Below are 57,671 nucleotides of genomic sequence, written 5' to 3'. Positions count from 1 at the left end.
TGCTCAGCCCTTCACGGCTTGATTGGTGCACGCGCATTACTTGGCGCGCAGCCTTGGCGTTTGACTCTGGACTTGGCCGGGCCCAAATCTGCCCGAGATTAAGCGAGGTTAAGCCAGCCCGCTACAGTCCCCACTGCTCGATCGCAGGAGTCTTCTTGTCCCAGCCAAGCGTGCAGGTTTTGGCGGTGCCGAGCACAAAGTGCCTGCCTGCGGTCCCCGGAAGCCGCAACCAGCGGGCCGCCATGATACGTAGGAAGTGCCCGTGAGCTACCAGCAGAACATTGGCAGGTGCACCGTCCTCCCGCGTCACGGCCAGGGCACGGGCCACAATCTTGTCAGCTCGTGCCGCCACCTCATCGAGGGTCTCGCCGTTGGGCACGCCGTTGTCCCAAATCAAATATCCGGGGTTCTGGGCGCGCACTACGGCACTGTCAATGCCTTCATAGTCGCCGTAGTCCCATTCCACGGCATTCGGTTCCACCACTGCATCGGGGAAACCAGCCAGTGTGGCCGTCCGGCGTGCGCGTTGCAATGGCGAGGTCAGGACCAGGTCAAAGTCGACGCCGGACAGTGCAGCCTGCGCGGATCGGGCCTGATCTTCGCCCAGCTCCGTCAACGGCAGGTCTGTCAGACCCGTGTACTGTCCGCTGCGGGACCACTCGGTTTCTCCATGGCGCAAGAGCCAGAGCTTGGGGCCGCCCGGAACGGCTGCGGCGCCAGTGGGAGTGTTTCCACTATCTGTATTACTCATTGCGTATATTCCAATCAGAGAATATTAGGGGTTGAGACACGCAGCCTCAGCCTTAGCCAAGCTCTTGAAGCAGTTCTGGAGCTTCGGGCTATGACTCGGACTGCTCCGGTTCTTCGGGCTGCTCTGGAGCTTCCGGCTGTGACTCAGGCTGTTCAGCCCACCACTGCCGAAGAATTTCCTCCGCCTTTTCAGGACCCAAGGGACCGTATTCCATCCGTTGTTCCAGCATGAAGTTGTAGGCGCGCCCCACCACACGCCCGGGCTTGATGCCCAGTAAGGCCATGATGGCGCCACCGTCCAAGTCGGGCCGAATCGAATCCAGCTCTTCCTGTTCAGCCAGGACGGAAATGCGCTGTTCCAAGTCATCATAAGCAAAAGCCAGACGATCAGCCTTGCGCTGGTTGCGAGTTGTGACATCTGAACGGGTCAGCCGGTGCAGGCGCTCCAGCAATGGTCCGGCATCGGTCACGTAGCGACGCACAGCTGAATCGGTCCAGCCCGCTTCACCGTAACCGTAGAAGCGCATGTGCAGTTCTACCAGGCGCGAGACGGCCTTGATGGAATCGTTGTCGAAGCGCAGCGCCTTCATTCTCTTGGCGGTGAGCTTGGCACCAGCGAGATCGTGGTGGCGGAAGCTAACTCCGCCTCCGGGTTCAAAACGGCGGGTCTTGGGCTTGCCGACGTCGTGCATTAACGCCGCAAAGCGCAGCACAAAATCGGGGCCGGGCACCGGACCATCAGGGCCGGTTTCCATGGAAGCCGCCTGCTCGAGAACCTGCAGCGAATGCTGGTAAACGTCCTTGTGGCGGTGGTGTTCATCCGTTTCGAGCTTGAGCGCGGGAATCTCCGGCAAGACCAGCTCGGCCAGTCCCGTCTCAACCAAAATGTCGATGCCAACTCGCGGGTGCGCACCACAGATGATTTTCACGAGTTCTTCGCGAACCCGCTCGGCGGAGATGATGCTGATCCGGCCAGCCATCCCCGTCATCGCGGCAAGAACGTCCGGATGCAGCGCAAAGCCAAGCTGTGAGGCGAACCGTGCGGCCCGCATCATGCGCAAGGGGTCATCGGAGAATGAATCTTCCGCGGCGCCAGGGGTGCGTATCAGTCCGGCAGCCAGATCTTTGGCGCCACCAAACGGGTCCACCAGCTCCATTTCAGGCAGCCGCAGGGCCATGGAATTGACGCTGAAGTCACGGCGCTGCAAGTCATCCACCAGCGATGTCCCAAAGGCCACCACGGGCTTGCGAGAGTCGGGATCGTAGGCTTCGGCGCGGTAGGTGGTGATCTCAATGAGCAGCACCTCTTGCTGGGCGTTCCGCTTGCGGAAGCCGATGGTGCCAAAATCACGGCCCATCTCCCAGTGCGAATCAGCCCACTTTTTAGCAACAGCGAGGATCTGCTCCGGGGTGGCGTTCGTAGTGAAGTCCAAGTCCGGGGACGTCCGGCCCAGAAAGAGGTCGCGAACAGGTCCGCCTACGAGGGAGAGCTCAAAGCCGGCGTCGGCAAAGAGGCGTCCCAGTTCAAGAACAACCGGGTCAAATTTTGAGGTATCAGGCACTAAATCCATGGTCCCTTAAGAATGCCAGACTTTTGCTCCTCGAGGCTTGCGCCGGAAAATGCCGTTACCTCACCCGTCCCAAGACACCGTAAATCTACCCCGGAGCCTGTCATCATCCCCGGGCAAAGGTAGCTAGAGTGGACTGCATGGTTCACCCTGTGCCGCGCGCGCCTAAGAGGAACCCATTGCCACCGGCAGTGGGGCCGCTTGGAGTGCCCGGCGCACCCAGCCAGTTGCCAACTGTTGAAGAAGTTTCGGCCGGCGGTGTGGTCGTTGCAATGCACGACGGCGTCCCTAACGTTGCGATCATTGCCCGCATCAACCGCGGTGGTCGGCTTGAGTGGTGCTTGCCCAAAGGCCATCCCGAAGGTGAGGAAAACCACTGCGAGGCCGCGGTCCGAGAGATTGAAGAAGAAACCGGGATCGCAGGCGAAGTATTGGCAACCTTGGGCAGCATTGACTACTGGTTCACTGTCAGCGGCCACCGAGTCCACAAGACTGTCCATCACTTCTTGTTGCGCGCCACTGGCGGGTTCCTGACCATTGAGAATGATCCGGACCATGAAGCAGTGGATGTGGCGTGGGTACCTCTGGATGAACTGGCAAGAAAGCTCTCCTTCCCCAATGAACGGCGCATCACCGATCTAGCCCGGGAATTGCTGCCGGAGTACATCTAGCTGGCCATCAACGGTTTTCCTATGTCTCCCACCATGGACCCCTGTAGCACCGCTGTCAGCACACCCTAAGCCTGCAGTGAGATGATGGTAGCGATGTCAAATGTCGAACGGGTTAACATCCCGCCTAAACCCGTTGCCGCCCCGCGCGTGCCTGCCCCCGTCGGCGCGCGTACCAAGACACCTGCTACGGGGAGAACTCCTGTTCAGAACAGCGCGCCCGCAGCGAGTGCGGGACGCATGAGCGCTTCGGCGGCCCGCTCCAGCGCCAACATGGCTGTGGGCACCCTGGCCTCGCGCATTCTGGGGTTCATCAAGGGCATGATCCTGAGCATTGCCGTGGCTGGCACCGTAGTGGGTGACATCTTCGAAGCCGCCAACTACATGCCCAACCTCATCTTCCTCATGCTTGCCGGCGGGGTGTTCAATGCCGTGTTGATCCCGCAGATCGCCAAGGCCAGCAAACAGCCAGACAAGGGCAGCGATTTCATCTCCCGCCTGCTCACATTGGGAGTTTTGGGGTTGCTGGGGCTGACAGCCGTTGTCATGCTGCTAGTGGTGCCCATCATGGGCGCAGCCACGTCCTTCAAGGGCAATCAACTGGAATTGGCCATTACCTTCGGCTTGTTCCTCCTGCCGCAAATCTTCTTCTACGGGCTGTTCTCGCTCTTGGGACAAGTACTGAACGCGCACAACTCCTTCAAGGCCTACGCCTGGGCACCCGTCCTCAACAACGTGGTTGCCATTGCGGGCCTGCTCGTCTTCATTTTTGTGGCTGGCAGCGCCCGCGTCCATCCGCACACTGCGGAGAACTGGACCCTGGGGCAGTCATGGATGCTTGCCGGAACGGCCACTCTTGGCATCATTGTGCAATCCGTGATCCTACTGATTCCTGTGCACCGACTTGGCTTGAACCTGCGCCCCAAGTTCTCTTTGAAAGGCACCGGGCTAGGTGCCACGGCCAAGATCGCTACGTGGACCATGGGCACAATGATCATTGGCAACCTGAGTTTCCTCGTGATCATGCGTATTGCCACCATTCCCACCGGCGGGGACGATTCTTCAGCACCCTCGAGCGCCTTACCGGGCATTCTTATCCTGAACCGCGCCACTGAGTTGTACATCATGCCGCACTCCACCATTGCCCTGTCCATCGCCACGGTGATGTTTACGGCAATGGCTCATGCTGCCGCCAACAAGGACCTCCCCGCCCTGCGCTCTTCGCTGTCCAGCGCACTGCGTACCACCGGCATGGCCACGGTGTTTACCTCCATGGCACTGCTGGTGCTATCCGGGCCGTTGGGAATGCTGTTCAGTGGAAACCAAGAAGTCCAGGGTCGCCAGGTTGCCATCACCCTGGCAATTTTGGCTGTTGGCGCGCCATTCTTCAGTATTAACTTCATACTGAACCGGGTGTTCTACTCCCAGGAAAACGCCAAGACACCTTTTATTCTGCAGTGCATTGCCGTGGTTGTAATTCTGGGCTGTGCTTTGATGGCCGGCCAATTGCCGCCCCAATGGATCATCTACGGCTTGGCGCTCAGTTACACGGTAAGCAATCTGGTGGGCCCTATTGTTAGCCACAATTTGCTGAAGGCAAAGATTGGCGATTACGGCCGCGGCCTGATCATGCGCGCCCATATGCGCTTCCTTGCCGCTGCCCTGGTCTCTGGGATTGTCGGAGAACTGGTGCTGCGGCTCTTTGGTAGTTCCACACAGGGTGGCTTCATGTGGACGTCCATTCCAGCCTCACTGGCTACCTTGGCTGTGGTAGGAACCGTGATGGCTGTGGTTTATGTGCTCGTTTTGAAGCAGCTCCGCGTAGATGAAGTTGATGCCCTCTTGAATCCGCTCATCAAGAAAGTCCGCACCCGGCTCCCGGGTAAACTCCCGGGCAAATAGGACATTCTCCGACGGCAGGGGCAATACAAGGCCCCAACCACGGAACTTGAAGTGTTTTCCGATAGAATCAGTCAGAATATGGCTCGTGTTTTCAATTAGCACTTGCCACCGTGTTTGTAATAAGGAGGATTTGGTGCCACAACCTATTGATGTGGGCTCCATCCTTGGTGGCCGCTACAAAGTGACCGGCCGCATCTTGGCCTCAGCCGAGAACGATATTATCCTCGATGGCCTCGATCAGGTCCTCAACCGCCCCGTCAGTATCCTGGTGGCTGCCGTTGAGAATTCACCTTCCCTGACGCAGAGCGCCAGGGAAGTTGCCACCGGTGCCAGGGTCTCCAATGTTTCCATTTTGGACCTTGGGGTACAGGACAACGCCACATACCTGATTGCTGCCCGAACCTCCCCGGCGGATCTGCTGGATCTGGTGGTTCCCACGGAACCAGCAAAAGAGGTCTATCAGGAGCCCTTCTTCACCGATACCCTCGGCACGGAAATTTTTGGCAAGGCCCGCGACGCGGCCCCGATCAAAAACGCCTACGTTTACGAAGACAACTCTCCGCTGACACCTGGCCATCCTCTGCCCGGCGTTTCACAGCAGAGCGTCCCGCCGGTTTCGCAGCAACCAGCCACGCCCCCTCGTGAAACCCCCGCAGTGGCTCCCACAGCGGCAGTGGCTGCAGCAGCGGTGGCGGGTGCCGCCGTCGTTCCTCCCGCCTCGGCAGCTGTCCCACCCGTTGCTAAGGTCACTTTGTGGGATGAGGATGACTACGCTTTCATCAACGATGACCACGAGGAAAGCCTGGTCGAATCGCGGCGACCGAACACCTTCCCTGCGGAACTGCTTGAGGCCGACGATGACTACGAGCAGGGCGACGATTTCTTAGACGATGATGAAGATGACGAGCGCAACGCTCCTCGGGTTAGCGGCCGTTGGCTAACAGGTGCCATTGTCAGCGTCCTGCTCATTGGTGCGCTCATTTTCGCTATTACCCACATCACCGGCTTGTTCCCAAACCAGGACACACAGGCTGGCGTAACCACCACGGCCGCGCCGCCGCCCGCGGAGTCCGAGGCACCCACCACAGAGGCTCCGAAGCCAGTTGTCGTGGCCCCTGTCATCAAGGATCTCACTGACATTACTGTCTATGCACCGGGTGCACCGAACTATGGTGAGGCGTTCTTCCCGCGCCTGAAGAACGCCATCGACGGCAACATCGCCACGTATTGGCCTACCGTTGAGTTCTCCAGTGCCCCGTTTGCAGACCAGACTGACAGCATCAACCTAGTGGTCGAATTGCAGGCTGAGTCAACCATCAGCTCAGTAACCATCAACCAGTTGGCCGGCACGGGTGGCCAGTTCAACATTCTGACCAACAGCAAGCCGGATCTGCAGGGCGCAAAGAAGATTGGTAGCGGCTCATTCAGCGCCCCTGAATTCACGCTCACGGCAGCTCCCGGTGCCACCGCAAAGTACGTGATCATCAACTTCACGGAACTGCCCAGGCTGCAGCCGTTCGTCACCTACCCCTTCGGATTGAAAATCACCGAAATTAGCATCAAGTAACCCGCTTTCGAGCCTTCCACAACCGGTGCATGGAATAACCGTGTCCCTGCACCGGTTGTGGATAGCGAAGGAGCCATTGGGCCGCCAGGGTGCGGTTCCATTCATTGAAGGAAGAGGAACACTCACCCGTGAGCACTGAAGTTACCCCCGCCAGCGAAATTCGCGACGTCATCATTGTCGGTTCCGGACCGGCAGGCTACACGGCGGCGATTTACACTGCCCGAGCCGATCTCAAGCCGCTCATGATCGCCGGTTCAGTGACTGCAGGAGGCGAGCTGATGAACACCACCGAGGTGGAGAACTTCCCCGGCTTCCCTGATGGCATCATGGGACCTGACCTCATGGAAAACCTCGGCCAGCAGGCTGAGAAGTTCGGCACCGAGGTGATGTACGACGACGTCACTTCCGTTGAGCTCGAAGGTGCCATCAAGACTGTGACCCTTGCCGATGGCCATGAATTCAAGGCTCGGGCCGTCATCATCTCCACGGGCTCGGCCTACCGAGAGCTTGGTGTTGAAGGTGAAAAGCGCTTGGTCGGTCACGGCGTTAGCTCCTGTGCCACTTGCGACGGTTTCTTCTTCAAGGGCCAGAACATTGCCGTTATCGGCGGCGGCGATTCCGCCATGGAAGAAGCCATCTTCCTGACCAAGTTTGCCGATTCCGTCACGGTTGTTCACCGCCGCGATTCCCTGCGCGCGTCCAAGATCATGGCTGAGCGCGCCTTGAACCACCCGAAGATCACGTTCATCTGGAACTCGGAAGTTGTTGGCATTGACGGCGACTCCAAGGTGACAGGTGCCCGCTTGAACAACCTCGTCACCGGCGAGCAGAGCGAATTGGCCGTAACTGGAATTTTCGTTGCCATAGGCAACGATCCTCGCGTTGACCTTGTCAAGGGTGTCCTGGACCTGACTGCCGCCGGAACCATCGCCGTCGAGGGTCGCACCTCCAAGACCAACATCAAGGGCGTCTTTGCCGCTGGAGACGTAGTAGACCCCACGTATCGCCAAGCCATCACGGCTGCCGGTTCAGGTTGTGTTGCAGCGCTTGACGTAGAACACTACCTGGCCGATCAGAACTCCTAAGAGAAAGCAGATTCCAATGAGCAACGCCAAGAGCGCAACTGATGCAACATTTGCAGATGTAGTACTGAATTCAGAAAAGCCCGTCATTGTGGACTTCTGGGCCGAATGGTGTGGCCCCTGCCGCAAGCTGGGTCCCATTCTGGATGAAATGTCCGTTGAGTACTCGGATAAGGTCGAAGTTGTGAAGGTGGATGTGGATGCGAACCCCGCCATCGCCGCCAAGTACGGAATCACTTCCATTCCCGCCGTGTACATGTTCCAAGGTGGCGAGGTCAAGGAAACTGTTATTGGCGCCCGCCCCAAGCAGTACTTCGAGAAGGAATTTGCAGATTTCCTAAAGTAGGCCTTGGTCTGCAGCAGTTCTTGCAAACAGCTTAAAAGGGTAGGAGCCGGACATTGTCCGGCTCCTACCCTTTTAAGCCTGAACTGATTTAGGGCAATTCCGATTTCAGGCCAGGACGGCTTTCAGCCTGCGCAGACCCCCGGAACAGCCTTTCCCCAGATTGATCCTAAGCCTCAAAAAGTGCTTTCATCTTTCCCGAATTCGGCTCCTCATGGGCCTAAATGTTGCCTCATTTTGTATGATGGCGAAGTTTCACGTGAAACTTTCTGCCATTCATAGGCACTCGTGGATTTATGCTCTCCACAGCGACCAACCCTCTTGTGGAGGACGGCGGCAGTTCATCGAATTTCCCGGTTGCTCGGAATGGCTCATCCACCACATTGAGTGTGGCGGAGCTGATTGCTGTATTAGCCCTTCCCTCCATCGGATCGTTCGGTGTTGACGTTACCGCGATGCGAACGCTCCCACCGTTTCACTTTCCCGATGATTTCTATACTCCAAAAACTGATTCCGGCACCGCACAGCCCGAACGTTCGGCACCCGTCAGGACGTCCCATGACGGGTCTGGTCTTGATGATGCAACGTCGTGCGCTGCTTCTCCTGGAGCTCCTACCCACTTTCCTTTGGCCTCCACAGATCACACCCATCCCCTGTCGAAGTCTCAGCTGGAAGCGGCACGGTTGCTGATGGACACGTGCATCGACGCAGCAGCCGCTTTAAGGAAGCATCAGAACCAGTGCGCCGCCTTAGCCGTCGTTCTCATCAATCACTTACAGGCTGCTACACGCTTCGAAGCAAATGTATTGACACTAGGTTCATGGCAGCATCGACCACATATGGCTAGGGTACGAGCAGGACTTATTAGCATTCTCAACCTCCCCGAGGGCATGGCTGATCGATCCATGGACTACGCCACCACGCTGGTCAATCGCCCGCCCGCAACGTTGGCCGCTATGAGCGACGGCTGGCTGGCTTGGGACCACACAGCGATCATTACCGATGAGACCAACGTGCTACCTGACTACCGGTGGAGACAATTCAGGCCCTAACTGGCTCTTCCGGGCAAGGCAGCTACGCCCACGCTGCCCGGCTTCCGAGAAAAATACGCGACGCTTGTGCGAACGCAGCTACCCCGAGAGCATCCCCGCCAGGACCCGACGATTCTCAGCCTGCCGTTACCTGCGAGTCACCCAAGGACACGATGGCATGTCGTGGCTCAACTTGTATGCGCCAGCTCCAACAGTCGAAGGACTCTGGGATCAATGCACCTTCACAACTCAAGCTGCACAGGGTCCCCATGAAGACCGGACGCTGACGCAGCTACCAATACTTTGTCGCCAAAAACTTCAAGGCAGCAGGTTCAGCCGGATGATGGCGGGAATGGCAGAGCTGGCCCGCACGCGCAACGACCCAAAGAATTTGCGCAACGATGCAGAGTCCCCACCCGCTCATGATGGCCCAATTCCAGACACTGATCAGGGCTGGTACCGCCTGTCGGCAGAAGAAATCTCTGTCTTTGACGATCCGAACTACCAAGATTCTTGGTTCAAAGACCCTGATATTCGGAACCATCCCGACTGGCATCCAGCTGCTAGTCCGCCACACTTCACCTCGGCCCCACCTTCCAAAGGGGCCACTGGGCCTGAAGCGAACGGAACAGACCCTGCGTGGCCACCCATGCCACAAGTGACTCATGTGCTCCTAGTTCCTAGGTACCCCATGCTGGGTGCCACCAATGAGCCTGTTTGGCTGGAAGGCTCCGGACCTTTCAGCATGGAAGTTGCTGTGAATCCGATGTCCGAATCCTCAAGCATCTACCGGATACTGGTGGATCCCATCACCAACCAGCCACTGGACAGCGCTCCGCAGCATTACAGGGTCACTCAGGCCATGCGGACCATGCTGCGTATTCGCGCTGAATACTGCCAGTTCCCTGGCAGCAATGCCAGGGCTTGTTCCTCCGATGTGGACCACATCATGAGGTTTGTCAGTGGCGGGCGGACCAACGTCGGCAACCTCTATTCACTAATGCCGACGCCACCACCTCCTCAAGCACTTCAAGGACAAGATGACTCGTGACGGCCAGTATCGCAGCGATCAGTCACCCGGACGCAGCGCCGTGAAGGTGCTGAGCTGGACACCTGCCATGACGGACAACAGCATTGCCTGGATCCCGCCATCTGGCAGGTACTGGCCGCCCAAACCCAGTGACAGGCAACCACCCGTCTACACCAAGTGGCTGCGCAAATTCATCGAGCGTTGTTTTTGGATTCAGTACATGCAGTCTCATCTAGAGATGGATAGCGCCACAGCACCGCGCCATGTCAGCTCCGAGTCGGTGGAACAGTGGGATGATGACAACTTTCTAGAGCCACCCGCTGGCATGTTCACCAGCGATGAGGATGAAGAGATTATCACGCAGATTGCGGTTGAAAACTATCTACTTGAACATACCTCGGATGATCTAGGGGAACACTAGCACCAGACCCTCCGCTCGATCCCCGCAGGGCTTCCCTGGTACGTTATCCCCCATCAGCACATCGATTCGTTCGTTCATGTTTCACGTGGAACATCCGGTCATCAATCTTAGATTCTGGTCATCAAAGCCGAGGGTCAACACGATCTGACTCCAGCGCCAACACCCCAAAGACTGCCTGATGAACTCTCCATAGGGGCTCACCAGCAACCAACCGATCCAATGCCTCGATGCCCAGCGCATACTCTCGTAGCGCCAGTGATCTTTTCAGGGCTAGGTTTCTGTCTTTCAGTCTCATCAGGTTATGGGGGTCCGTGTAGTCAGGACCGTAGACCATGCGCAGGTACTCGCGTCCCCGAACCTTAATACCAGGTTGCACAAGATCTTTGCCGCCGCGAGATTTTCCAGACCTAAGCGCAAGGTTCTTCAGCGGTTTCACTACCATCCCCTCACCACCATCAGCTGTCAGTTCCTGCCACCACTTCACTCCTGCAGAGGTGGAATCCTTGCTGCCCGTGCTGATCACGATGTGTCGGGTCGGACGGATAAGTACCGGGTCAGCCTTCACGAGCTTGTCCACCAGATCAAGATGCCACGTGTGGTCCCGCCCAGAATGTACCGCCCCTTCAGATGCCAACACTTGAAAAGGAGCAAGTTGTACGCCTTCCGGTCCAATGGTGGGTGCGGTGTAGTTTTGATAAGCAGCGATGTAGGCAGCCGCATTCTCTTGACGGGATCGAATTCTACGGAGTAGCGCAGCAACGTCAGCGCCAGAATCAAGTGCCTGCTCTAGGGCTACTACGGCGTCATCCAGACCGCTGGTGGCGCTGGCACCCACAGCGGCGTACTGGCCACGTATCATATCGTCCGCTTTGAATGACCATGGAAGAAGTTCTGCGTCCAACAAGATCCAGTCAGTTGCCAGCTCCTCCCAGAGACCAGCCTCTTCCACCGCGGCATCGATTCGGCTCAGAAACTCATCAGTTGTCTTCTGTTCAAAGAATGGTCTACCTGTCCTCGTGTACACGGTGCCGCGCCACCCAGGAAGTGCATCGAATTTCACTGGATTGCGAGTTAGCAGCACCACGGCCCGGGAACCCATGTGCTTCTCTTCGCAGATGACAGCCTCAACCCCAACCTTGTTGTACGACTCAAAGGCCTCAGCTGGATGCTCCAGATGGTCAGGTAGTTTCGATGTAGCTACCGGGCTCATGGTGGGTGGCAAATATGGCATCCAGCGTGGATCCGTCGCCCAACGGCTCATGACCTCAAGTGCGCCGGCTGCTTGCTCTTGTCGAATGCTGACGCGTCCATGGATGCTGGTTTGGATCGTCTGCTTTCCAAGAATGTCACTCATCTTGAGCATGCCGTCGGTACGCTCACCGGGATCCTGGGCAGCGCCTCCCCCAGGAGGCACAGAGCCAGATTGCTTCGCAGCGTGTGCAGGAGTCAGTGGCTTGGCGGGTGGGAACCACATCTTCTCGGCAGGCACCTGTACAACTTCCCTTTCGGGATAACGCAACGCAGTTAGCTTCCCGCCAAAGACGCACCCGGTATCCAAGCACATAGTCCCGTTGACCCACTCAGCTTCCAGTGTCGGGGTGTGTCCATAGAGAACAGCAGCCTCGCCTCTGTAGTCATTGGCCCAGGCATACCGGACAGGAAGTCCATACTCGTCAGTTTCTCCCGTAGTGTCCCCATACAGAGCGAAGGCTCTGACTCGCGCTGAAGCTCGCCCCTGATAGGCCTCGATCATGCCTGCATGTGCCACCACCAATCGTCCTTGGTCCAAGACCAAGTGCGAAACCAATCCACGGCAGAAGTTCTTGACCTCGAGCCTGAACTCTTCAGGCTCTGTAGCCAATTGAGCCAGAGTCTGTGCTAGGCCATGGGACGTTTGAACCTTCTTCCCGTCCAAGGCCTTAACGAGCTTGTCCTCATGGTTCCCGGGAACCGCTCTCGCATTTCCCTGCGCCACCATTCCCATGACCAGCCGGAGGACACTTGGGCTATCAGGTCCCCTATCTACGAGGTCTCCAACGAAGATCGCTTTCCGTCTCTGGGGATGCTCTGCGCCAAGTACTCGCCCCTGTCCATCTCGAGTGAGTCGGTAGCCCAACTTCTCTAGGAGCGTGCACAGTTCGCTTAAACACCCATGGACATCTCCGATGACGTCGAAGGGTCCCTCATCAAACCGGAAATCGTTGAGCAGCGGTTCCCGGCGAATACTAGCCTTCTCCGTGGCCTCGACAGATTCCAAAGTATGAATCTTCCTGAAGCCCTCTCTACCAAGGCCTTTTAGTGAACGTCGCAATTGTTCGTGCTGGCGCTTGATGATGTGGTGATCCAAGGTTCGGTCGGTTCTACTGTCGTTGCGTTCAAGACTGACAGACAAGGGCACATCAAGAACTATGGCCACAGGCAGCACGTCGTGGGCCTTGGCCAGTGCCACCAATTGTCGCCGCGCATCCGCTTGGACGCTTGTAGCATCTATCACGGTCAGGAGCCCTGCATCGAGACGCTTGCCAGCGACGAAATTCAGTGATTCAAATGCTGCCTTGGTTGCACCTTGGTCATTCATGTCATTGGAGACCATCCCCCGGAAGAAGTCACTGCTAAGCGTTTCGAATGTTCCAAAGTTATTGGCTGCAAATGTGGATTTTCCGGAGCCGCTTGGTCCGATCAACACCACTAGGCAGAGCTCCGGGATTGCTAATTCACTCATAATCATGCCCTCTTAAAGATTGCCATCTGTGTTGGTGCACCAAGGAGCTCATCAGCATCTCCGATGCTTCGACGTTCAGCCCTATAACCGTAAGTTGAAGCTATGCTCACTATCCATTGATCGAATTCGGCTCGGCTCCATTCAAATCTGTGGTCTGGGTGCCGGAAGGAACCTGACGGAAGCTGTGGGTACAAGGAGTTAAACTCGGCATTGGGTGTGGTCACCACGACGGCCTTTGGTTTTGCGTACCCGAAAACAGAACTCTCCAATGCAGCTAGTCGCTCTGGCTCAATGTGTTCCACTACTTCCATGAGGACAACTGCGTCATAGTCCCTCAATCTGTCATCCAGATAAGTGGCAGAGGACTGCAGCAGACGTACTCGTTCCCTTTGCCTATCGCTAAGCTCGCGTAACCTTAGCCGTTCTTCGGCCCTGTTGAGCATGTGCGGCGATACATCAGTACCAACAATCGAGGAGAACGTTGGGTCGGAGAATAGCTTCTGCAACAAGGCACCTTCGCCACAGCCCATGTCAACAACTCTTCTGGTACCAAGCTCATGGAGTGCCGTCAGGACAGCCTCGAGCCTCAGACTACGCAGGGCTTTCCTTGCCGGTACCAACTGGGCAGCGTCACCGGTGTCACTTCCGTCTTCTTCGTCATGAAAAGCTACTTTTTCAGTCATGTTCCTCTGATGCGCCAGATATCGTTGAATGATCATTGCCCGCTGCGGATGCGTCTCCAACCAGCCAGCACCGGCCCGCATGAGTTTCCCAACTTCAGCATCGGAGACCCAATAGTGTTTGGCATCCTCCATGACGGGCAACAGTAGATATATCTGTCGTAGTGCATCGTTGAGCAGCATCGTGCCGGTCAACGTGATTTTCACGTATGAGGAGTCCCCCCAGGTGGGAAATTTTGAGTCGTAAGGGATAGGTACTTCATTGACGTTCCATCCAAGCGGCTCAAAGAGACTCGTGGCGAACCCTGGCGCACCCATGACAGGAACGGATGAGAGTTGAATGACCAACTCCAGAGGGCTAGCGGCGAGTTCAGGACGCTCGTTGCATCGTCCACTCATGGCGGTGCTGAAAACCTTCCCCAAGGCAACGGACATGAGAGACGAGGACACATATGGCCTGTCATTAATGTAGTGATCTAACGAGTCCCGCGTTCCCATGCGAATGTGTTTGTTGCGCACCAAGTCAATCGCGTCTACTTCCAGAAGTAGCGCTGCCGTACACCGTTCGGCTGTGACCTCGGGGTAGAAGACGGTGGCTACCCCCACGTTGAGCTCGAAGGGCTGAACTTTACCGGGGTTTTTGTGGAGCAGATAGCCCAGATCGCTCGCGTTCGGACCGGTGTAAGTAATCGTGACGAGCAAGTTACCCCCAAGTAGTTGCGTTGTTCGACTCACCCTACATCTACGCAATCCTTGGCGCAGTTCATTACAGGGACGTCGGACTAGTAGCTATCCTCACTGACAATGCTCCGTTCCACGTGAAACATTCAGTTGGTGGGTGGCGTGACTAGCTGCAGACAGCATCTAAGCCGGCCAGCATCCCTGCGCTTCCGCGGACGCCCGACGGGCGAGCTACTCAAGGCACCACGACACCGAACGGCAGGACGGTCCGTTTCACGTGAAACCACCGTTAGCTGCACTGACAGAGTCCCTGAAAGTAGAAGCCCGAGAGGTGCTATCTACCTCGGACTCGGGACCTAAGGCTGGTGACCCAAGACCGCCCCCTAGCGAAACCCGAGGAGCCGCGCATCACTCTCCCCTGAGCTGCATGAGGGAAACAGTCCCCAGGTCCAGCTGGATCCTGGCACGATCAGACATGCAGAGCCGCGCCATGTCATTGACGGGTTGCGGTGTCATTTCCGGGTTCTGCATTCAACGAGTCTGCGTGTCCCCACATCGGCACACGCAGGTGCCGCTAGCCTGCAAAGGGCAATCCTGCGAATTGACGAAACCACACACTTCGTGTCCTCCTACGCGGCTAAGGCCCATAGAGGTCGCCCTCAGATGCCATGAAGTCCGGCGGCAGCCATCAGGGCGTCCCTGAGGCGTCACGGCAGGCATTCCCGCCAGGGATGCCACGCAGCCCCTACTGAGGCTCTAAGATCGCCTCCAAGGCGGCTCCCATCAGCTCCCGCGCGGCCACTAGACTCCCCCTTTACCTTAGGAACCATAGCAGGTGGGCTCTATTGCATCATTAGGTGATTCGGTACCCACAAGTCCCACACGCAGAATTCATTATTTCACCCGAGAGTGCGTGCAACCGCAAGAGGGCTCGTCAAGTGAAACCCCGCAAACAGCCAAAGCCGTCTCCGGCGCGTCTGCCACGCTGACAGCTGCTGGCAGGACGATGAGCCGTGGAGGATTCGATGAGTCAGCGTAGAGCACTCACTGAGACCACCGACCTCCGGTACGCCCGTCCTGATAGGGACGCCAAGAGGGCCATTTTGGATAAGTTGTGCACATTGACTCGCACTGGCATCGCTGCCACGCGTGCAAGGCACTGCGGCTGGCCTTGGCACTGAGCTTTTTGAGGCCACGTCGTGCCCGGCCACAATGCGGGCATTACACGGAAGGCTTCTGCTTCACCCTTGATGTCACTGACACTGCCACGGGGTGGACCGAGTCGCTGCCGATGATGAGCAAAGCCCAGAGATACATGTTCGAAGCCACCAGGGACGCGACCGAGGCCTTGCTGTGTTCGATCCATTTCCTCGAGAGTGACAATGCCAGCGAATTCATCAACTGGGAGCTTCAACGCCCGCTGACGAACCACTTCAACCCCCAGCGCAGAATCCTCAAGAAGATCCGTTCGCGAGCCAAGACCATCGTGACGTATGAGCTGCCGGCCATCCCATACCAACGAGTCCTAACGGACATTGGGAACTTGAAGAGCACCGTCTAGACGAAATGGGCCACAAGGAACAGTCCCGTGACTGCGGCAGTCTTCCAACACTTGGTCCAAGGCGTCGCCAGCGAACTGCTGCCACTGACAACAGCAAGCAAGGCCCAATGAACCAGCCACCCCTGCGGGCATCATCAAATGACTCCACGAGAAAAACTGCGCGGCAAGCTTGTCGCGATTCCCCCGGCATGTCTTGACACCGCTCACGCACGACGGCTTTACTGACGTTTCGCGTTTCACGTGAAACATCACTCAACTCTAATGAGTCCGACGAATTGCGATGCACTCGAAGGCCATCTCGCGGCAGTGCGCCTCAAAAAATGAATCCTTAGGATCAATCCAGGAGAACCGCCTTAAACGCGAGAGCGGCGGTGTTTCACGTGAAACACCGCCGCTCTCATTAAAGCTACTAACTACCGCCAGGGCTCAAAACATCCATGATGCGGTTGAGGTCTTCGACAGATGCAAACTCGATACTGACCTTTCCCTTACGAGCGCCCAAAGAAATCTTGACATTCGTGTCGAGCCTGTCAGCCAGTGACGTGGCCAGGAAATCCAGGCGTTCATGACGTGGGCTCGGATTCTTTCCAGTCGCCTTCTTGCCGTCAAGCGGAGCATGGTGAAGCTGAACAGCCTCCTCCGTGGCCCTGACGGACATCCCCTCAGCCACGATCTTCTGCGCAAGGTTCTCCATGGCCACCGCATCAGGCAATGCCAGCAATGCGCGTGCGTGACCGGCTGATAAGACTCCGGCTGCCACCCGACGCTGAACCACCGGAGGAAGCTTCAATAACCGCAGAGTATTAGAAACCTGAGGCCTTGAGCGGCCAATTCGGTCCGCCAACTGTTCGTGAGTGGTGCCGAAATCCTCCAGCAACTGCTGGTAAGCAGCCGCTTCTTCGAGAGGATTGAGCTGGCTGCGGTGCAAGTTCTCGAGCAACGCGTCACGGAGCAGATTGTCATCGGTAGTTTCCCTGACAATGACAGGGATCGTCGCCAAACCAGCGGCCTGACTTGCTCGCCAACGACGCTCACCCATGACCAATTCGTAAGGCTGATCACCCTGTTCCGTGGATTTACGGACCACGATGGGCTGCAGAACACCAATTTCACGGACTGAATGAACAAGTTCAGCCATATCGTCTTCATCAAAGACAGAACGTGGCTGCTTACGGTTGGGATGGATCTCGCCTACCGGCAACTCCATAAATGTTGCGCCTGGAACTTCCACAAGTTCTGGCTGCTCAGCAACAGCAGGTTTCTTCGTTGCCCTGCTGGGAGTTGTCGCTGTTTTACGACTCTTAGGCTCCGGGAAGAACAGGTCCACGGGGCGTGTGGGCTGTGAAGACCCTGTCTCATCGCCAGAAGAGTTCGGGATCAGGGCTCCTAATCCACGGCCAAGACCCCTGCGCTTGTCAGTCATTGAGACATCCTCCGTTGAATGAAACCCGAGTTGTGTGGTTTCTGATGAATTTCATAGTGAATTGCAACGATTCTAGCTGAACAATCGTTTTAAACCGTGGACCGTTCGGCCAGTTCAGCAGCTGCCTCGAGATATGACAACGCCCCAGTCGAAGAGGGATCGTAGGTCATGACTGTCTGCTGGTAGCTGGGAGCCTCGGAGATTCGAACGGAACGCGGAATCATGGCTTGTAGAACCTGCTCGGGAAAGTGCTCACGCACATCTGCCGCTACGTGGGCGGCCAGATTGGTGCGTCCGTCATACATCGTCAGCAGAATAGTGGAGACCACCAAATCTGAATTCAAGTGCTTCTGGATCATTTCAATGTTCTTCAGGAGCTGGCTCAAACCTTCCAGTGCATAGTACTCACACTGGATGGGGATCATGACCTCATTGGCTGCACAGAACGCATTGACTGTCAGTAGTCCAAGGCTTGGCGGGCAGTCGATAAATATGAAATCAAGTCGTGCCTCACCATTCTTGGCGCGGAATTTCACATACTCGTCAATGGCTCGACGCAGCCGCTGTTCACGGGCAACCAGGGAGACCAATTCAATCTCCGCGCCGGCAAGGTGGATAGTTGCTGGCGCGCAGTACAAATTGGCAATGTCAGGGCACTGTGCCACCACATCGGCCATGGGGACGTCATTGATGAGGACATCATAGATACTGTCAACATCGGCATGATGCGGGACGCCCAGCGCCGTGGAAGCGTTACCTTGTGGGTCGTTGTCGATCACGAGCACTTGCAGACCCGCTGACGCTAGGGCTGCGGCAATATTGACGGTGGTTGTGGTCTTGCCCACTCCACCCTTTTGATTGGCAACAGTCAGGATACGCGTCGCTACCGGGCGGGGAAGTTTCCGTCCTAGCAGCCGCTCACGTCGCCTGGTCTCACTGACCAGCTGGCTGGCAATAGGGCTATTGTCATCGAAGGCATCATCCATTGGACTCAATGCATCCGCCTTTGTTTCACGTGAAACAGTTGAATTGACGCTGTGTGAGCGTTTATCAATCGAATTAGATTGATTTGAGGCATTAGAACGTGCCGACCCCAATGTCATGAACGGAGGGATCCGTTGCGAAGCTGCTTCGCTACTGGTCACGCTGACACTCTCACTTTCCTGTGGCGATGTTTGCCAACCTCTAGCCTATCGGTTCCAACCCACTGGCGTGGGAATCAGCGGCGCTTGACCTTCACACGAACCACCGTTGTGGGTTCTTCCAGGACATCCTGGCCGGCAATCACGATTGATGTTTCGTAGCCACCCAAATTCCTGATCGTCTTACCTGCTGTGGCAATCTCCTCTTCGGCGCTGCGGCCCTTGATTGCCAAAAGCTCACCCTGGCCCCCCAAAAGCGGAATCGTCAAGGGAGCCAACGTCTTCAGGGCAGAGACAGCCCGCGCGGTGACAACTGTGCATTCGACTTTTCCAATTGCAGCCTCTGCACGCGAACGGATGATCTCAACATTGGAAAGACCTAAGTCCATGACTACCTCTTCGAGCCAGACCACGCGTCGCTCCAACGGCTCAATGAGTGTTAGGTATAGATCGGGACGAGCGATGGCCAGGCAGAGGCCCGGGAGGCCAGCTCCGCTGCCCACATCGGCGACCTTTGCGCCGTCGTCAATCAACTCAGCTACAACGGCACAGTTGAGGACGTGCCGGCTCCACAGGCGGGGTACTTCTCGAGGACCGATCAGCCCGCGCTCAATGCCCGATGTTGCCAAGTGCTCAACATAGCGCTTGGCAAGGTCCAACTGACCGCCGAAAATGCGCTCAGCTGCAACTGCTTCTTGTGCCGTAAGTTCCACCACTATTGTGTCCTTATAAAATTTAGGTCCCGGCTGCTCCCCTGAGGCAGCGGCCGGGACCGTTTAGTAACTCTTGAAAAAATGCTGCTTACTCCGCAGCGCTCACCACAATGTGGCGGCGAGGGCCTTCGCCCTCGGATTCGGATTCCAGACCCAGTTCGGCAATGGCGTCGTGCACAATCTTGCGCTCATATGCCCCCATGGGATCCAGCGCCACTGACTCCTGACCATCCTTGATCAAATCTGCCGCATCCTGGGCAATCTTGGCCAACTCAATGTTCCGGCGGCCTCGGTATCCCGAGATATCCAGGACCAGCCGGGACCTATTTTCCGTGGCAGAAAGGACACTCAGACGCGTCAGTTCCTGCAATGCGTCAAGAACTTCGCCGTCCTGTCCTACAAGGCTAGCCAGAGAATCGCCCTCTTCATCAGCAACGATGGAGATGTAAGTGCGGCCGTTGCGAACCTCAATGTCGATATCACCATCGATATCGGCGATGTCCAGAAGCTCTTCGAGGTAGTCGGCAGCAATGTCGCCTTCCTCTTCCACTCGACTGGCTCCGGTCTCCACCGGAGCGGTTGCTTCCTCAGGGACAAGCTGCGTTTCTTCAGGCATTATTTCTTCTTCCTGTTTTTGCGTTGTGGCTGGTTCCGCTGGCCCTTGAGCTCAGGAGTCTCCTCAACGACTTCCGCTTCAACCTTCTTCTTCGAGACACCCAGCAGAGGCAGGCCCTTGGCCTCGCGACGCTTCTGGTATTCCTTGTACGCGGGTGACCCGGGGGTGGGCATACGGCGGATAACGAAGAACTGCTGACCCATGGTCCACAGGTTGGTGGTGGTCCAGTAGATGAGAACACCGATGGGGAAGTTGATGCCACCAATACCGAAGACAAGCGGCAGTACATAGAGCATCATCTTCTGCTGCTTCATGAACGGGCCCTGCATGGCCTCTTCAGACATGTTCTTGGACATGATCTGCTTCTGCGTGATGAACTGCGACGCGATCATGGCCAGGATCATGACAATCGAGAGTATTGCGATGGCAGGCGTCAGGTTGCCACCCTGGAAGGAAGGCAGCAGGGCGTCGGAAAGGCGTGCACCGAAGATGGTGGCCTCGTCGAACTGAACCACCTGGTCGTGGGTCATGGCCCCGATGCCCTTGCTCTCGGCATTGGCCTTGGCCACACCGGAAAGCACCTGGAACAGGGAGAAGAAGAAGGGCATCTGGATCAGCATGGGCAAGCATGCGGAGAACGGGTTGGTGCCGTGCTCCTTGTACAGTGCCATCTGTTCCTGGCCCATGGCCTGACGGGACAGCTGGTCGGTCTTACCCTTGTACTTAGCCTGCAGCTTCTTCATATCCGGCTGCAGTGCCTGCATACCGCGCTGGGCCTTGATCTGCTTCACAAAGACAGGAATCAATGCAGCGCGAATAACCAACACCAGGCCAATGATCGCCAGTGTCCAGGTAACGCCTGAGGCGCCATCCATGCCTAGGAACGTCAGCCCGTCATGGAACGCGACCATGATCCATGAGACGACCCATTTGAAGGGGAACAGAATTGTTTCGAAGAAGCCCATAGTTCTTTATCTATCTCCTCAAGCCGCGTTGCGACTTTGCGTTTCCTGTTGCTTGGCCAGAAATACATCCGGGTGGTTCAGCTGGACAATCATGGGCACCGTGGCTGGGTCGTCCCAGTCTACGACCGCAGGCGAAGGAACCGGGTCCAACCCGCCCGCATTCCAAGGGTGACACCGTACGATCCGCCTCAGCGAAAACCACGTACCTTTGACGGCGCCGTGAACAGTCACAGCTTCCAAGGCATAGGCCGAACATGACGGAAAAAACCGGCACACCTGCCCATAAATGGGTGAGATGGCGCGCCGGTATAATTTCAAAACGATTATAAGAATATTTCGGGGAACATGCCACACGAAGCGCACGACGGCGGCTAGCCACCTGGGCACGCCGCTTCGAGTTTGTGAACGGGTCACAAAGCATCTTCTCCTTTCGACTCATGGTGCCTTGTCAACTGTGGGTGTTGAAATTAATGGCGAAGAGCCCGCCGCCTTCTCCCGTAAACGGGTCGAGGCAGTGGAAAATGCTTTTCGATAGTCCATGACTAGGTCACTGAAGGAAGCCTGCGCGGACACGGGCAAAGCCCGCACTACTACATTGACTCCCTGCGGATACGCCTTAATTGTCTCAACAACAATTTCCCTCAGTCTCCTTTTAACGAGATTGCGGGTCACAGCGTTCCCCACAGTCTTCGCCACGATGAACCCAATTTGGCTGGGCTCAGCGTCAGAAGTGGACACCATATATAACACTACGTTCCGGCGTCCATTTCGGACGCCGGAACGTACAGTATTTGAGAAGTTGGCGGAAGTCCGCATTCTATTCTTGGTGGCTAGCACCTGCGATCAACCGCTACTTCACTAAGGCTCGACGAATCGTCAAGCAGTTATTGTTTAGGCCGACAGCTCTACGCGACCCTTGCCACGGCGGGCGGCCAGAATGGCGCGGCCGGCGCGGGTGCGCATACGAAGGCGGAAGCCGTGCTTCTTGGCACGACGGCGGTTGTTCGGCTGAAAAGTCCGCTTGCTCACGGTAGTTACTCCAAGACAATCAAAGATGCGCCTTGCCCGTAGCTAACAGGTAAGAAAGGGGTCGACGCTAAGTAAATGGATGCCTGCTCGATTCACTCCTCCGTTATAGAGAAGCGCACGCCGAAGCGCAAAACAGACACATGGGACTTCACAACGTTAGGTCACAGGAAGGCCGCCAGTCAAACCGGGGCATTGGACCCGCCACCTCAAATGCGTCGATTCGACCTCAGATTGGCTCCGGGAGGCCCAAAACGGCCCATCCACGGGTTCATCCACAGCTGTGCATAACTAGGTGGACAACTTCTGTGGATGAGACGCTGAAGACTACACCGCTGTGATATTTATCCACAAGCACTTTTCTTAGCTATCTTCTAGCGTATCCATCCTCTAGGCTAGGCCCGTGGCAAGTTATCCACCGATGTGGATAACTCTGTGGATTACTTCGTTTTGGAGCATCTGCGCAGGTCAAAATTTTCCTTTGATGTGTGTAACAGACGTCACGCGCAATGTGTGTGTGAATTAAGAGATTTCTGGCCCAACGGCCGGCAGTAAGGATGGAAAGGTCCATGAGCACTGAGGACATCAACGACGTAGGCAGTTCCTGGCGGCGAGTCATTCGGATTCTTGAACAGGACGAACGGGTTTCACCCCGTCAACGTGGTTTTGTGGTTCTCACCCAGCCTCAGGGACTGATTGGCAATACCTTGTTGGTTGCTGTGCCCAACGAACTCACCCGCGAGGTACTTCAAAACCAGCTGCACACTGCCTTGAGCAATGCTCTGTCTCAGGTTTTTTCCGAGGAAATCAGTTGTGCCTTTAGCGTCAATGCTGATTTGGTACCCCCGGCCAAGGAAGAAGAGCCTGTCCCAACTCAGGCTCCGGTTCGTGCTGAGAATACTTCGCGTAGCGAACCGGTTGAACATAATTCCAGGCCTTCTCCAATGTTGCCCAGCACATCGCAGGAGTTTGGTCGGCTCAATCCCAAGTACGTCTTTGACTCCTTTGTGATTGGTGCCTCTAATCGTTTTGCACACGCAGCGGCTGTTGCCGTGGCTGAAGCACCGGCAAAGGCCTACAATCCGCTGTTTATTTACGGTGATTCGGGCCTGGGTAAGACCCACCTGCTGCATGCCATCGGCCACTATGCGCGGCGTCTGTACACCGGTATCCGGGTCCGTTACGTAAATTCCGAGGAATTTACCAATGACTTCATCAACTCCATTCGTGATGACGAAGGTGCCAGCTTCAAGCAGCTGTACCGCAACGTGGACATCCTCTTGATTGATGACATTCAGTTTTTGGCCAACAAGGACGCCACCCAAGAAGAGTTTTTCCATACGTTCAATGCCTTGCACAACCACAACAAGCAGGTAGTCATTACCTCTGACTTGCCTCCCAAGCGTCTGCAAGGTTTCGAAGAGCGCATGCGTTCACGTTTTGAGTGGGGCTTGCTCACTGACGTCCAGCCACCAGAACTTGAGACTCGCATCGCTATTTTGCGCAAGAAGGCCATTGGCGAAGGACTCTCAGCTCCTGACGATGCGCTGGAATACATTGCCTCTAAGATCTCAACGAATATCCGGGAACTTGAAGGCGCGCTCATTCGTGTCACGGCATTTGCCAGCTTGAACCGACAGCCGGTGGATGTGGGCTTGGCCGAGCTGGTCCTGAAGGATCTGATCACTGACGACGGCGCTCAGGAAATCACCTCGACAGCGATCCTTGGCCAGACAGCCGCCTACTTCAATATCTCGCTGGAGGAGTTGTGCAGCAAGTCCCGGACCAGGACCCTTGTTACAGCCCGCCAGATTGCTATGTACCTCTGCCGTGAGCTGACAGATATGTCGTTGCCGAAAATTGGGCAGGAATTCGGCGGCCGGGACCACACCACAGTGATCCACGCTGACAGGAAGATCCGCGAGTTGATGGCCGAGCGCCGTGCCATCTACAACCAAGTCACTGAGCTGACTAACAAGATCAAACAGCAACAACGCGAGGGATGACCCGCGAAGCGGGGAAAAAATCTGAGAAATTAACAGGTGTGGATAAGCCTGTGGATTACCGGGGTACAACTGTCCCCTACCTGCGGATAACTCCACCGCAACCTGTGGATCATTAAAAGTGACAAAAAAGTTCTCCACCGTTCCCCACAGCTCAAAGCGGGGCAGCCTCACAGACTGTGCACAGCCAACATCAGCTAGACCACGTGCCGAGAGCCAGTTATCCACAGTATCCACAGGACTTATTAACACTACGAACTACAAGAATCTTTCGTTTCAAACAACATTTACCTTTTGCCCTAAACCGGCCCACACAGGGCAAGGACCAATGCCCAAATGAGCTGGCCAAGGGGCTAAGCTGTCTCAAAGCATGTAATTCAAAACAACGGTGCCGCTTCGTTCCAGGACGGCTCCGAAAGCACTCTCCAAATTTTGTAAACCTTGAAAGGCGGCACCCTTCCGTGAAGTTCCGAGTCGAACGGGATGTTCTGACTGAAGCAGTCAGCTGGGCCGCACGATCCTTGTCCCCCAGGCCTCCTGTCCCCGTCCTCTCTGGACTGTTACTGAAAGCTGAAGCAGGAACCCTGAGCCTGGCCAGTTTTGACTACGAAATCTCAGCACGTCTGCAAATCCCTGCAGACATCTCCGAAGAGGGCACCATTCTGGTTTCCGGACGGTTGCTGGCTGATATCTGCCGTAGCCTTCCTGCCGCTCCTGTTGATGTTGAGACCGACGGCAATAAAGTCACTTTGACCTGCCGAAGCAGCCGTTTTCACCTCGCCACCATGCCGGTCAGCGATTATCCGGAACTTCCAGCTCTGCCAGAAGTTAGTGGAACGGTTGACGGTGAAGCTTTTGCTCAGGCCGTTTCTCAGGTGATCATTGCTTCGAGCAAGGATGACACCCTGCCGGTCCTTACCGGTGTGAAGATGGAAATCGAGGGTGATCTGATCACTCTCCTGGCAACCGACAGGTACCGGCTAGCTCTGCGTGAAGTTCGCTGGAATCCTTCCACTCCGAACATTTCCGCAGCAGCTTTGATCAAGGCGAAGACGCTCAGCGAAGTCGCCAAGACACTCGGCAGCTCAGGGAACATCAACATTGCCCTCTCAGACAACAGTGAACTCATTGGTTTTGAAAGTGGCGGACGCCGAACCACCTCATTGTTGGTTGATGGTGACTACCCCAAGATCCGTTCGCTCTTCCCTGACAGCACCCCGATCTACGCGACTGTGGAAACACATGCGTTGGCAGAGGCCGTCCGCCGAGTTTCGCTTGTTGCAGAGCGGAACACCCCGGTTCGTTTGATTTTTACCGACGGACAACTCACCTTGGATGCCGGTACCGGCGAAGATGCTCAGGCTTCAGAGAACTTGGAAGCGGCCCTGGTCGGCGATGAAATCACGGTTGCCTTCAACCCGCATTACTTGAGCGAAGGCCTCAGTGCATTCGATAGCAAGTACGTTCGTTTCTCGTTCACCTCCGCACCCAAGCCGGCCATGATCAATGCCCAGGATGAGATCGATGGCGAACGTCGCGACGAGTACCGCTACTTGGTCATGCCAGTAAGGCTGCCTTCCCAGTAATCTCAGCTGCTGCCAATCCCCACCAAAACACGGAAAAGAGAAAAACGTGCATATTGGACTTGTTGGACTAGGAAAGATGGGCTTCAACATGAGAGCCCGCCTGCGTGCAGCAGACATTGAAGTAACTGGTTATGATCGCAATCCCGAGGTCACGGATGTGGCCTCCTTGGCAGAGCTTATTGCCCATGTTCCGGCACCTCGGCTGATTTGGGTGATGGTCCCTTCAGGTGCCATCACTGAATCTGTCATCACAGATCTCTCCGAGCTGCTGGAACCCGGAGATCTGCTCGTTGATGGTGGGAACTCTCGGTTTACAGAGGATCAGAAGCACGGTGAAATGCTTGCCTCCAAGGGTATTTCCTTCATGGATGTTGGCGTTTCCGGAGGTGTCTGGGGACTAGAAAACGGCTACGGCCTCATGGCCGGAGGATCCGCCGAAGACGTTCAGCGGGCACTGCCGGTTTTGGACGTTCTTCGTCCTGAAGGTGAACGGGCAGACAGCTTTGTCCATGTGGGTGGAATTGGTGCAGGTCACTACGCCAAGATGGTTCACAACGGCATCGAGTATGGGCTGATGCAGGCCTACGCGGAAGGCTATGAACTTCTGGCAAAGAAGGACATCATTGCGGACCTGCCGGGTACGTTCCGCGCTTGGCAAAAAGGCACAGTAGTGCGCTCCTGGCTGTTGGATTTGATGGTCAAGGCGCTGGACGAAGATCCGGGGCTGGAAACCATTGACGATTATGTAGAAGATTCCGGTGAAGGTCGTTGGACAGTGGAAGAAGCCATCGCAAATGCAGTGCCGGCTCCGGCCATCACTGCTGCACTTTTTGCCAGGTTCTCTTCCCGTGAAGACAACTCCCCAGCCATGAAAATGGTTTCCGCACTGCGCCACCAGTTTGGCGGTCATGCAACAAAACCAGCCAGTCCCAGCACTGAATAACTCCGCTTTCCATGTATCTTGAACATCTTTCACTGACCGATTTCCGCAGTTACGCACAAGTTGATCTGACGTTGGCGCCTGGTGTCACGGTTCTTGTTGGCTCCAATGGTCTTGGCAAAACCAATCTGGTGGAAGCGATTGGCTATTTGGCTACGCTCTCATCTCACCGGGTGAGCCAGGATGGGCCGTTGTTGCGTTTTGGTACCGAGGTGGCACTGATTCGCGCACAGTTGGTGCGGGGCGAGCAGAAGGTTATGGTCGAGGTTGAAATCAACGCGACTCGTGCCAACCGGGCGCGCATCAATCGGGCCAATCCGGTGCGGGCGCGTGAGATTTTGGGCCTTTGCCGGACGGTACTCTTTGCTCCTGAAGATTTGGCGCTAGTCAAGGGCGATCCTGGCAATCGTCGCCGTTTTTTGGACGACCTCTTGGTGGTCCTACTGCCCAAGCATGTGGGTACCCGCAGCGACTATGACAAGGTACTGAAGCAGCGCAACGCCCTGCTGAAATCCGCACGATCCCAGCATTTTTCCCGGTCAGGAGTTTCCGAATCACATCTGGCAACTCTGGATGTGTGGGATCAACATATGGCGGTTGCGGCCGCTAAGCTACTCGAGGCAAGACTGGAACTACTCAATAGGCTGCGCCCGCATTTGGCGGAGGCTTATGCTCAGCTCACCGATGGATCCAAGGTTTTGCGGGCACTTTACCGCAGCAGTATTGATCAGCAAGTCCCAGCAGCTGATCCGGAACCTGCTTATCGAGATATGCACGACGCCGTTTCCTCCGACGCGTTCGGGGAACCTTCCGGCGGTGCTCTCCCGGAGGTGCCCGATGGGGAAGATCTCTCTTTGTATTCAGTTGAGGAATTGGCACAAAGGTACCGGGAGGAGTTGGTTGCCTCCAGAACCCGTGAACTGGAACGGGGCATGTCGCTGGTGGGTCCCCATCGCGATGAACTGGATTTGTTGTTGGGTAATGCGCCTGCACGTGGCTATGCCTCGCATGGGGAATCCTGGTCAATTGCTTTGGCGCTGCGCTTGGCGTCGTTCCATGTGTTGGATGAAGATAAGCATGTGGCAGGAAATCAGCCGATTCTGATTCTTGATGATGTTTTTGCTGAATTGGATGCCCACCGGCGCCGGAAGTTGGCGCTCATGGTGGCAGTTGCCGAGCAGGTTTTGGTGACGGCGGCGGTGGGCGAAGACATCCCCGAAGAATTGTCCGGGTCCACAGTCAAGGTCATTCCCGGCGGCGTGATTTTGTGATGAATGAGCCGTCTGCGGGATTTTCTGCAAACGATCCAACAGGGAAAAAAGGCAGCCGAGAAGCAGCCGCTCAGGACCATGCCACTGAAGTCGATGCTGCTCAGGCTGCGCTGAACCGAATGCGGACCATAGCGAAGAGTCGCGGGGAACTGCGGATTTCAAGGAATCGTCTCGGTGAGAAATCCACACCAAAAAGTAAACGCAAACCCTTCATGGACGCCAAATACGGTGGAGGAAGGGATCCTCAGGGTTTGGGGAATGTGGTCAGCCGGCTTGTCTCCGATCGAGGATGGAGTTCTCCGCTGGCAGTTGGCTCCGTGATGGCCCAGTGGGATGCTCTGGTGGGTCCAGAAATTGCGGGGCACTGTCGGCCGGAGAGTTTTGAGGCCACAACCTTGCACGTTAGATGTGACTCCACGAGCTGGGCAACACAGTTGCGGCTTCTCTCCTCTTCACTGTTGGCAAAATTTGATCAGGATCTGGGACAGGGCGTTGTCACTAAAATTATGGTTTTGGGACCTTCAGCCCCTAGTTGGCGCAAGGGTTTTCGACATGTCAAGGGTCGTGGTCCTAGAGATACCTACGGGTAGAGAACGCTGGAGTGGGAAAACTGATCAAGGCGCTGTAGGGCGTTTCAAACCCCAACGGGCGTACATCCCCTTAAAGAACGCCAAACAATTGCGTTCTAAGCCGGTTTTCTCGGCTTTCAGGGCAGGTTGAGACGTCATATGGGTCCGTTACAAGGTAGAATCGCACTATAACCGTCTCTCCGCGGCGCTGTGATAAGGTTTCAGGTTTTCGTTGGGAGCGGTATTTATCTGCCTTCAACGAGATCAAAGCACGGGCGACGCCAGTCTGCCCGTCCCCGATGTTGGCAATCGAGCTAAACAATTAAAGGGGTCGAACGCGCCTGTGACGACGAACAATTCGGATAGTGCCGTGAATCCAGAGCCGGATAGCACACAGCCAAGCGCGGAAGGGAATACCGCAACACCCTCCGTGCCGGCCGATACTAGCCACTACGACGCGAGTGACATCACTGTTTTGGAGGGCCTGGAAGCCGTCCGGAAACGTCCCGGTATGTACATTGGCTCCACAGGTCTGCGTGGTTTGCATCACCTGGTCTACGAAGTTGTTGACAACTCCGTGGATGAGGCCCTCGCCGGCTATTGTGACCACATCGATATCACTCTGACCTCCGATGGTGGAGTGCGAGTGATCGACAATGGTCGCGGCATTCCCGTGGATATTCACCCCACAGAAGGTAAGCCCACTGTTGAAGTGGTCATGACCATTTTGCATGCTGGTGGAAAATTTGGTGGTGGCGGTTACGCGGTCTCCGGCGGTCTGCACGGCGTGGGTATTTCTGTCGTTAACGCGCTCTCCCGTCAGGTTAACACCGAGATTCGCCGTCAGGGTCATGTCTGGCGCATGAGTTTTGCTGATGGTGGCAAGCCTCAGGGCACTCTGGTCAAGGGCGAAACCACCACCGAAACAGGTACCACTCAGACGTTCTACCCGGACCCCACCATCTTTGAATCGGTGGAGTTCGAATTCGAGACTCTCCGGGCCCGCTTCCAGCAGATGGCGTTCTTGAACAAGGGCCTGAAAATCTCGCTCACGGATGAGCGCACCGTGCTGGAATCACCTGATGAAGACCCGGATCTGGATGCTATTCCAGAGGGCAAAGACGTTGTAACGGGTAAGCGCGTTGTTGTTTATCAATACAAAGATGGACTGCTTGATTACGTCAAGCACCTGAACACCTCAAAGAAGTATGAGCCCGTCCACGAAGACGTGATTGCCTTTGAAACTGAGGATTCTTCACGCAGCATGGCCGTAGAAATTGCCATGCAGTGGACCACTTCCTTCTCGGAAAGCGTCCATACGTATGCCAACACCATCAACACGCATGAGGGTGGAACGCATGAGGAGGGCTTCCGTGCGGCCATGACCTCATTGATTAACCGCTACGCGCGTGAGAAGAACATCATCCGCGAAAAGGATGACAACCTCACAGGGGACGACATCCGTGAGGGCCTCACAGCCGTCATCTCCGTGAAGCTTTCGGAACCGCAGTTCGAAGGCCAGACCAAGACCAAATTGGGTAACTCCGAGGTCAAGGGATTTGTTCAGCGCGTTGTGACAGATGGTTTGGGCGACTGGCTCGAACGTAACCCCGGTCCCGCCAAGGATGTTATTCGCAAGTCCATCCAGGCTTCCATGGCTCGCCTGGCAGCTCGCAAGGCTCGGGAAAGCACTCGACGTAAGGGCCTTCTGGAATCCGGTGGCATGCCGGGCAAGCTCAAGGATTGCCAGTCCAAGGATCCGGCATTGTCGGAAATTTACATCGTGGAGGGTGACTCTGCAGGCGGCTCAGCTGTCCGCGGAAGGAACCCAACAACCCAGGCAATTCTGCCGCTGCGAGGAAAAATCCTTAACGTGGAACGTGCCCGCCTTGACCGGGCATTGGGAAATGCCGAAGTTCAGGCCATGATCACGGCTTTCGGCGCCGGCATTGGCGAGGACTTCGATGTCAACAAGGCCCGTTACCACAAGATCGTTTTGATGGCAGATGCCGACGTTGACGGCCAGCACATCACCACATTGCTGCTCACCTTGCTATTCCGCTACATGCGTCCGTTGATTGAAAGCGGATATGTGTACCTGGCCCAGCCTCCGCTATACCGCATCAAGTGGTCCAATGCGCCTCATGATTATGTGTTCAGCGATAAGGAACGCGACGCGGCCTTGGCTGCCGGAGCTGCTGCCGGGCGCCGTATCCCCAAGGACAACGGAATCCAGCGCTACAAGGGTCTCGGCGAGATGGATTACACCGAGCTGTGGGACACTACCATGGATCCCGAACACCGCACCTTGCTTCAGGTCACGATGGATGATGCGGCCGAAGTTGACCAGGTTTTCTCGACGCTTATGGGCGAAGACGTTGAATCACGACGTAACTTTATTCAGCAAAACGCCAAGGATGTCAGGTTCCTCGACATCTAGAAAGAGGTAGATATACCTCACTAGGCATAGAGAAACTTAGGCATATATTGGGAATGGAATATAAAAGATTATGAGCGACGAAACACCTCAGAATCCCTCAGAACCGACCGTGGAGCCCACGGATGTAGAGGTTCTTGACGGAAATCTAATGCATGACAAAGTTGAGCAAATTGATCTCCAGACGGAGATGAAGCGCTCTTACCTCGACTACGCCATGGCCGTGATTGTTGGCCGTGCACTGCCGGATGTCCGTGATGGACTGAAGCCTGTGCACCGCCGCGTGCTGTACGCCATGTTCGACGGCGGATACCGCCCGGAACGTTCCTTCAACAAGTGCGCCCGCGTTGTTGGCGAGGTCATGGGACAGTACCACCCCCATGGTGATAGCTCGATCTACGACGCCTTGGTTCGCTTGATCCAGGACTGGACCATGCGTTACCCCTTGGCACTGGGACAGGGAAACTTCGGGTCCCCCGGTAACGATGGTGCCGCTGCACCTCGTTACACGGAAACCAAGATGGCCCCACTTGCCATGGAAATGGTTCGGGACATCGACGAGGAAACCGTCGATTTCCAGGACAACTATGACGGCAAGAACCAAGAGCCCATCATTTTGCCCTCAAGGTTCCCGAACCTTTTGGTCAATGGCTCCTCAGGTATCGCCGTGGGCATGGCAACCAATATTCCACCCCACAACTTGCGCGAAGTTGCTGAAGGTGTCCAGTGGTACCTGGCTAACCCGACGGTCAGCCGTGAGGACCTTCTTGAGGCCCTCATTGAGCGCATCAAGGGACCCGATTTCCCCACTGGTGCTCAGATTCTGGGCCGCAAGGGCATCGAGGATGCCTACCGCACGGGACGTGGATCCATCACCATGCGTGCCGTTGTCAACGTTGAGGAGATTCAGGGACGCACCTGCTTGGTCGTGACTGAACTGCCGTTCCAGGCCAACCCTGACAACTTGGCTATCAAGATTGCCGATCTGGTCAAGGACGGCAAGATTTCTGGCATCGCCGATATGCGTGATGAGACCTCGGGCCGTACCGGCCAGCGATTGGTTATTGTCCTCAAGCGCGATGCAGTGGCCAAGGTTGTTTTGAACAACCTCTACAAGCACACTCAGTTGCAGGAAAACTTCAGCGCCAACATGCTGGCCATTGTTGATGGTGTGCCGCGAACATTGCCGCTGGACGCGTTCATCCGTCATTGGGTGACGCACCAGATGGACGTCATTGTCCGCCGTACCCGCTTCCGTCTGCGCAAGGCAGAAGAAGAAGCTCACATCCTGCGTGGCCTCCTCAAGGCTCTGGATGCCCTCGATGAGGTCATCGCTCTCATCCGGCGCTCCTCGACTACCGAGGAAGCCCGTGATGGTTTGGTTGCGTTGCTGGATATCGATGAGATCCAGGCCAAGGCCATTTTGGATATGCAGTTGCGTCGCCTGGCTGCCTTGGAGCATCAGAAGATCACTGATCGTCACAATGTTCTTGAGACCATGATCACCGAGTTCAACCGCATCCTGGCGGATCCGGAAATTCAGCGCGGCATTGTCAGTGACGAACTGGCTGATATCACCACCCGTTACGGGGATGACCGTCGCACGGAAATCATGATGGGTTACGACCCCAACATGAGTATGGAAGATCTCATTCCTGAAGAGGAAATGGTTGTCACCATTACCCGTGGCGGTTACGTCAAGCGCACGCGCAGCGACAACTACCGTTCACAGCACCGTGGCGGCAAGGGCGTCAAGGGAGCAGCGCTTCGAGGCGACGACGTCGTCGAGCACTTCTTTGTGACCACCACGCACCACTGGCTACTGTTCTTCACCAACCTGGGCCGCGTCTACCGTGCCAAGGCCTACGAACTGGCCGAAGCCGGCCGCGACGCCAAGGGCCAGCACGTGGCCAATCTGCTCGCGTTCCAGCCGGACGAGAAGATCGCCCAGGTTATGGAACTGAAGGACTACCAGCAGTCTCCGTACCTGGTACTGGCCACTAAGAACGGATTGGTCAAGAAGACGTCGTTGGAGGACTACGACACCAACCGCTCTGCAGGTGTCATTGCCATCAACCTGCGTGACGGCGACGAATTGGTCTCCGCTCAGTTGGTTTCCGATTCTGATGACTTGCTGTTGGTTTCTCGCAAGGGTCAGTCCATCAGATTCACCGCCACCAATGAGGCACTGCGCCCCATGGGAAGGGCAACATCAGGTGTGACAGGCATGAAGTTCCGTGACTTTGACGAACTGCTGGCGGCCAATGTTGTTACCGATGATTCATTTGTGTTCATTGTCACAGAGGGCGGCTATGCCAAGCGTACTGCCGTCGAGGAGTACCGCTTGCAGGGACGAGGCGGCTTGGGCATCAAGGTTGCCAAGCTCGTGGAGGACCGCGGAGACCTGGTCGGGGCTTTGATCGTCCAAGAGGATGATGAGGTTCTGGTGGTGATGAGCGGCGGAAAGATAGTGCGCTCCAACGTCTCGGAAGTTCCCGCTAAGGGGCGTGACACCATGGGTGTTATCTTCGCTAAGCCAGACAAGAACGACAAGATCATTGAGGTTGCTCGCAACAGCGAACGCGGCCTTGAAGAGGATGACGAATCAACGGATTCTGAGGCCCCGGAAAGTCCTGAGAGCCCAATTCTCGGCGATTTAGAGGGAGACCAGCAGATTGATGAAGTACCGTTAACGTCTCAAGACGGAACAACTGGAGGCACTGATTGAGCACCAATAACCCGATTCCGCGGCCAGGGTCCGCACCAAAGGTAGGTGCAACTGCGCGCCCTGCCCGTCCAGCTCAGCGTCCTACGAGTGGTCCGGCGACTGCCGGAGCAGCTGCCGCAAAGCGCCCTGCTCCTAAAACGCCGCCGGCACTGGTGAAGCCCGCGCCGAAGGCCAAGGCCCGCCGCGCCCGCCTGCTGGTGAGCAAGGTAGATCCGTGGTCAGTGCTGAAGATGGCGTTCTTGTTGTCAGTGGCACTCGGCATTGTCACGGTGATTGCAGCAATCGTGCTGTGGTCGGTGCTGGACACCATGGGTCTCTTTGAGACGGTGAACTCCTTCGTCAATGAGATTCAGGGCAAGGAGGGCGGGGTACCCTTCGATCTTCTGGCTATTGTCTCGCTCGGTCAGGTTGCGTCGTTCTCAACCATCGTCGCCGTGGTCAATGTTGTGCTGTTGACCACACTTTCGGTACTTTCTGCAGTGCTTTACAACATCTCAGCCACCCTGGTGGGTGGCATCGGTGTAACTCTGACCGATGACTAAGTAACAAAAACCGCGAATTCTCGCGGACAAAGCGTTTCCAGTGCTCTAAATCGGCGGGTTCGGCGAACTCGCGAACCCGCCGATTTGGGACTTTGGGAATGTGTGGGGTAAAGTTTTATCTCGGCCCGATGAGGGCTAAGAAGGGCGCATAGCTCAGGCGGTTAGAGCGCTTCGCTGATAACGAAGAGGTCCCTGGTTCAAGTCCAGGTGCGCCCACGGAACCTACCGGTTCTTGTGGAAGGATGGTGTGTAGTGAAGAAGTTATTGATCTCGATCGGAACTTTGGCTGCTGCAGTATTCCTAACCAAGAAATGGCGGGAATCCAAAGTTGTGAAGACAACGTGGAGTAAGGCAACAGATTCAGTGAATTGAATCTTTTGACTGTGTTTCATATATACTGAATCAGCCTCATGGGGGCATGGCGCAATTGGTAGCGCACCTGCTTTGCAAGCAGGGGGTTCGGGGTTCGAGTCCCCGTGCCTCCACCATGAGAAACAACCCCGGTCACTAGACCGGGGTTGTTTTTGTCTGTGGACAATTCCCCCAATCCGGTTAACGGGTTAGCTGCCAATCCTTTTGTGGCGCTAGTGGCTGCGGGAACTGGCTAGTCTTGATCAGTGATCTTTATTCTGGCCGTTGTAGGCATTTTGGGCGTTTCAGCCTCCGGGCCCATCATGGCGGCCACCATGGCCCCGGCCTTGACGATTGCCTTGTGGCGCAATGTTTTCGGCTCTTTGGTGTTAGGCGCACCAACTGCGATTAGAAATCCCGGTTTTCTGAAGTCACTGACTCGATCTGAACTCAAGTACACCGCAATTGCGGCAACTGCTTTGGCCTTCCATTTCGCATGCTTTGTAACCTCGGTGAAGATGACCACGGTTGCGGCCGCTACAGCCCTTGTCTGCCTGCAAGCAGCCTGGATTGCGCTATTTCAGTGGCTCCAGGGATCAAAGCCGCCACGACCGGTCCTCATGGGCCTAGGAACGGCCATGGTGGGTGTGATGGTCATTACGGGTTTTGATATGGGCGTCTCCCGTGAGGCGCTGGTGGGTGACCTGCTAGCTCTAGTTGGCGGCATACTGGCAGCTATTTACACCATGGCTGGCTCAAAGGCCCGCAAAAGCCTTTCTATAGGTGTCTACTCAAGCCTTTGCTACGGTATCTGTTCGCTAATCCTGCTCGCCTTGTGTTTGTTCTTTCGCCAACCGCTGGTCAACATTCCGCCCGAGGCTTGGTGGGGCGTTGTTGGTGTGACAGTGGCTGCCCAACTCTTTGGCCACACCATCTTCAACTATCTGCTGGCCACCATTTCCCCGTTGGTGGTGTCCATGATGATTCTGCTTGAAATTCCCGGCGCTGCGATTATGGCAGGCGTATTTCTTAGCCAGCAGCTGCCTCCGGGAACATACGCAGGTTTGGGGCTAATCCTTGCCGGCCTGGCCATGGTGGTCTTGCGCCAGGGGCGTAGCGGCCTCAAGAAATAGGGCTGTACCGGCAGACTGCCAGTGCACCGGCCACCAGACAGGGCCGTTAAACGCCAAGGAGGGGCCGGGAGCAATGCTCCCGGCCCCTCCTTGGCTTTTATAGTGCCGTTAGTGCTTTGGATCCCTCGGCTTCGGTGTCGCAGCATCCGTGGCAGCGACAGCAGCGTCCTTGGCCTTCACGGCTGCATCCTTGGCATCGGCGGCAGCATCGCCCAGGTTTTCCTTGGCGGCGTCCACAGCGTCACCAATTTTCTGGGATGCTTCCGCAACAGTGTCCTTTGCTTTCTCGACCACCGTTTCGGCGGACTCAGCAGCCTCGGTGGCAACGCCGTCGTCCGCGGAAACAGGAGCGGGGACAGCAACCGGTGCCTGAGCAGCAACCGGTGCTTGAGCAGCAACCGGGGCGGGCACAACTGCAGGGGCAACGGGAGCGGGAGTCTTCCACGGATCAGCTACCGGCTTGGAAGCCTTCCATGCTGCAACTCCGGCGGCAGTGGCGGCAACAACAACGCCCACCACAATCCATCCACGGCCCTTACGCTTCTCTTTCTTGGCGGCCTTGCTCATTTCAGCGGCAAACTTCTTGGCGGCCTCAGCAGCTGCCTTTTCAGCTTGAGCCAACGCCTTCTTGTTGCCTGTTAGCTTGGCAGCCGCAATCTCCAGTTGATGGGAAACCTTGGACTTTTCCAGGGCAACCTCAACAGCGTGGGCAGCGTCGCCCAGCTTGCCTGAAACGAGTGGGAAGAAATCATCCACCACCTTGTCCTTGGCGCTGGTGATGGCAGGAGCAGCCTTTTCCAGTGCGTCATGAATGTGCGGGGTAGCGTCATCGACAGCATCGGAAATCCTTGGTGCCAACCTTTCAAGGCCTTCCTGGAGTTTTGGGGTCACGGCCGCAACGCCGTCGGCCGTGTACTGAGCAGCCTTGCGCAATCCATCCTGAACGATGGGTGAAGCGTGCTCAATTCCTTTTTCGATGCGGGGAACAGCCCAGCCCAGTGCCGCCTCAACACGTGGAGCCGTCCAGTCCTTGGCGGTCTCCACATGTGGTGCAGCCCATTCACGGGCAGTGTCCACACTGGTGTTCAATGAATCTTCCAAACCTTGGGTAAAGCGGTCGACCTTCTTCACGTTTCCTCCAGATGTCAGCAGTTTCATGTTTTAGCCTACGTCGAGCAGGGCGCTGTTGCTATCACCTAGCAGTTCGCCGGGCGCGGAATGGCATGTCTTGACAGAATATTCTCATTTTCGCATGACAGAATAACGCCATGACTGCTATCCCAACCGCAAAAGCAACTATCAGCACGAGCCTGGGCGACATTGAGGTAAACCTCTTTGGAAACCACGCTCCCAAGACCGTGGCAAACTTCGTTGGCCTGGCTACGGGTTCCATTGAATGGACCCACCCGGGCACCGGCGAAAAGACCAACGCCCCGTTGTACAACGGCACTATCTTCCACCGCATCATCAAAGACTTCATGATCCAGGCTGGAGATCCCCTGGGTCGCGGCATCGGCGGACCGGGCTACCAGTTCGACGACGAGATCAACCCCGACCTGAACTTCAACGACCCCTACAAATTTGCCATGGCTAACGCTGGCATTCAGGGTGGCCGTGGGACCAACGGTTCACAGTTCTTCATCACCACCGTGAACACCAGCTGGCTCCAGGGCAAGCACACCATCTTCGGCGACGTCACAGACGAGGCCTCTAAGGCCGTTGTCGACGCTATTGAAGGCGTTGCAACCGGTGCGGGCGACAAGCCTCGCGAAGACGTTGTCATCAACTCCATCAGCGTCGTAGAGCTCTAAACCCCGCTTGACCTCCTGGCTTTGGTTGCCAGGCGCCTTCATGGGTGCCCGGCAACCAAAGCCTTCCTTATATACCTCTTACTAGGATCCCTCTCTTGAGCTCTTCACATCCGGTCCCGTATCCCTCCACCGGAGCCCCTGTCTGCCCACGGCACCCCGATCGGGTTTCTTATGTGAGCTGCCAGCGGTGCGGCCGGCCGGCATGCGCAGACTGCCAGCGCAGTGCTGCCGTGGGAATCCAGTGTGTGGACTGTGTGAGGGAAGCCAGTAAGAGCGTTCCTTCCCGCAGAACTATTTTTGGCGGCGTTACCCGCACAGGCCGGCCCTTGGTGACCATCACCATGATGGCCATTTGCGTGGCTATGTACGCTTTGGACTTGGCTATTCCCAAGGATTTCATTTTCCAGAACTTCGCCTACGCCCCGTTCTACACGGAAACGGAACCGTGGCGGATGGTGACATCAGCCTTCTTGCATTCAACAAACCTCATGCACATTGCCTTCAACATGTATGCGTTGTGGATTCTTGGCAATGCCCTTGAACCTGCCTTTGGACGGGTGCGCTTCCTGGCCGTCTATCTTGTTAGCGCGTTCGCAGGTTCTGTCGGCGTGCTCTTGCTTTCGCCCATCGATACTGTGGTTGTGGGTGCTTCCGGCGCCGTATTCGGTTTGTTTGGTGCCCTGTTCGTGGTGCAGAAGAAGCGCGGCGGAGATCTGCGACAAATCCTTGTGCTGCTGGCCATCAACGCAGCTATTGGATTCATCGTCCCCAACATTGCCTGGCAGGCCCATTTGGGTGGTTTGATTGCCGGTGCACTCTGCACAGCCGCCATTGCCTACGCCCCCACTAAGAACCGCAATCTGGTGCAGTGGGGCGGAATCGCCGCGATGACAGTAGTACTTCTTGCCCTCACCGCGTACAAGGTATCCACCTTCCCGGCCTTCACCATCGTCAGCTAACTTTCGACGGCGCCCGCCTCATCCTGCGCTGGGCTCCCTCCGCACCGCGCCCGCCTGACCCTGCCTCCGCGCCTTAGGGCTTGAGACGTCGGTAGTCTCCGCCGTAGTGGAGTAACGGTGACAAGTCCCGGCTCCACTGTGCGTCTTCACCCATGGATACCACGTTTCCCACCACCAGCAGGTGGGTTGCTGCCTCGTGGATGGCAGTGGTTTCTACTTCGAACCAGGCCAACGCCCCCGCCATGATGGCGTTCTCGGTGACTGGCCCGCGCCTGAAATCAATCTGGTTCAGCAGGCCCTCGGTGGGTGTGCCCGGGCTGGCCAGCCAATTCGCCTGGGACTTCTGCTCTGCCGTGAGTAGCGAGAGTGCCCACGATCCCGCTTCTGCCACCGCCAGCGCAATCCTTGATTCCCCATAAAGACTCACTAGTAATGTCGGAGGGTCATAGGACACTGACAAGTAGGAGCTCACTGTCGCTGCATAATCGCGGTTCCGAATTCTGGTGCTGACAATGGCAACCGAGCCGGCCTGTTCGGCACTGAGTCGGCGGAATTCGTCGATCGATTCCTGTGTAAGGTGCTGTGGGAAAACTCTGTGGATATCGAGGGGATCGGGTAGTTCCATGGCTCCATCGTTTCACGTTTCCACAGTTATCCACATAGATGTCCACACATGGGCATAACTTACAGAGCTGTAGTTCTAGTAGTTCTGTGTTAGTCGAACACATGGTTATCCCCAGACTTGTCCACACTGGGTATAAGTTACACACATGTAATTCCACAGCTGTGGATTACTTTCTGAAGCGGTTAACTGATCGTTTGGCCGGATCTGCCACAAAGTTATCCACTTCTGTGGATAACTTTGTGAACAACTATGGATAACCACAATTTCGAAGATGGCTTGTGGATAGTTCGAAGGAGTTGTCCACGGCAGTGGATAAGCCTGTGAGTTGTGGGAAAGAGTTATCCACAGTGTGGATAACTCTGGGGACAGTGACAAATCGAGTATTTTGTGCAACCGTCCTGTAGGTCTCGTTTTGGATGTCACTTTTCTCGGTTTCGTGTCACCTGCCGCCGCATTGTCAGGGTCTTTGTTCAGGAGCAAAAGCTTCGTGCCATGTTGCATGGGTAGAGGAGTGGCAGTCGGATACTTTTGAGGAATGGAAATTAGAGCCGGTTCACTTGGTAGCGATGAAGATAGTTGTGTGAGGCTTTGGCTGGATGCCTTGGCTGCGAGGGATGGGCGAGTGGATTCCTTAGCAGTCGGTGTCCGCGCCCGTGAGAAGTTCACACAGCAAATCGTTCGATTCGCTGTACTTGGCCGTGACGTGAACGGCTTCGCTCTGACCATCGATGGCGGTGAAGGGGTGGCACGTTTGGAGATGCTCGCCTTGGAAGTGCACGCATCTGGTCGAGGCGGTGGTCGCGCCCTTTTGGCCGATGCTCTACTGAATGCCGGGGAGAGTGGATACATGCGATTCGAGTTGCAAGTTCGGGACGGCAACACCAGGGCGATAAAACTGTACGAGTCGGCTGGGCTGTCGGAGGTAGGTATCGGACAAGAACATCCACTCGGCGGACGGCCGATGCTGACCTTTGCGTGTTGCCTGGTCTAGATCGATTCCGTAGGAAAGTGACACGAAACTGGGAATTCCAGAAACTGAGGGTTGGACATAGCGGCAGTTCAGAGCGATCCACTGGTGACAATCAGCTCGGGATCCTACGTCCGCGCGTGGGGATCCCGAGCTACTTCTCAATCGGCCGGTGACATGCCATGCGAGCATCAACCAGTGGGTAGCTCTCCAATGGTGGCTCTAGCCTGTTCCTTAGATTTAGGCCGATTCTGTAGGCACGTGACACGCAACTGAGAATCCCAGTGGACAGTGTCCAAATATGGTTGCCAGTTAGAGCAAGCCACCGATGGATTTCAGCGTGGGAGCCCAGTCATCTGTGCACCAGAACGTCGTATTCTGCACCCTGAGAAACAAACTCGGACCGTACCGTGGGCGCTCGTGACACAATCGATGGATAATCCCTAGACTGGGATCAGAATCGTTGGTCTGGCAGGACCTGAGTTGTATCTGGTGCGGCGCAAGCTCGCATTAGAATGGCGGAATGCTCGCAAGGCAGACGCTGCATGAAATGGGGATGAGTGGCCCGACGGGCAAAAGCTGGGGACATCGGTGCACAGCTCATAGGTAACACTTCGAGAGGAGTGCTTCTTGTTGGTGCCCGTGGCGCAGGGAAAACCTGGATGTTGGGCCAGATTTTGGATGCACTCGGTGCGGAATCCGCCACGATCAGGCTCTCAGCAAGTAAGGCCCTGGCCGCCATACCGTTCGGTGCCGTCAATGCCCGTGTGGGTGCCAATCTGGCACGGAGCAACGACTACTACGATGTCCTCAATGGCCTGCTCGATCAGATTCATGCTGCACTGCAGAGCTCCAAAAGAGTCTTCTTAATTGTCGACAACTCTGAGTTTCTGGATTCGCAAAGCGCAGCAATTATCATGCAGGTCGTCATGTCCTCTGAGGCGAAGCTCATTGTTGTCGATCAACACGGCAGTCATAATAGTCAGCTGCGGGAGCTGTGGCGTAACGGGTATCTGACTCGCTTCGAACTGGGACCGCTGAACAGTGATGACGTGCGCCAAATCCTCGAGGAAACGCTCGGTGGCCAAATCGCTGGCCCCACGGTCCACTATCTTGCAAGCCGTTCGGTGGGTAATCCTCTGGTTCTCAAAGGCCTGATTTCAGGGGCGCAAGAGGAAGGTTCGCTGCGCCAGATCAACGGTGTGTGGATCTTGGATCACCCTGCTGACCTGATGGGCTCGGAGTCTTGGGAATTCATGCAAATGGATTTACAGAACCTTCCAGAAGGCTCTCGCCGAATCATTGAAATCTTGGCATTGGCCGGCTCTTTGCCGATGGATTTGGTCTTGGAATTGTCCAGTCCGGAAGCGGTGGATGACATTCACCAGCGGGATCTGGTGGAAATTGGGCCAGGACCGGCATTGCTTATGCACCTGTCCCGTCCGGCCACGGCGGCGCCCATTCGGGCGATTGTTCCCATCGGGCGTAGCAGAAGACTTTTGGCCGAAGTGTCACAATTGCTGCCCGCCACGAGTCATCCTTCACCCGAGGAAATCATCAACATCGCCCGATGGACACTCGATTGCGGGCTCACTCTCGACGACGATCGGCTGCTGGAAGCCGCCATTCACGCCAATCAGCTCATGCGGCCGAAGGATGCGCTGCAGTTTTGCGCCATGTCCGTCGGTTCGGAACACCTGCCAGCACTGTTGGCGGAGGGAGCAATCGCACTCTCAAACCAAAACAAGCTCACGCAAGCACGGAGCCAAGCACTGCTAGCTTTCGAGCTCGCCATGACGCCGGCGGCAGCGGCCACTGCCTTGCGGGCAGTGCACTTGAGTCACTTCTCCGAGTTGGACTATGAAGAGAAGCTCAATCATGTGCTGGAGAATTTCCACCTCCGATTCGGGATGGTTCCTACGGATAAAGCCGTCACCAGGGCAGACATTGATGTCTTGATTGTGGTCGCGATGCGGGATGTTACCTTAGGGAATAGCGCAGCTGCCACTGCCGTCATCGAGGAGGTACTGAAGCATCCTTTGACGCAGAACGCTAGCGACATGGTTCTGTTGAAGTCATTGCAGGCCGAAGTCTTAGGCGCTGTGGGAAAGATGAGCCAGGCCGTGGCGCTGGCTGGCGAAATCCTTGCGATAATGGAACGGCCTGAGGGTTTTCCGCGACCCGACATTTCCCTTTTGGCCTACACTCGCGCTGTGGCAGCCGTCATTTACGACGGCGGATGGGACCTTGCGCGTGTGGCGCTGGAGCCGGCGGTTTTTGTCAACACGGACCTCATGTTAGTTTCCGGGGGGCTCCGGGATCTTGCTGCGGCCACCATGGCATGCCGCCGCGGCCATTTTGAAGAGTCATTGCCGGCACTGCGTTCGGCAGCCGTGGCCCTGGCCGACTACGATCCCTGGTCAGTACGTCCCACCGCATTGGCGCTCTTGGCCTATGCCCTGGTCATGCATGGCGATTTGGTGGGCTCCCAAGAACAATTGGCCAGATACGCCCTATTGAACCAACGCAGCGGAAAATTCCATGAGCTGGAAGCGTCTGCTTACGCTGCAGCCGCACAGGTTATGACGGGTCAAAATGAGCTTGGACTGGCCAGGTTGCGTAGCCTGCAACGAGAATGTCGCAGCCGCGGATTTACTGGAATTGAGCTGGCGGTCCTCTCCTTGCTGGTGCGCGTGGGGGACGGCACTGCCATACCGCGGTTATCGGAAGTCGCCTCGCTCCTGGACTCCGGGAGTAAAGAATTCTTTGTGGAGTGGTCTCAGGCCATGGCGTCCCAGAACCCGGAGGCTCTGGATCGAGCCAGCGTCGTTGCGATGGACTATGGGTTTGACCTGATCGCTGTGGAGTTGGCAACCCATGCATTGAACAAACTCCATCACAGTGGAAAAGTGCACAAGAGTAGGAAATCAGCCACGAAGGTGGTTGCTATGCGCGAAAAGATGCCCGGTCTGGTCTCTCCGGTATTCGATACTATTGAAGCGCCCAAGATGACCCGCCGGGAACATCAGATAGCCCTCTTGGTGGCCCAAGGTGAATCAAATAACTCCATTGCCACCAGGCTACATGTCTCATTACGGACCATTGAAGGTCACCTGTACAGGACCTTCATCAAGTTGGACATTCAATCGAGAGAGCAGCTGGCCTCGCTCATTAACAGCGACGAGCCTGGAAATCGAAGCGATTCCTTTTACACATAAGTTCCCAGCCGCTCGGCAGGAGTCTGGCATGGCGCTAATGACAGCGCCAACGGCTCTGACAGAGGTCATCACTACGCTCGGATAGAGCCGCTTGGCAGAGCCTATTAGTGCCAGATCAGTGTCCTGTCCAGAACGTCAGCTCCGGGCTACAGTGGAACTACAAGCAGCACTCGGGCACACCAATCGGCGGCAAGTTCTGGCGCTGTGAAAGGTAGGGCGGCAACATGTCTGAGCAAGACGAGTCCAAGCAGCAAGATTCGAAGCAGGATGAGAGCCACGGGCGGTACGTCCAAGGCTCATACGGCAAGGCCGGTTCCGAGGAAGAGCACCACTCAACCGATCCTGAGGGGCGTTATATTGAAGGCGACTACGGGCCGGCAGGCACAGAAGAGGCTACCGAAGACACTGAGCGTGGAAGGTTCGTTGAAGCCGACTACGGCACGGCCGGAGATGTACCGGGCCGTGCCGCAGGGGATCCTAAGGGTCACTACAGTGAAAGTGATCTAGGCGATGGGTCCAAAGACTGAAGGCTAGCTGCGCCAGCGCGTTGTCATCATGAACCCGGCCAGAGCAATGGCGAAGCCGATGCCGATGTTCCAGTTTTGGATGTTCGGGATGGGGAAGCGGCCATCAGAGATGTAGTAAGTGATGATCCAAGCCAAGCCCAAGAGCATCAAGGTGACCATGACGGGGACGAACCAAACGGCGTTGGGTTGCTGTGCCTTGCTGGACGGCGTCTCGGCCGGACCTTTGGTGGGGCGGCGACGCGATTTTGACTCAGGCACAGGAGCTCCTTGACATTGTGATCGGGGAAAACGACCACTTCGATGGGTGTGGGCTGTCCATTGCCTGTGACGTTGCTGGGGTAATTATTCCAAGGCCGTGAACTGCCGGTATTGTTGACGTAATTCTAGCTGTATTTAACGCAGCTGCAGATTGCATGACATTACCGCTCAAGTTCAGTCAGGAGACCCGCGTGGTTCGATCGCCTAGCCATGTCGAATCAGCTGTGGGTGTTGAGGAACTCATCACCGGTAATGAAAATGTACGTCGGCGAAATAAGCGATCAGCCCAGCGACAGCGGGCCAAGCGGCCCAAACAGGGCTTCTTCCGCACGCTCATCCAGATCATCGGCGAACTGCTTATTACCTGCGGCGTGATCTTGCTGTTGTTTGTGGTGTGGGAACTGTGGTGGACCAACATTGAAGCCAACACCGCCCAACAGGCTGCCGTCTCCCAATTTGCGCAGGACTTCCAGGGCCCTGTGACTCCCCCAGCCCCTGACGCGCCCCCCGTTGATTACGGTGTCCCGAAAGTCATGGCCGCTCCAGAGCAGCCAAGTACCGTATTTGGCGTGGTCTACATTCCCCGGTTTGGCCAGACCTACAGCAGGCCCCTGGTTGAAGGCACAGCCCCGGCCCAGCTCGATACCCTCGGATTGGGTCGCTACGACAGTTCAGCCATGCCGGGCGAGGTGGGCAACTTCGCCGTAGCAGGGCATAGGCAAACCCACGGCGCCGTCTTGGACGCGGTACACACACTGGTCCCGGGAGACAAGATCTACGTCCAGACCAACGATGGCTACTACACGTACGTTTTCCGCAACAATCAAATTGTTATGCCGAACCGTGGCGACGTCATTGCTCCCGTCCCCACACAACCGGGCGTTGCACCAACTGAACGTTTCATGACCATGACCAGCTGTAATCCGCGTTTTGGAGCGGAGGAGCGCATCATCAGCTACTCAGTGATGGAATCCTGGCAGCCGGCTAGTGCGGGTCCACCAGCAGAAATTGCCGCCCAAGTTGCAGCGAATCAGAACGGGAAAGGCTGAGCATGTACGGCTGGATCTTTAGAAATCTGCCGGGACCGTTGTGGTTCCGCATCATCACGACCATTCTCTTTGTGGTCGCCATAGTGCTGGTATTAATGCAGTTTGTGTTTCCCTGGCTCTCCCAATTCAACCCTCTAAATGATTCAACGATTGGTGGTGGAGTCTGACATGGCAGTGCGGATTCTTGTCATAGATAATTACGACAGCTTTGTCTACACGCTGGTTGGCTACCTGCAGCAACTGGGTGCCGAAACTACCGTTGTCCGCAATGACGACGTCACCTTGGCTGAAGCGGTGGAATTGGCTGGCACGCGCGACGGCGTACTGGTGTCCCCCGGCCCCGGCACCCCCGCTGAAGCTGGGGTATGCATCGAACTGATCAAGTGGTGCGGGAGTAACAACAAACCCATGTTGGGCGTTTGCTTGGGTCATCAAGCGCTGGCCGAAGCATACGGAGGTGTGGTCACCCACGCCCAGCAGCTCATGCACGGCAAGACCAGCGAGGTCCATCACCGTGGCGCCAGTGTTTTTGCCGGTCTGCCCAGCCCCGTCATCGCCACTCGTTACCATTCGCTGTCCGCTGTTCCGGCCAGCATTCCGGAGGTCCTCGAGGTCACGGCAGAGACGGCCGATGGCGTGATCATGGGTTTGGCGCACAAGACCGCACCTTTGTGTGGGGTCCAGTTCCATCCGGAATCTGTTCTCACCGAAGGCGGTTACACCATGTTGGGCAATTGGCTCGAGTCACTTGGAGAAGTTGGTGCTGTCGCCAAGGCGGCGACTTTGAGCCCGCTCATCAACAGCTGAGCGTCACTGGGAGCCAGGCCTCACTAGCAGCGGGCGCTGTTGGTGGCGCTAGGGCTTCTTTGGAGGCTTGGCCGGGGCTGAATCCGTGGGCACGGTCTTGGCCTTCGGCGACTTGGTCTCTGAAGGCGTGGGAGTGGGCGTCGGGGTTGGTTCCGGCGGCGCCTTTGCCAAGGTCACAACCACCGTCGTACGCTGTGCCACCAGTGCGCCTGCCTCGATGGACTGCCCTGTCACCATACCCGGAGTCACCACAGAGTTCTCGGATTCCTCAAAAGTAACCTCCAGATGCTCCGAAACATTCTTCAGGGCATCAGTAACGGCTTTCTTGACCTGGTCCGGCTCCTTCGTCAGGTCGAACAGGGACGGCATTGCTACCTGACCGGTGGAGACCTTGATGGTGACACTAGTCCCGACGGGCACGCTCTCGCCGGGCGCCGGATCCGTGGTGACCACCAGATTAGCGCCGATCGAGCCGTCATTAACAAGATCGCTGGACTTTACGAGCAGGCCAAGATCTACCAGATTCTGGCGCACATCGCCGTCGGTCCTGCCGGCAACATCCTTGGGAATAGCCACCTCGGATGGTCCCTTGGAAATGAACACTTCCACCGCGGTGCCTAATTCTGTCAGGGTCCCCGCAGCGGGATACGTGCGGATCACGGTGCCTTTATCCACGGCAGAGAACTCCTCCGTGCTACTGACATCCATGCCCAAGGCGTCCAAGCGAAACATGGCATCGTCCTTGGACATCCCTGCCAGAGAAGGGATGGTTTCCTGGGCAATAGCAGCCGGTTGCTGATTCAACAGGGTGTAACCCACTACGGCGCCACCACCGAGCATAAGGGCGACAACCACGAAGAGCGTCACCATCCAGGCTCGACGGCGCCGCTTGACAGCAGGGGCGAGGTCATGAGCCTGCTCTGGTTCGCCGTCGTCAGTGGTTAAAGCTCCCCCGGCCATGACCTTGGCCATGGCGCGGCTAGAGGGGCCGGCGTCGTGCTTGTCGCGGAGAGGTGCCGCCGTCAGCGGTTCAGCGACGGCCGCGATCACTGTAGTCTCGTCGGCAGAGGCTTCGGTGGGCTGCTGCACCTGTCCGGGAGAGGGCATGACGCCAGTGCCGGCAGCACGCAGAGCGCGACGGAAGGATGCCGCGTCCTGGAAACGCTGATTCCGGTCCTTCTGCAGCGCACGCATAAGCAATGCGTCCAGGGCTGGGTCCAGCTGTGGGTTGAAGGTGCTGGGCACGGGGGGTAGTTCGCGCACATGTTGGTAGGCCACCGAGACGGGTGAATCACCAGTAAAGGGAGGCCGTCCCGCGAGCATCTCGTACAGCAGGCAGGCGGCAGAATATAGGTCACTCCGGGCGTCGACGCTCTCGCCGCGCGCCTGTTCCGGCGAGAGATACTGAGCAGTCCCCATGACGGTCTGGGTCTGGGTCATGGTGGCTGCAGAATCGGAGATGGTTCGCGCGATGCCAAAATCCATAACCTTGACCGTCCCCAGGACACCGTGTTCATCCTCGGTGACCATGACGTTGGCCGGCTTAATATCTCGGTGGATTACGCCTGCACGGTGGCTGTAATCAAGGGCCGCCAGTACGCCACTGGAGTACTCCAGGGCTTGATCCGTGGTGATGCTCTTACTGCGGATCAGATCGCGCAACGTCTTGCCATGAACATATTCCATGACTATGTAGGGAACATGTGCACTGTCTCCAGCATGCTCGGACGTGACATGTTCGCCTGTGTCGTACACAGCAACGATGGCCGGGTGGTTCAGACCCGCAACTGCCTGCGCCTCGCGGCGAAAGCGTGCGTGCAGGTGTGAATCACGAGCCACGTCGGCGCGGAGCAACTTGATGGCGACAGTTCGGCCAAGGCGCGTGTCGCGAGCTTTATACACATCAGCCATGCCCCCACGGCCCAGCAATTCACCAATCTCGTACCTGTCATTGAGGACGCGCGGAATATTCATAAGTATCAGTTGGTCCTTTCTGGGTAGGTGTGGGGTTGGGGAATGCTGGTTTAGGGAACGCCGGGCTGGGGAAGGATTACGGCGCTGGGGTTTCTGCCGAAGCCGGAGTGGGGACCGGAGCCGGCGTGGTTTCTTCTGCCGGGGCCGGACCGGTGGAAACGTAATAGGTCACGGTCGTCTGTTCGTCCACTTGCTTTCCGGCCTGTGGATCGACGGCAATGACGTTGCCCTCAGGGACGGAGTCAGATTCCTGAGTGAGTCGGTTCGGGATCAGTTTTGCTGCCACCAGTGCCTGGTCATAGGCGTCACCTGTCACGCCGGCAAATGAAGGGACAGTTGTCTGCGCAGCCGGCTCAGGACCCTTGGATACTGTGACAGTGATGGTGGCTTCTACGGGCTGCAAACCCGTCGGGCTGACGGAGATCACATTGCCCTCGGGAACGGTTGCACTGAATGCCTCGGCCCGATCCACCAACAGCCCCTGTCCCGTCAACAGGGTATTGACTTCGTCGAAGGACTTGCCCACGAGTTGGTTGCTGATGACGTCAACCTGCTCAGGTGCTTCCGAGGTGGCAGGCTGGGATTCCTCAGTGGGAGTCGGTGCCTCCGTTGTGGTGGGAGGCGCGGACGGCGTAGCGGACTGGGTGGCAGTATTCGTTGCCGTGGCTTCGGGACTGCCGCCAAAGAGGTTCGTGTTTTGCAGCAGCAGGGCACCAACCGCAAAGACCAGCAGGATGATCAGGCCCACCATGGGCCACGTCCACGGGCTGCGGCCCTTCTTGGCGGGTGCCGCGGGAGGAGCGTCGTCTTCCTCTGGGACCAAAGCGTCCTCGTCGTCGTGCTCCGCCTGCCAGGCACGCTCGGCGCCGAGGATCTCTGAGCGGGTGGGTGCGCCGGCGCTATCCGGCGCATCGTCGGAGATGGTGGGAAGCGCGGTGGTGTTGGGTTCGGAAATGCTGCTGACCACGGAGGTGGGAGCCGTCGCGTTGATGTCTACGGGGGCAGTGATGGGGCCGGTTGTGGCTTCAAACAAAAGCATCCCGGGTACGGCGGCATGGGCAGCCTTGACATCGCCTGCGCGAATTGCGTCGGCGGCTTCAGCCAACTTCAAAGCGTTAGACGGACGGTTGGCAGGTTCCTTGGCCAGCATGGACATAAGCAATGCCCGTACGGGTGTTGGGAGCGTGTCGGGCAGTGGTGGCGGAGCATCGTTGACCTGGGCCAAGGCAATGGCAATCTGGGATTCGCCGGAGAACGGACGATGCCCCGTCATGCACTCATAACCTATAACGCCAAGGGCATATATATCACTTGATCCGGTTGCAATCTGACCTGTGGCCTGTTCCGGCGCCAAGTACTGGGCAGTGCCCATGACTTGACCGGTCTGAGTCAGCGGCACCTGATCAGCCAAGCGAGCGATACCGAAGTCGGTGATCTTCACCTTGCCCTCAGGGGTAATAAGCAAGTTGCCAGGCTTTACATCCCGGTGCACCAAGCCCTGTGCGTGGGCGGCGGCAAGGGCGCGGGCCGTCTGGGCGATCATCGAGAGCGTCCAGTCGGCAGAGAGCACCCGCTCGCGCTCGATCATGCTGGAGAGTGGCTCGCCGGGAACCAATTCCATGACTAAGTATGCTGAGCCATCTTCTTCGCCATAGTCAAAGACGTTGGCAATCCCCTCGTGGTTGAGCAGGGCAGTGTGCTTGGCCTCTGCCCGGAACCTGGCGCGGAAGCCGGGATCCCCCGTGTACTCATCCTTGAGGATTTTAATGGCAACGATCCGGCCCAAGACTAAATCTTGCGCCTTCCACACTTCACCCATGCCGCCAATGGCAATGCGTGATGTGAGTTGGAACCTGCCGCCTAAGGTGATACCAGAAGTAGGCCTCACTTGTTCAACACCGCCTTGAAGAGTTTGCTTGCATTGGGACTTGTAAGTTGTGCGCCGGTGGGAACGTCTACCCCCGGCATGACGATGGTGACAACCACCTGTGGATCATCGGCCGGAGCGAATCCGGTAAACCATGCGTTGTTCAAACCATCTCCGAGTTCTGCGGTACCTGTTTTGCCAGCGACCTTGACGCCGGGTACACCTGCCGCCGAGGCAATGCCGTTGTCCACCACACTGACCATCCAATCGGTGATCTGGGAGGCGACTTCCGGCGTCGTGGATTTGCGGAGGACCTCTGGGGTGAGGCTGGAAACCGTCTTGAGATCCGGAGTCCGGACCGTTTTTACCAAATTGGGGGCCATTTGCTCGCCGCCATTGGCAATGGCGGCGGTCATCATGGAAATCTGCAAGGGCGTTGCAACAACATTGAGCTGGCCAATGGCGCTTTGGGCCAATCCGGCAGCATCAAGTGCCCCTTGGCTACCTGGGAAGCGGCTTGGCTCCACCGACGCAGGGAAGGAAAGCGAAGAGTCATTGAAGCCAAACTTTTCAGCTTGGGCAGTGATGGCATCTTGGCCCAGATCCAACGCAATGCTGGCGAAAGGTGTGTTGCAGGAGTTCTCCAGTGCGAAGGCGAAGGAGGCCTTGTCCTTGGTGTAGCACTGGCCGTATGCGTAGTTGGGCAGCGCGTAGTCCATGCCAGGAAAGGTCAACTGAGCTGGATTTGGAAGTATGCTGTCCTTGTTATATTTCCCGGACTCCAAAGCCGCAGCGGTATCGATGATCTTGAAGACGGAGCCTGGGGCATAGACCTGCTTGTAGGCTGATGAGCCGAAGAGGTTGATCCCGGGGACTTTGACCAACTCCGCCATCGAGGCGTCAAAGTCCTTCTTGACGTGGGTGGCCATTAAGTTGGTGTCGTAGGTGGGCTTGGAAGCCATGGCAATAATGGCACCAGTCTTAGGGTTCTGAACCACAATGGATCCGCCAATGTCATCGGGGATCATGTCAAGGGCCAGCCGTTGGATCTTTGAATCAATGGTGAGCTCCACCGAGCGGCCTTGGGGCTGCTCCCCGGTAAATATCTGTGAAATGCGATCGAACAGGGCATCGTCTGAATTTCCCGTGAGTTCCGGGCTCATGGCAGCTTCAATGCCGTACTGGCCGGACCACTTACTGAAGAAGCCCGTGAGGCCGGCGTACAACTCCGGATCCTTGTAAGTCCGCTGGTACTTGCAGTCAGTGTTTGTGGCAACTGACTCGGCAATGGCCTGGCCGTCAACCAAAATGGGTCCCCGAGCGCTGCAAAAGCTCTTGACGAGCTGACGCTGGTTACTGGGGTTGTCTTTGAGAGAGTCCACGGCAAAGAACTGCACGTATGAGATAGAGCCAAAAAGTAGCGCAAACAAGGCGATGGCTACTATCCAGGAATTGCGAATGGCGGCATTCATGGTGAAGGCACCTCCTTTTGAGTTTCATCGGTGGGGGCATTGGAATTAATGCTTGCCGACTTTGTCGACATGGATGAGACGTCAATAGGCCGTCTGGCCGCATCCGAAATCTTCAGGATCAGGGCCACAATGATCCAGTTAGCCAAGAGGGAGGACCCTCCGGCAGACAGGAACGGTGTTGTTAGGCCCGTCAGTGGGATGAGCCGTGTCACGCCGCCGATGATGATGAAGCACTGCAATGCCACGGCGAAGGATAGGCCCACAGCCAACAGCTTGCCGAAGGCATCGCGGGTGCCCAGTGCTGCTCGGAATCCGCGCGCAATCAACAGTGCATAGAGGCACAGGATCGCGAAGAGTCCGATCAAGCCAAGCTCTTCGCCAATAACAGCAATGATCATGTCGCTATTGGCCACGGGCAGCTGATCCGGTGAGCCCTGCCCCAGACCGGTGCCCATAAGGCCGCCGTTGGCCAAACCAAACAGGCCTTCGACGACTTGGAAACTCCCGTAGTCGGCACCAATGTAGGCGGGGTCAAAAGCGTTAATCCATACGTCAATACGCCGGGCCACGTGCGGGAAGATCTGGTAGGCAGCAAAGCCACCCACGGCCATGAGGGCTACACCAATAAGTATCCAGCTGACCCGGCTTGTGGCCACGTAGATCATGACCATAAACAAGCCGAAGAACAGGATGGAGGAACCAAGATCGCGCTGGAAGACCAGAACACCAACACTGGCTAGCCAGGCCACGATCATCGGTGCAAGATCTCGCACACGCGGCAGCTGCAGCGGGCCTATCTTCTTACCTGCAAGCAGGATCAGATCGCGATTGGAGGATAAGTACCCTGCAAAGAATATAGCGAGCGTAATTTTGGCGACTTCACCGGGCTGGAACGTGAATGGACCAATCGAAATCCATACGGTAGCGCCGAAGACGCTGCCTGCGGAAATTCCAGGTACCAGTGGAAGGATGAGTAGGACCACTGAGACCAGCAGTGAAATATAGGTGTAGCGACGCAGAATTCGATGGTCGCGCAGGAACCACAGGACAGTAATGGCGGCCACAACGGCCAGGCTTGTCCACATCCACTGGCGCGTCGCATCCCTGAGACCGGAGGTGATGTCCAGTCGGTGGATAACTGCTAGGCCAATGCCATTGAGCGCAACTACAACCGGCAATATGACCGGATCGGCATACTTGGCCCGGAGCCGAAGAACCACATGGAAAGCAATGGACAAGACGGCCAAAATCGCAATTTGCGAGTAAAAATCGTTGTCGAAACTGCGGCCCAGATTCAAATTCACCAAGGCATTTGCCATGGCGGAAAGGCCAAGGGCCAGGACCAGTAAGAGTAGTTCAGTATTGCGGCGCGGTTTGGCCACGGTCATCAACTGGCTCATTTTCCACCTCCGGGGATGCAGGTGGGCTGCGCCTGTGATGTAGCGGTAGCGGTGGTTGAAGGACTGGTGGTGCTACCCGCACTTGGAGCAGCGCTGGGTGTTGTTGTGGCCTGTGCCGAGGGTTTTACTGAAGGCTTTGCCGACGGCGCAGTGGTGGCAGGAGCGCTTGAACCAGCCGTGGCAGTTTCCGTTGTTGTTGGGGTGGTTGCCGGAGGAGTCTCAAGGAGCTCACAGGGTGGCAGGCTCGTGCCCGTACCCAGCTGAAGGTCGCTGATGATCTGTTCAGCATTGCTGAGCGTTGATGCTGGCACAGTGGATGCAACTAGCTGCTGAGAATAGCCAGGCAGTGAATCAACCTTCACTTCCGTCTCCTGGTATAGGTGAGAGAGTGAAATGGGGCCAAGTGACTGCGAGACACCTTGGAATATTGCTACATTTCCATTGTTCACGCCCACAAAATACTGGGTCTGGGTCCATGCGTAGGCTGCCCATGATCCTGCGACGATAGCCAGGGCGGCAAGGAAGCCAACAATGGCCAAGACCAACGGGCGTTGGCGAATCCGAGGAAGGGACACTTCAGTGTCCTCCACGAGAGCAGGCTCAGTAGCTGGTTTGTGGGTTAGTACGGTTGCGGCGCGATGGGCAGTGTGTGGTTTGGTGAGAAGCGGAATCCGCCCCTCTTCATTGGCTGTCAAGGCAGATCCAACAAGCTCGTGTTTGCGTTCCGAAAGCTCTCTGCGAATGGCAGCGGCACGAATATGCGAATCGAGCGCGGCGGACTCCGGTTCCTCTTCGTCACTCTTGGATGAGTACAGGACATCCGCAGTGCCCGTTTCCTCGTCAACGTCCCCCACCGCAGCGGGGCCATCGGTCACAGCGAGAGGTTCCTGATCGCCGTCGTACTCTTCTTGGTCCTCGGGATCTTCAGTGGTGGACATCCCAGCGGCGTTGGAGACGGGCAACGCGACGTCCACGGCTTCAAGTGCAGCAGTTTGGGTCTGGTCCGGGTTGGCTTCAACAATGTCGAAGACAACCACCGTGACGTTGTCGGGTGAACCTGCCGCAAGGGTCAGGTCAATGAGGGTGTCCGCGGCCGTGGCCAATGACTTGGTGTGCCTAATGACCTCTTCGACCATGGCAGGGCGGACAAAATTCAACCCGTCGGAGCACAGGAGCCAACGCTCCCCGGGCTCGGCATCGAAGTACTTCAGATCCAGTTCGGGGGAAGCATCCACGTCGCCGAGCACACGCATCAGGACGTTCTTGTGCGGGTGAACCTCGGCCTCGGCCTCGGTCATGCGACCTTCGTCAATCATGCGCTGAACAAAGGTGTGGTCGGTGCTCATCTGCTCAAAGGTGCCGTCCTTGAGGCGATAGGCACGTGAGTCACCAATGTGGGCATAAGCTAATCGCTCGCCGGAAAGCAGCAGAGCTGTCACTGTGGTTCCCATGCCAGCCAGTTTCGGATTCACGTGGACCAGCTCAGACAGGAGGGAATTTGCCGTCTGGATTTCATCGGCGAGGTGAGTGCCTGCGTCGTCCTCATGGTGATTATGGTCCAGATGGACTAGATCCAGAACCGTGGAGGCGCTGGCGACATCGCCGCCAGCATGGCCACCCATGCCGTCGGCCACTACGGCTAGATGCTCGCCAGCGTAGGCGGAGTCATCATTTTTGGCGCGGACCAGACCCACATGGGATCTGGCTGCGTAGCGCAGAACCAGAGGGTATTCGCCCATGTCACGGCCTCAATTCGATGACCGTTTTGCCGATCCGCACAGGGACCCCGAGTTCCACGGGGAGGGCACGCGTCAACGCGGTGCCGCCAAGGAATGTTCCATTGGTGGAGCCAAGGTCTTCAATAAACCAGCGGGTGCCTTGGGGGAACAGGCGCGCGTGGCGGCCCGACGCGTAATCATCCTCGAGTACCAAGGTGGCTTCCTGCGCGCGTCCCAGCAGAATGGGGATGCCTGTCAGTTCGAGGGTGGTTCCGGTCAAGGGGCCCTCGGTGACAACGAGCTGGCGGGCTTGGAGCTTTGCCGGCGGCGCTTCATCGATAAGTTCGGGATGCTTGCGTGCCTGCCGGGCCGTTGGCTCGCCAACCTTGGCCTTTCGGCCAATGACCAGGTCGCGTCGCATGGCCGCAACAACACTGAAAACCATGATCCACATCAGCAACAGGAAGCCGAAACGCAAGATGGTGACTACAAGACTAAGATCGTTCATCGCTGACCACCGCCGCGTAGAGGCAAAATACGGAAAATAATTTCTGTTCGGCCCATTGTGATGCTTGAGCCGTTATGGAGCTCGGTGCTGCCCTGGACGCGGTGACCGTCAACGAAGCTGCCATTGGTTGAACCAAGGTCCACGGCGGTGTTGGATCCGGCTTCGCAGCGAATTTCCAGATGTTTTCTCGAGACGCCGGTGTCGTCGATCAGAATGTCTGCTTCAGAGGAACGGCCCAGAACAATGGAGCTCGCATTCAGTGCATACCGCTGTCCGTCAATGTCCAGAACGGGTTGGCCTTGGGCCGCCGGAGTCTGGCGTTTGTAGACGGGCACGGACTGGCCGGGCGCAGCCTTCGCGGTGCCGGGCCCTTGAGTGGGCCGCGCCGGGGGGCGGGCTGGACTTTTCGGTGTCGGGTGCTGAGGCCCACCCACGTGTTCCTTCTGTGTGGAAGAAGTGACGTCGAACTGCCCGGGGCGCAGATCTTGGTGGTGGTTGAATGCCACTCTGACAGGGCCCTGGAGCACGTACCCTTGGCTACGCGCATGGTTGATGACTACGTCGCACAGTTCTTCGGCCAGCGAGATGCCCCAAGAGCGCGCACGATCAAAGTCGGCATCTCCGAGCTCGATGTTAAAAACATTGGGTGCCAAGGTTCGCCCGGCATCCAACGTCATGGCTTTGTCATCAAGCTCGCGACGAAGTGCACTTGCCACCTCAACTGGCTGCAATGACTTGGAACCTAGGGAGAAGGCGCCACGTACTGCCTTTTCAATGCCCTTTTCAACGTTGTCAAACAATCCCATAAGCTCTCCTCTCTTCCTGTGTTGCTGCCTGTGTTGCTGTGGCAAGGGGTGTTGCCAAAATTCTTGAAACGGCTGTGCGTGGAGAGCGCAGCCTGAGCGTCGTCCGCGCTGCGGGCAACCTAGTTCAAAGTTGATACTACTGCCGGAGTCTTGGAATAGCCCTATTAGATGGACCGGATGTGGGAAATTTCCTACCTAGGCATGAGGCTGACAAAAACTTTTTTCAACGTAGAATTTCCGCGTGATCTAGGGGGATATTGCCCCTTGATTCCTCCAATTCTAGTGTCTGAACGGGCACCGGAGACCCTCGTTTAGGTGATTTGGCAATATGTCCTATATGCTTGATCTCGCTGTTCCACTGAAAGTTGAAAGACGAACCAGTGAGTAGCGAAAAACGCGCGAGTGGCGGAACGGCAGACGCGCTGGCTTCAGGTGCCAGTGTCCGAAAGGGCGTGGGGGTTCAAATCCCCCCTCGCGCACGTTTTTGAAAACCCCGGTGGAACCAATGGTTCCACCGGGGTTTTTTGTTGTCTCTGATACCTGTTTTCAGTTCTGTGGCTAACTGACTCGGTGTTGCTCTAAACTGGGGCCAGCGGTTTGGCGACCATAAAGCGTGCATAGCCCGGGGAGGTCGGTGGCTTCTTCCGGGCAATCCTTGAGGGATTCGGTTGCAGTCTTGGTAGCTGGTGTCCGGGGCATGAGGGGGCTTCCGCTGTTCTTATTCGCGTAGGTGCGGTCCTTCAAGAACGTCTCCCAGCGAGGTTCCCGATCACACCGCCATGCAACTACATGATCACCAGGTGCTCTTCCGTGGCTGCTGGCGATTGCGGGGGCCGCGTTCCAACACCATGCACGCTGCACTCTGTGCAGGAGCGTCCGAGTAGAGCCGGCATGGGCGTCTTGAGAGCTCTTGCCGGTGATCCAGGACTGTAACGCGCTGAACTCTGCCGTCTTGCTGAAACCTCGACGGCCAGCATCATCGCCGAACAAACGGAAATTCGATACACACTTTTGACCATTGGCTCGTCCAAGGATCGGCTGCGCCTATCCCCCTTGCTGTCGAGTCCTCTATATACGGTCAGCACTAGAAGCAATAACCACTCAGGCGGTCTCGTGGATCTGCGGAATGGCGGACAAGATCACTGGCCAGAGTCCAGAGGTGGGCAGATGTTCTGTCGGGAAGGCCACTGGCCAGGATTGTTAGGGCAGTACCTCTGCGACGTATATATAGGACTGTATATAGAGGAACCGGTCCATTATCGTTCCTCAGTGTTGGAGTATGACGTTGGAGGCGCTCCTGCCGACTGACCAAATCGGACACCTACTACTGGGGCTATCTAGGGCGAGGTACTCGCCGCAGTATTCTGAAAAGCTCATGTACGTGAGCCAACTGCGTGATCTAACAGGGAACTCGGCTTTGTTGGCTGGGATCGTTCTTAGGACCACTGATAAGACTCTAGGAAATCGCGACCTGGCGTATCGCTTCACAGCATAAGATCAGGACATGAAGAACCTATTGATTGGCATTGGCGTCCAGCTAGGCAGTTCGGCTGTCGCGATTATGCTTGCTGCACTGATCCTGCCCCGCTTCTCCCTACATCTTGGTGGGCTGGTTACCGCAGTGGTTGTCTTTACGGTTGCACAGTCGGTTCTTGAGAGGATAGTCGCCAAGCTGGCCACTAAATACACACCAACACTTGCCGGTCTGGCATCGCTTGTATCCACCTGGCTGGCATTGGTTATTGCCAGCATGTTCTTTGGTGGCATCAGTATTCATGGCTTCTTTACTTGGATCATTGCCGCGCTAGTCATCTGGGCTATCACTGGGCTCTGTGCAGTGCTGGTGCCTAAGTACGTATTGAAGAGTGCTGCCAAGTAGCGGTACAAGCTTGATCTTGGCATCCCGGGATCGGCGGGACGGCGTGGCCAGCTGACGATGGCCTTGGGTTTGCCTCGAACCCCGAAAGAGTGTATTGTTTTTCGAGTTGCCCCGGTTGATGGGGGAACGTAAAGCCCGAGTTTTGTGGCCGGTTTTGCTGGTTACTTCTCTTGTTTTGATGGTGTGGTTCACGGTTTAGTGGATTTGCTTTGTTGAAATGTTTCGGGTAAGCTTGAAAAGTTGCCTCGGCACTGATCGTCACGGACTGTTTGGTTTGTGTATGTGTTGGCTGGGTGTGGTTGTTGTTTGAGAACTCAATAGTGTGCCAAGTTTTATTGATACCAATTTATTTATATTGAATTGGTTATTTGGTTG

At 56.6% G+C, this 57,671-nt stretch carries 50 protein-coding genes and 3 tRNA genes; 30 read left to right on the top strand and 23 right to left on the bottom strand.

The genetic code is table 11. The annotated features are described in order from the left end of the window. Window positions 1-121 precede the first annotated feature (121 nt). Both CXQ93_RS17555 and CXQ93_RS17550 read right to left on the bottom strand, forming a co-directional pair. A complete protein-coding gene (locus tag CXQ93_RS17555) occupies window positions 122-751 on the bottom strand; it encodes a histidine phosphatase family protein (protein WP_104111708.1) in 630 nt (209 codons plus the stop codon). Window positions 752-839: 88 nt separating this feature from the next. Continuing rightward, window positions 840-2,321: a CCA tRNA nucleotidyltransferase gene (locus CXQ93_RS17550; protein WP_104111707.1), complete on the bottom strand. Its 1,482-nt coding sequence runs from the start codon at window positions 2,319-2,321 to the stop codon at window positions 840-842. Window positions 2,322-2,458: 137 nt separating this feature from the next. Between CXQ93_RS17550 and CXQ93_RS17545 the strand changes: the two genes are divergently transcribed. The 8 genes from CXQ93_RS17545 to CXQ93_RS17510 all read left to right on the top strand — a co-directional run bounded on the left by CXQ93_RS17545 (window position 2,459) and on the right by CXQ93_RS17510 (window position 10,362). Beyond that, window positions 2,459-2,989 carry an NUDIX hydrolase gene (locus tag CXQ93_RS17545; protein WP_104111706.1) on the top strand — a complete coding sequence of 177 codons (531 nt, stop codon included), beginning with the start codon at window positions 2,459-2,461 and terminating at the stop codon, window positions 2,987-2,989. Between the two features lie 237 nt (window positions 2,990-3,226). Next, on the top strand, window positions 3,227-4,888 hold the full coding sequence (murJ, locus tag CXQ93_RS17540; protein WP_181036205.1) for a murein biosynthesis integral membrane protein MurJ: 1,662 nt from the start codon (window positions 3,227-3,229) through the stop codon (window positions 4,886-4,888). Between the two features lie 133 nt (window positions 4,889-5,021). After that, a complete protein-coding gene (locus CXQ93_RS17535) occupies window positions 5,022-6,455 on the top strand; it encodes a hypothetical protein (RefSeq protein ID WP_104111704.1) in 1,434 nt (477 codons plus the stop codon). Between the two features lie 128 nt (window positions 6,456-6,583). After that, entirely contained in the window at window positions 6,584-7,540 is a 957-nt protein-coding gene (gene trxB, locus CXQ93_RS17530; protein ID WP_104111749.1) for a thioredoxin-disulfide reductase, read from the top strand. Window positions 7,541-7,556: 16 nt separating this feature from the next. Continuing rightward, window positions 7,557-7,883: a thioredoxin gene (gene trxA, locus CXQ93_RS17525; protein WP_062286148.1), complete on the top strand. Its 327-nt coding sequence runs from the start codon at window positions 7,557-7,559 to the stop codon at window positions 7,881-7,883. Window positions 7,884-8,176: 293 nt separating this feature from the next. Continuing rightward, on the top strand, window positions 8,177-8,932 hold the full coding sequence (locus tag CXQ93_RS21295; RefSeq protein WP_219817381.1) for a DUF222 domain-containing protein: 756 nt from the start codon (window positions 8,177-8,179) through the stop codon (window positions 8,930-8,932). 628 nt (window positions 8,933-9,560) lie between these two features. After that, a complete protein-coding gene (locus tag CXQ93_RS20430) occupies window positions 9,561-9,962 on the top strand; it encodes an HNH endonuclease (protein WP_146073250.1) in 402 nt (133 codons plus the stop codon). After that, a complete protein-coding gene (locus CXQ93_RS17510) occupies window positions 9,952-10,362 on the top strand; it encodes a hypothetical protein (RefSeq protein ID WP_104111701.1) in 411 nt (136 codons plus the stop codon). The genes CXQ93_RS20430 and CXQ93_RS17510 overlap by 11 nt, the downstream gene beginning before the upstream one ends. A gap of 121 nt (window positions 10,363-10,483) precedes the next feature. On the opposite strand, the gene CXQ93_RS17505 is transcribed toward CXQ93_RS17510, so the two are convergent. The 3 genes from CXQ93_RS17505 to CXQ93_RS21165 form a co-directional block, all read right to left on the bottom strand. Then, complete coding sequence (locus CXQ93_RS17505; RefSeq protein WP_104111748.1) at window positions 10,484-13,084, bottom strand: polynucleotide kinase-phosphatase; 2,601 nt, start codon at window positions 13,082-13,084, stop codon at window positions 10,484-10,486. A 2-nt stretch (window positions 13,085-13,086) separates the two neighbouring features. Then, window positions 13,087-14,466, bottom strand: coding sequence for a 3' terminal RNA ribose 2'-O-methyltransferase Hen1 (locus CXQ93_RS17500; protein WP_104111747.1), 1,380 nt, complete (start codon window positions 14,464-14,466; stop codon window positions 13,087-13,089). 387 nt (window positions 14,467-14,853) lie between these two features. Continuing rightward, entirely contained in the window at window positions 14,854-14,976 is a 123-nt protein-coding gene (locus CXQ93_RS21165; protein ID WP_258069093.1) for a hypothetical protein, read from the bottom strand. Window positions 14,977-15,559: 583 nt separating this feature from the next. Here CXQ93_RS21165 and CXQ93_RS17495 point away from each other — a divergent pair. Continuing rightward, a complete protein-coding gene (locus CXQ93_RS17495; RefSeq protein WP_104111700.1) occupies window positions 15,560-16,006 on the top strand; it encodes a hypothetical protein in 447 nt (148 codons plus the stop codon). A gap of 409 nt (window positions 16,007-16,415) precedes the next feature. Here the strand turns inward: CXQ93_RS17495 and CXQ93_RS17490 are convergent, their stop codons facing one another. The 8 genes from CXQ93_RS17490 to rpmH form a co-directional block, all read right to left on the bottom strand. Next, the gene (locus tag CXQ93_RS17490) at window positions 16,416-17,429 is read right to left on the bottom strand and encodes a ParB/RepB/Spo0J family partition protein (protein ID WP_104111699.1); all 1,014 of its coding nucleotides are present in this window, start codon (window positions 17,427-17,429) and stop codon (window positions 16,416-16,418) included. An 89-nt stretch (window positions 17,430-17,518) separates the two neighbouring features. Further along, window positions 17,519-18,574 carry a ParA family protein gene (locus CXQ93_RS17485; RefSeq protein WP_308470636.1) on the bottom strand — a complete coding sequence of 352 codons (1,056 nt, stop codon included), beginning with the start codon at window positions 18,572-18,574 and terminating at the stop codon, window positions 17,519-17,521. Between the two features lie 74 nt (window positions 18,575-18,648). Then, entirely contained in the window at window positions 18,649-19,287 is a 639-nt protein-coding gene (gene rsmG, locus CXQ93_RS17480; protein WP_104111698.1) for a 16S rRNA (guanine(527)-N(7))-methyltransferase RsmG, read from the bottom strand. 85 nt (window positions 19,288-19,372) lie between these two features. Beyond that, window positions 19,373-19,900 carry a R3H domain-containing nucleic acid-binding protein gene (locus tag CXQ93_RS17475; protein ID WP_104111697.1) on the bottom strand — a complete coding sequence of 176 codons (528 nt, stop codon included), beginning with the start codon at window positions 19,898-19,900 and terminating at the stop codon, window positions 19,373-19,375. After that, window positions 19,900-20,865, bottom strand: a complete 966-nt coding sequence (gene yidC / locus CXQ93_RS17470) for a membrane protein insertase YidC (protein ID WP_104111696.1) — start codon at window positions 20,863-20,865, stop codon at window positions 19,900-19,902. The genes CXQ93_RS17475 and yidC overlap by 1 nt, the downstream gene beginning before the upstream one ends. Before the next feature lie 18 nt (window positions 20,866-20,883). Further along, window positions 20,884-21,219, bottom strand: a complete 336-nt coding sequence (yidD, locus tag CXQ93_RS17465; protein WP_308470638.1) for a membrane protein insertion efficiency factor YidD — start codon at window positions 21,217-21,219, stop codon at window positions 20,884-20,886. An 81-nt stretch (window positions 21,220-21,300) separates the two neighbouring features. Then, a complete protein-coding gene (rnpA, locus tag CXQ93_RS17460) occupies window positions 21,301-21,702 on the bottom strand; it encodes a ribonuclease P protein component (RefSeq protein ID WP_082633995.1) in 402 nt (133 codons plus the stop codon). A 54-nt stretch (window positions 21,703-21,756) separates the two neighbouring features. Next, the gene (gene rpmH / locus CXQ93_RS17455; protein WP_011776797.1) at window positions 21,757-21,894 is read right to left on the bottom strand and encodes a 50S ribosomal protein L34; all 138 of its coding nucleotides are present in this window, start codon (window positions 21,892-21,894) and stop codon (window positions 21,757-21,759) included. Between the two features lie 566 nt (window positions 21,895-22,460). Here rpmH and dnaA point away from each other — a divergent pair. From dnaA to CXQ93_RS17400, 12 genes are all read left to right on the top strand, one after another. Further along, the gene (dnaA, locus tag CXQ93_RS17450) at window positions 22,461-23,897 is read left to right on the top strand and encodes a chromosomal replication initiator protein DnaA (protein WP_104111694.1); all 1,437 of its coding nucleotides are present in this window, start codon (window positions 22,461-22,463) and stop codon (window positions 23,895-23,897) included. 458 nt (window positions 23,898-24,355) lie between these two features. Then, window positions 24,356-25,480: a DNA polymerase III subunit beta gene (gene dnaN, locus CXQ93_RS17445; RefSeq protein ID WP_062286119.1), complete on the top strand. Its 1,125-nt coding sequence runs from the start codon at window positions 24,356-24,358 to the stop codon at window positions 25,478-25,480. Window positions 25,481-25,526: 46 nt separating this feature from the next. Further along, window positions 25,527-26,423 carry a phosphogluconate dehydrogenase (NAD(+)-dependent, decarboxylating) gene (gnd, locus tag CXQ93_RS17440; protein WP_104111693.1) on the top strand — a complete coding sequence of 299 codons (897 nt, stop codon included), beginning with the start codon at window positions 25,527-25,529 and terminating at the stop codon, window positions 26,421-26,423. A gap of 11 nt (window positions 26,424-26,434) precedes the next feature. Then, window positions 26,435-27,691: a DNA replication/repair protein RecF gene (gene recF / locus CXQ93_RS17435; RefSeq protein ID WP_104111692.1), complete on the top strand. Its 1,257-nt coding sequence runs from the start codon at window positions 26,435-26,437 to the stop codon at window positions 27,689-27,691. Between the two features lie 119 nt (window positions 27,692-27,810). After that, complete coding sequence (locus CXQ93_RS17430; protein ID WP_373418232.1) at window positions 27,811-28,281, top strand: DUF721 domain-containing protein; 471 nt, start codon at window positions 27,811-27,813, stop codon at window positions 28,279-28,281. 409 nt (window positions 28,282-28,690) lie between these two features. Next, window positions 28,691-30,700 (top strand): DNA topoisomerase (ATP-hydrolyzing) subunit B, encoded by a 2,010-nt coding sequence (gyrB, locus tag CXQ93_RS17425; protein WP_218712003.1) that lies wholly within the window; start codon window positions 28,691-28,693, stop codon window positions 30,698-30,700. Window positions 30,701-30,770: 70 nt separating this feature from the next. Next, window positions 30,771-33,425 carry a DNA gyrase subunit A gene (gene gyrA / locus CXQ93_RS17420; RefSeq protein ID WP_104111690.1) on the top strand — a complete coding sequence of 885 codons (2,655 nt, stop codon included), beginning with the start codon at window positions 30,771-30,773 and terminating at the stop codon, window positions 33,423-33,425. Further along, window positions 33,422-33,967 carry a DUF3566 domain-containing protein gene (locus CXQ93_RS17415; RefSeq protein ID WP_104111689.1) on the top strand — a complete coding sequence of 182 codons (546 nt, stop codon included), beginning with the start codon at window positions 33,422-33,424 and terminating at the stop codon, window positions 33,965-33,967. The genes gyrA and CXQ93_RS17415 overlap by 4 nt, the downstream gene beginning before the upstream one ends. Before the next feature lie 142 nt (window positions 33,968-34,109). Continuing rightward, window positions 34,110-34,183, top strand: a tRNA-Ile gene (locus tag CXQ93_RS17410). Continuing rightward, the gene (locus CXQ93_RS20880) at window positions 34,175-34,339 is read left to right on the top strand and encodes a DLW-39 family protein (RefSeq protein ID WP_308470635.1); all 165 of its coding nucleotides are present in this window, start codon (window positions 34,175-34,177) and stop codon (window positions 34,337-34,339) included. Before CXQ93_RS17410 ends, CXQ93_RS20880 begins: the two co-directional genes overlap by 9 nt. A 40-nt stretch (window positions 34,340-34,379) precedes the next feature. Beyond that, window positions 34,380-34,455: transfer RNA gene (locus CXQ93_RS17405), tRNA-Ala, on the top strand. Window positions 34,456-34,584: 129 nt separating this feature from the next. After that, window positions 34,585-35,451, top strand: a complete 867-nt coding sequence (locus CXQ93_RS17400; RefSeq protein ID WP_104111688.1) for a DMT family transporter — start codon at window positions 34,585-34,587, stop codon at window positions 35,449-35,451. A 108-nt stretch (window positions 35,452-35,559) separates the two neighbouring features. Here the strand turns inward: CXQ93_RS17400 and CXQ93_RS17395 are convergent, their stop codons facing one another. Then, entirely contained in the window at window positions 35,560-36,609 is a 1,050-nt protein-coding gene (locus tag CXQ93_RS17395) for a hypothetical protein (RefSeq protein WP_256939495.1), read from the bottom strand. 110 nt (window positions 36,610-36,719) lie between these two features. Between CXQ93_RS17395 and CXQ93_RS17390 the strand changes: the two genes are divergently transcribed. Together CXQ93_RS17390 and CXQ93_RS17385 are read left to right on the top strand one after the other, a co-directional pair. Next, a complete protein-coding gene (locus CXQ93_RS17390) occupies window positions 36,720-37,262 on the top strand; it encodes a peptidylprolyl isomerase (RefSeq protein WP_062286103.1) in 543 nt (180 codons plus the stop codon). Between the two features lie 254 nt (window positions 37,263-37,516). Then, complete coding sequence (locus CXQ93_RS17385) at window positions 37,517-38,221, top strand: rhomboid family intramembrane serine protease (RefSeq protein ID WP_373418231.1); 705 nt, start codon at window positions 37,517-37,519, stop codon at window positions 38,219-38,221. A gap of 73 nt (window positions 38,222-38,294) precedes the next feature. On the opposite strand, the gene CXQ93_RS17380 is transcribed toward CXQ93_RS17385, so the two are convergent. After that, a complete protein-coding gene (locus tag CXQ93_RS17380) occupies window positions 38,295-38,846 on the bottom strand; it encodes a flavin reductase family protein (RefSeq protein WP_104111685.1) in 552 nt (183 codons plus the stop codon). Window positions 38,847-39,468: 622 nt separating this feature from the next. Here CXQ93_RS17380 and CXQ93_RS17375 point away from each other — a divergent pair. From CXQ93_RS17375 to CXQ93_RS17365, 3 genes are all read left to right on the top strand, one after another. Then, the gene (locus CXQ93_RS17375) at window positions 39,469-39,837 is read left to right on the top strand and encodes a GNAT family N-acetyltransferase (RefSeq protein ID WP_218711995.1); all 369 of its coding nucleotides are present in this window, start codon (window positions 39,469-39,471) and stop codon (window positions 39,835-39,837) included. A 536-nt stretch (window positions 39,838-40,373) separates the two neighbouring features. Then, window positions 40,374-43,031, top strand: coding sequence for a LuxR family transcriptional regulator (locus tag CXQ93_RS17370; protein ID WP_146073249.1), 2,658 nt, complete (start codon window positions 40,374-40,376; stop codon window positions 43,029-43,031). Between the two features lie 224 nt (window positions 43,032-43,255). After that, entirely contained in the window at window positions 43,256-43,558 is a 303-nt protein-coding gene (locus CXQ93_RS17365; RefSeq protein WP_104111682.1) for a hypothetical protein, read from the top strand. A 3-nt stretch (window positions 43,559-43,561) separates the two neighbouring features. Here CXQ93_RS17365 and CXQ93_RS17360 read toward each other — a convergent pair whose 3' ends face one another. Continuing rightward, window positions 43,562-43,816 carry a cell division protein CrgA gene (locus CXQ93_RS17360; RefSeq protein ID WP_104111681.1) on the bottom strand — a complete coding sequence of 85 codons (255 nt, stop codon included), beginning with the start codon at window positions 43,814-43,816 and terminating at the stop codon, window positions 43,562-43,564. A gap of 155 nt (window positions 43,817-43,971) precedes the next feature. Between CXQ93_RS17360 and CXQ93_RS17355 the strand changes: the two genes are divergently transcribed. Continuing rightward, window positions 43,972-44,865, top strand: a complete 894-nt coding sequence (locus CXQ93_RS17355; protein ID WP_104111680.1) for a class E sortase — start codon at window positions 43,972-43,974, stop codon at window positions 44,863-44,865. A gap of 168 nt (window positions 44,866-45,033) precedes the next feature. Beyond that, on the top strand, window positions 45,034-45,672 hold the full coding sequence (locus CXQ93_RS17350) for an aminodeoxychorismate/anthranilate synthase component II (RefSeq protein WP_104111679.1): 639 nt from the start codon (window positions 45,034-45,036) through the stop codon (window positions 45,670-45,672). A gap of 48 nt (window positions 45,673-45,720) precedes the next feature. On the opposite strand, the gene pknB is transcribed toward CXQ93_RS17350, so the two are convergent. The 7 genes from pknB to CXQ93_RS17315 all read right to left on the bottom strand — a co-directional run bounded on the left by pknB (window position 45,721) and on the right by CXQ93_RS17315 (window position 55,417). Beyond that, window positions 45,721-47,646 carry a Stk1 family PASTA domain-containing Ser/Thr kinase gene (pknB, locus tag CXQ93_RS17345; protein ID WP_104111678.1) on the bottom strand — a complete coding sequence of 642 codons (1,926 nt, stop codon included), beginning with the start codon at window positions 47,644-47,646 and terminating at the stop codon, window positions 45,721-45,723. A 76-nt stretch (window positions 47,647-47,722) separates the two neighbouring features. Then, on the bottom strand, window positions 47,723-49,534 hold the full coding sequence (locus tag CXQ93_RS17340; RefSeq protein WP_104111677.1) for a protein kinase: 1,812 nt from the start codon (window positions 49,532-49,534) through the stop codon (window positions 47,723-47,725). Further along, complete coding sequence (locus tag CXQ93_RS17335; protein WP_104111676.1) at window positions 49,531-50,985, bottom strand: penicillin-binding transpeptidase domain-containing protein; 1,455 nt, start codon at window positions 50,983-50,985, stop codon at window positions 49,531-49,533. The genes CXQ93_RS17340 and CXQ93_RS17335 overlap by 4 nt, the downstream gene beginning before the upstream one ends. Continuing rightward, entirely contained in the window at window positions 50,982-52,385 is a 1,404-nt protein-coding gene (locus tag CXQ93_RS17330) for an FtsW/RodA/SpoVE family cell cycle protein (protein ID WP_104111675.1), read from the bottom strand. The genes CXQ93_RS17335 and CXQ93_RS17330 overlap by 4 nt, the downstream gene beginning before the upstream one ends. After that, complete coding sequence (locus CXQ93_RS17325; protein WP_104111674.1) at window positions 52,382-54,124, bottom strand: PP2C family serine/threonine-protein phosphatase; 1,743 nt, start codon at window positions 54,122-54,124, stop codon at window positions 52,382-52,384. The genes CXQ93_RS17330 and CXQ93_RS17325 overlap by 4 nt, the downstream gene beginning before the upstream one ends. A 1-nt stretch (window position 54,125) precedes the next feature. After that, on the bottom strand, window positions 54,126-54,611 hold the full coding sequence (locus CXQ93_RS17320) for an FHA domain-containing protein (RefSeq protein WP_104111673.1): 486 nt from the start codon (window positions 54,609-54,611) through the stop codon (window positions 54,126-54,128). Then, entirely contained in the window at window positions 54,608-55,417 is an 810-nt protein-coding gene (locus tag CXQ93_RS17315) for a DUF3662 and FHA domain-containing protein (protein ID WP_104111672.1), read from the bottom strand. The genes CXQ93_RS17320 and CXQ93_RS17315 overlap by 4 nt, the downstream gene beginning before the upstream one ends. 396 nt (window positions 55,418-55,813) lie before the next feature. Here CXQ93_RS17315 and CXQ93_RS17310 point away from each other — a divergent pair. Both CXQ93_RS17310 and CXQ93_RS17300 read left to right on the top strand, forming a co-directional pair. Next, window positions 55,814-55,896 (top strand) — tRNA-Leu (locus CXQ93_RS17310). Between the two features lie 1,025 nt (window positions 55,897-56,921). After that, a complete protein-coding gene (locus CXQ93_RS17300) occupies window positions 56,922-57,296 on the top strand; it encodes a phage holin family protein (RefSeq protein WP_104111670.1) in 375 nt (124 codons plus the stop codon). The last annotated feature ends 375 nt before the right edge of the window (window positions 57,297-57,671 follow it).

Source organism: Arthrobacter sp. N199823, from assembly GCF_002929705.1.
Lineage (GTDB): Bacteria > Actinomycetota > Actinomycetes > Actinomycetales > Micrococcaceae > Specibacter.
This window is presented reverse-complemented; position numbering and strand designations above follow the sequence as displayed.

Coding starts and splice junctions, on each gene's coding strand:
- CXQ93_RS17555 (WP_104111708.1), bottom strand. CDS start 751: ATGAGTAATACAGATAGTGGAAACACTCCCACTGGCGCCGCAGCCGTT.
- CXQ93_RS17550 (WP_104111707.1), bottom strand. CDS start 2,321: ATGGATTTAGTGCCTGATACCTCAAAATTTGACCCGGTTGTTCTTGAA.
- CXQ93_RS17545 (WP_104111706.1), top strand. CDS start 2,459: ATGGTTCACCCTGTGCCGCGCGCGCCTAAGAGGAACCCATTGCCACCG.
- murJ (WP_181036205.1), top strand. CDS start 3,227: ATGAGCGCTTCGGCGGCCCGCTCCAGCGCCAACATGGCTGTGGGCACC.
- trxA (WP_062286148.1), top strand. CDS start 7,557: ATGAGCAACGCCAAGAGCGCAACTGATGCAACATTTGCAGATGTAGTA.
- CXQ93_RS21295 (WP_219817381.1), top strand. CDS start 8,177: ATGCTCTCCACAGCGACCAACCCTCTTGTGGAGGACGGCGGCAGTTCA.
- CXQ93_RS20430 (WP_146073250.1), top strand. CDS start 9,561: ATGCCACAAGTGACTCATGTGCTCCTAGTTCCTAGGTACCCCATGCTG.
- CXQ93_RS17510 (WP_104111701.1), top strand. CDS start 9,952: ATGACTCGTGACGGCCAGTATCGCAGCGATCAGTCACCCGGACGCAGC.
- CXQ93_RS17505 (WP_104111748.1), bottom strand. CDS start 13,084: ATGAGTGAATTAGCAATCCCGGAGCTCTGCCTAGTGGTGTTGATCGGA.
- CXQ93_RS21165 (WP_258069093.1), bottom strand. CDS start 14,976: ATGCAGAACCCGGAAATGACACCGCAACCCGTCAATGACATGGCGCGG.
- CXQ93_RS17490 (WP_104111699.1), bottom strand. CDS start 17,429: ATGACTGACAAGCGCAGGGGTCTTGGCCGTGGATTAGGAGCCCTGATC.
- CXQ93_RS17475 (WP_104111697.1), bottom strand. CDS start 19,900: ATGCCTGAAGAAACGCAGCTTGTCCCTGAGGAAGCAACCGCTCCGGTG.
- yidC (WP_104111696.1), bottom strand. CDS start 20,865: ATGGGCTTCTTCGAAACAATTCTGTTCCCCTTCAAATGGGTCGTCTCA.
- dnaA (WP_104111694.1), top strand. CDS start 22,461: ATGAGCACTGAGGACATCAACGACGTAGGCAGTTCCTGGCGGCGAGTC.
- recF (WP_104111692.1), top strand. CDS start 26,435: ATGTATCTTGAACATCTTTCACTGACCGATTTCCGCAGTTACGCACAA.
- CXQ93_RS17430 (WP_373418232.1), top strand. CDS start 27,811: ATGCGGACCATAGCGAAGAGTCGCGGGGAACTGCGGATTTCAAGGAAT.
- gyrA (WP_104111690.1), top strand. CDS start 30,771: ATGAGCGACGAAACACCTCAGAATCCCTCAGAACCGACCGTGGAGCCC.
- CXQ93_RS17395 (WP_256939495.1), bottom strand. CDS start 36,609: ATGAAACTGCTGACATCTGGAGGAAACGTGAAGAAGGTCGACCGCTTT.
- CXQ93_RS17390 (WP_062286103.1), top strand. CDS start 36,720: ATGACTGCTATCCCAACCGCAAAAGCAACTATCAGCACGAGCCTGGGC.
- CXQ93_RS17380 (WP_104111685.1), bottom strand. CDS start 38,846: ATGGAACTACCCGATCCCCTCGATATCCACAGAGTTTTCCCACAGCAC.
- CXQ93_RS17365 (WP_104111682.1), top strand. CDS start 43,256: ATGTCTGAGCAAGACGAGTCCAAGCAGCAAGATTCGAAGCAGGATGAG.
- CXQ93_RS17355 (WP_104111680.1), top strand. CDS start 43,972: ATGACATTACCGCTCAAGTTCAGTCAGGAGACCCGCGTGGTTCGATCG.
- CXQ93_RS17350 (WP_104111679.1), top strand. CDS start 45,034: ATGGCAGTGCGGATTCTTGTCATAGATAATTACGACAGCTTTGTCTAC.
- pknB (WP_104111678.1), bottom strand. CDS start 47,646: ATGAATATTCCGCGCGTCCTCAATGACAGGTACGAGATTGGTGAATTG.
- CXQ93_RS17335 (WP_104111676.1), bottom strand. CDS start 50,985: ATGAATGCCGCCATTCGCAATTCCTGGATAGTAGCCATCGCCTTGTTT.
- CXQ93_RS17330 (WP_104111675.1), bottom strand. CDS start 52,385: ATGAGCCAGTTGATGACCGTGGCCAAACCGCGCCGCAATACTGAACTA.
- CXQ93_RS17325 (WP_104111674.1), bottom strand. CDS start 54,124: ATGGGCGAATACCCTCTGGTTCTGCGCTACGCAGCCAGATCCCATGTG.
- CXQ93_RS17320 (WP_104111673.1), bottom strand. CDS start 54,611: ATGAACGATCTTAGTCTTGTAGTCACCATCTTGCGTTTCGGCTTCCTG.
- CXQ93_RS17315 (WP_104111672.1), bottom strand. CDS start 55,417: ATGGGATTGTTTGACAACGTTGAAAAGGGCATTGAAAAGGCAGTACGT.
- CXQ93_RS17300 (WP_104111670.1), top strand. CDS start 56,922: ATGAAGAACCTATTGATTGGCATTGGCGTCCAGCTAGGCAGTTCGGCT.